Origin of the sequence: Mesorhizobium sp. WSM3859 (genome assembly GCF_002295065.1) — a bacterium.
Taxonomy (GTDB): domain Bacteria; phylum Pseudomonadota; class Alphaproteobacteria; order Rhizobiales; family Rhizobiaceae; genus Mesorhizobium.
Genome location: NZ_NSGG01000017.1, coordinates 53,590 through 105,507, shown reverse-complemented (window position 1 = coordinate 105,507; position 51,918 = coordinate 53,590). Strand labels below are relative to the sequence as shown.

The window sequence follows — 51,918 nt, the reverse complement described above, 5'->3', positions numbered from 1 at the left end:
GCCGCCGATCCTGGCGCTCGACTGCGCGCGCTCCGGTGGCATCGACAAGGCCCGCACGCTTTATTGCGGTTCGTTCTCGAAGATCCTCTCGCCCGGCATGCGCGTCGGCTGGGTCTGCGCGCCGCGCCATGTCGTGGAGAAGCTGGTGCTGATGAAGCAGGCCTCCGACCTGCACAGCCCCTCGATCAACCAGATGGTCATGCATCGCGTCGCCGACACCATCTTCGACGCCCAGGTGGAAAAGCTGATCGGCGCCTACCGCAAGCGCCGCGACGCGCTGCTCGGCGCGCTCGAGGCCAACATGCCCGACGGCATTTCCTGGAGCCGCCCGGAAGGCGGCATGTTCGTCTGGCTGACGCTGCCGGAAGGCGCCGACGCCACCGAGCTTCTGGCGCGTTCGGTCAAGGAGGCTCGCGTCGCCTTCGTGCCCGGCAACGCCTTCTATGCCGACGGCACCGGCCGCAACACGCTGCGCATGTCGTTCACCCTTGCCGACGACCGCGCGGTGGGGGAAGGCGTGCCGCGGCTGGCAAGGCTGCTGCGGGGATAAGCCTTCCATCACCGCCGCCTCGCGCAGGCGTGATTGGTAGTGCGCAGGCGTGATTGTCCGCGCGGCCCATTCCTCGGCTAGGGTCGCGGCCGATCCAACACCCCCTGGATCGACCCGACCTTGGGGTCCCACCTCCATGGTCCAAACGAAAGAGCCCCGACGGCCTCCACCGGCGGGGCTTTTTTGTTGGCTCCGCGCCGGGACACCGACGCGGAGATGGAGCGCCACCTACTTGTTGCAGTTCTGCATATCGGAGGTGATTGCGCCGCTGGGAGTGTTGTTGTCGGTGTCGTTGCCGAGGACGTCTTTGCAGCGGTCCTCCATACCGTTTGTCGGCGCCTGGATCGTGGAGCCTGTGGTGGTTGAGTCCGTTGTGCCCGACGTGGTGCCGGTCACTGTTCCACCACCCGAGGCGCTCCCGGTTGTTCCGCCCGAACCTGCGGCGCTTCCTGTCGCGCCGCTCGACGCACTGCCGGTCCCGCCGCCCGTGGCGCTGCCCGTCGCACCACCGGCGGCACTGCCTGTTGCCCCGCCCGCGGCACTGCCTGTCGCGCCACCCGAGGCGCTACCTGTCGCGTTGCCGGTGATGCCGCCTGTCACGCCACCCGAAACGCTGCCTGTTGCGCCGCCCGATACACCGCCAGTGCCGGCGGAGGCACCGCCGGATACGCTACCCCGGCGGTCGCGCCGCCGCCGACCGATTGCGCCATCGCGCCCGATGCGGCGAGCGCGATGGTAAGCAGGGACGCTGCGAGGATTTTCTTCATCATCGGGAATTCTCCTTGGTTCAATCGTTGGTTAATTTTCCAACGGAGGCTCGCAGGGGATGTTCCGGCTGAAAGAATTCGTGAAGGGGCATAGCCCTCCTTTTCGAGGGCTGTCGGGTAGCTTGCCGCGGAGGGCCTGATGGCGGCGCCCCTGGGGGCGCAACGCGGCGGAGTGCGCAGGTCGTCACACAAAGTTGCGCGAATACCACCCGACGTTAGCTATAGTATCGCTCACCTCGGCCAGATGGGGAGAAGTGTCATGATCTTGCGCCTCGGTTTCATCATGCTTGCCCTCGTCGCCTTCGCCGTGCAGGCGGAGGCATTTGAAATCTCCAGCCCGTCGGTCTCCGACGGCAAATGGAATGCGAAATACCTCGGCGACAAGGCCGGCTGCGGCGGCAAGAGCGTATCGATCGCGCTAGCCTGGAAGGATCCGCCGGCCGGCACCAAAAGCTACGCGCTGACCATGTTCGACCCCGATGCCAATGGCGGCAAGGGTTTCTGGCACTGGCTGGCCTGGAACATCCCGGCCAGCGCCAAGGGCCTGGGTGAAGGCGCCGGCACCGAGGGCGGCAAGCGCATGCCCAAGGGCTCGGTGATGGGCAAGGGCGGCGTCGGCCGCGCCGGCTATTTCGGTCCATGCCCGCCGCCCGGCAGCGGCCAGCATCACTATGTCTTCACGCTCTATGCGTTGGGCGAAAAGACGCTGCGCGCGCCGGAAAATCCGTCACCGGAGATGGTGTCGGTCGCGGCGAAGAGCCAGGCGCTGGGCGAGGCGACGGTTACGTATACTTATGGAAGGTAGTGGGGCGCTGGCGACAGCCAATCTCCCCCCCCTGTGGGGGAGATGCCCGGCAGGGCAGAGGGGGGCGCTGTCCCGCCAGCCTTCCCAGCTAAGTAAGCTAAATCATTTTGCCCAACAGTGCTTGACCGACGCAAACACCGGAGGCCGCGATCCTTCGCGCCCCCCTCTGGCCTGCCGGCCATCTCCCCCACGAGGGGGGAGATCAGCAGCTTCAACGCCTCACTCCGCCGCTTCGAGCTTATCCTGCGTCTTCGTCTCGAAGTCGCTGGCGTCATGGCGCTCGCGCAGCTGGAAGGCCGGGTCCCCGGACATGCGGTTGACCATGCGGCCGCGCGTCACCGCCGGCCGCGCGTCGATCGCGTCGGCCCAGCGCTGCACGTTCTTGTATTCATGCACCGACAGGAACTGGTGGGCGTCATTGTAGCTGCGGCCCTTGGCGAGCCCGCCATACCAAGGCCACACGGCCATGTCGGCGATCGTGTAGTCGGGGCCGGCGAGATATTCGCTCTCCGCCAGACGGCGGTCGAGCACGTCCATCTGCCGCTTGGTCTCCATGGCGAAACGGTCGATGGCGTATTCGATCTTCTCCGGCGCATAGGCGTAGAAATGGCCGAAGCCGCCGCCGAGATAGGGTGCCGAACCCATCTGCCAGAACAGCCAGGAGAAGGTCTCCGCGCGCGCCGCGCGCTCGGTCGGCAGGAATTCGCCGAATTTTTCGGCGAGATAGGTGAGGATCGAGCCGGACTCGAACACCCGCACCGGCCTCGGCTCGCTTTGGTCCATCAGCGCCGGGATCTTCGAGTTCGGGTTGACCTTGACGAAACCCGAGCCGAACTGGTCTCCATTGCCGATCTTGATCAGCCAGGCATCGTATTCCGCGCCCTTGTGGCCGAGCGCCAGCAGCTCTTCCAGCATGATCGTCACTTTCTGGCCATTGGGCGTGGCCAGCGAATAGAGCTGCAGCGGGTGCTTGCCGACCGGCAGCTCCTTCTCATGCGTCGGGCCGGCGATCGGCCGGTTGATCGAGGCGAACTCGCCGCCATTCGGCTTGTTCCAGGTCCAGACTTTCGGCGGGATATATTGGTTCATGTGCAAGGGCCTTGCGGGTTCGGGAGGGGCAGCGCGTCCACTGATGGCGATAAATTTAGGTGCGGGTTTGCCGGCGTCAAAGAAAAAAGTTCAATCTTCGTTGAACTAGCGCTTGTGCCAGTGCGCAGGGGGAAGATCACCCTTGCGCCGCGCCCCTTCGGCCATACTTATAGACAAAGACCCGCAATGCAGGATGGATCGATGACCATCGAGAAAATTTCGCGCTCCGTCGTTGCCGTGCGCGCCACGGTTCCGGACGACGCTTTTACCGCCAATGCGCTGGGCACGCGCCGCGAAGGCAGCGGCGTGGTGATCCGCGACAACGGCCTGGTGCTCACGATAGGCTACCTCATCACCGAGGCCGAGGAAGTGTGGCTGACCGACCAGGACGGCCGCGTGGTCGCCGCGCACGCGCTGGCCTATGACCAGGAGACCGGTTTCGGCTTGGTGCAGGCGCTGTCGCCGCTCAATCTGCCGGCTGTCCAGCTCGGCAACGCCAGGAAGGCCAATATCGGCGATGCCGTCACGCTCGCCGACGGCATCGGCCAGCAGGTCGACGCCCACATCGTCACCAAGCAGGAATTCGCCGGCTACTGGGAATATCTGATCGACGAAGCGATCTTCATCACGCCCGCGCATCCGTCCTGGGGCGGGGCCGCGCTGTTCGACCGCGACGGCAAGCTGCTCGGCATCGGCTCGCTGCGCCTGCAGATGAGCCGCGCCGGCGAGGTGGCCGACATCAACATGGTGGTGCCCATCGATCTTCTGACGCCGATCCTCGACGATCTCATCAAGCGCGGCCAGGCGGCCAAGGCGCCGCGCCCGTGGCTTGGCGCCTTCTCGGCCGAATCGAACGGCATGGTGGTGGTGATGAGCGTGGCCGAAGGCGGTCCCGCCGCCAAGGCGGGTCTGCGCCAGGGCGACATCATCTCCGATGTCCGCGACGGCGAGGTTGACGGCCTTGCCGACTTCTACAGAAAACTCTGGCAGAACCCGGCCGGCGCGGAAATTCCGCTGCGCGTCGTGCGCGACGGCCGCGAGACCTGGCTGCGCGTCAAATCGGCAGACCGCAATTCCTTCCTCAAGAAGCCGCAACTGCAATAGCGCCGGATGCATCCAAGGCTGCTGAAGACCTTTCTGGCGGTCACGCGCACGGGCAACGTCACGCGCGCGGCGCAGGAGGTCAATCTCGCCCAGTCGAGCGTCAGCGACCAGATCCAGGCGCTGGAGGCCGAGCTTGGCACCAGCCTGTTCACTCGCTCGCGGCAGGGGCTCACCCTGACGCCGGCGGGCGAGGCGCTGAAACCCTATGCCGAGGACCTGCTGGCGCTTGCCGACGATGCGCGCGCCGCCATTGATGCCACCGGGGCAGGGACGGCCGGCAGCCTGTCGATCGGCGCGCTGGAGACGATCGCCTCGGTAAGGCTGGCTCCATGGCTGGCCGGTTTCCGCGCTACGCATGCCGGTATCGACATCAAGCTCCGGATCGCCGGCAGCGGCGACTTGCTGCGCCGGCTGGGTGACGGCGAGATCGACGTCGCCTTCTGTTTCGAGCGGCCGCCTGAGCTCGATACCGGCGCATCCGACCGGCGCCTTGCCCGGCGCGTGGTGGCGGTCGAGCCGCTGGCGCTGATCGCCCCGCCCGGCGACAATCGGACGGATATCGATCTGGCGACGCTGGCCGAAAAACATTTCGTCGCCACCGAGACCGGCTGCGTCTACCGCGCCATGGTCGACAAGGCGTTCGGCGAAGCGGGGCTTGGCAAGCCAAGGCTGGCCGCCGAAGCCGGCAGCATCGACGCCATCGCCGGGCTGGTGGCGGCCGGCGCCGGCTTTGGCCTCGTGCCGCGGCTGGCGGTCGCCGCCGCGATCGAGCGCGCAGAGGTGGCCGAGCTTGCCTGGCCCGGCCCCGTCCGCTCGGCCGACATCGTGATGGTCTGGCGTCGCCGCCGCGTCCAGCCACCGGCGCTGAAGGCGCTGCTCACCGCGTTGGGAGAGGGCTTCGCGCCGGTCACACCAGCCGGTGCCCGCCCTCGACATGTAGCGTCGTCCCCGTCGTAAAGCCGTTGCCGATCAGGAAGCGGATCGCGTCGGCGATATCTTCCGGCTTTCCGACCCGTCCCGCTGGCAGGCGCTCCGCCATGGCAGCCAGGGTCTCAGCCTTCCTGTCACCGGCGACGAATTCCCAGATCGGCGTGTCGACCCAGCCGGGCGAGACGGGGTTGACGCGGATCGGCGCCAGCTCGACCGCCAAGGCCCGCACCAGCCCTTCGAGTGCTGCATTCACTGCGGCAACCACCGAGCCGCGCGCCGCCGGCCGGTAGGCGGCAATGCCGGAGACGAAGGTGAGCGAACCTGTCGATGGCAGCTTTGGCGCGCCGTGCTTGGCGAGAAGCAGCGGTCCGTAGAATTTGCTCTCTACCACACGCTGCGCGGCCGAAAGCTCGATCTCGGGCAACAGCCGATAGGAACCTTCGATCGCCGCGGCGGTACTGACGATATGATCGAGCCTGCCGATGCGCGCGAACAGCGCCGCGACCTCATCCTCGCGACTGATGTCGGCCACCGCCGTTTCGAGCGCTCCCGGCCGGCCGAGCCCATCCCTTGCCGCGTTCAGCTTCGCTTCGCCACGCCCGGCGATGATGACGTGCGCGCCCTCCTCGAGGCAGCGCCTGGCAAGCGCCAGCCCCATGCCCGAACTGCCGCCGACGATCAGGATCTTTTCCATGTCCATGCCTTCCCTTTGCATCGACGTCATGTGGCAGGCCTGCGCTCAAAGCGGAAACGGAAGAAACCGATACTGGTATCGGAAGGTCCGATGATGGAACAGCCAATCTCCCCCCTTGTGGGGGATATGCCCGGCAGGGCAAAGGGGGGCGCGAAGGAACGCAGCCTTTCAGTTTAATCTCGACCGGTTATAGGAACGCCTCGACAGGTTGGCGGGACAGCGCCCCCTCTGGCCTGCCGGCCATCTCCCCCACGAGGGGGGAGATCAGCAGCTCCGGCGCCGCGCAAGGAGGAACAACAATGGCTCCGATCAAGGTCGATCCGGAAAAAGTCCGGGAATTCCCCGATGCGCAAAGCTTCCACGCCTGGCTGGCCGACAACCACGCCTCCGAAAGCGAGGTCTGGATCAAGATCCACAAGGTCGGCTCGGGACTCGCCTCGATCACGCCGAAGCAAGCCATCGACGTCGTGCTCTGCTTCGGCTGGATCGACGCGGTGCGCAAGTCGCTCGACGACAAGAGCTTCCTGCAGCGCTACACGCCGCGCGGCAAAAAGAGCCTCTGGAGCAAGATCAACATCGACAATGTCGCGCGCCTGATCGGAGAAGGCCGCATGACCGAGCATGGCCTGCGCGAGGTCGAGGCTGCTAAGGCCGACGGCCGCTGGGACCGCGCCTATGCCGGCTCGAAGGAGATGACCATTCCGCCCGACCTGCAGGCCGCGATCGATGCCGAGCCTAAGGCGAAGGCAATGCTGGAAACGCTTTCCGCCCAGAACCGTTTCGCGCTCGCCTTTCGCACCCACAACATGAAGACCGAGGCGGGGCGCAAGAAGAAGATCGCCGATCTGGTGGCGATGCTGAAGCGCGGCGAGACGATCCATCCGCAGAAGAAGTAAGGCATGATCCCGAACCGAAGGACCGCATTGGCGAAAAGGGCTTACCGGTTGCCGGAAAAGATCATGCCGCTTCGAAGATGATACAAAAACGCCGCCCGGGAGGAGGGCGGCGTTTTCGGGAAGCGATGATCCTGAACCCTTTGGAAGCGGTCCGGGATCATCCGGTCATGAAGGTGTTCGCAATTCCAGGAAAGCGTGAAGCGGTTTCCGTCCGGAATTGCATGGAAGCAGAGGCAGCGCTTACGCAGCCTTCTTCGCGGCAGGCTTCTTCACGTGGTGCTTCTTCACGTGGTGCTTCTTCACGTGATGCTTCTTCACGTGATGCTTCCTGACGTGATGCTTGTGGTGCTTCGCCACGTGATGCTTCTTGGCGTGATGACGGCGATGCTTCTTGAGCTTCTTGTGCGGGCCATTGGCGGCCGGCTTCGCGGCCGGAGCAGAGGTCGTGGTCGTCGTGGGAGCGGTGGTCGTCGCGGCGGCGTTGGCTTCGGTGGTGCCGAGCGCCGGCACCGCGAAAGCGAGCGCGACGGCCAGGCCGAGAGCGGAAAGAAGGGTCTTTTTCATAGTCGGCAATCCTTGGTTTAAGATCGATGTCTTTTGTCGCGCGCCGCAATCGTTCGGCTGCTCCGGTGCCGTTTATGACAGCGGGTTTTTTCGCGAGTTTTTCCGGATTGTTGAATCTTGTTTCTGGATTGTGTCCGGCATTTCCCCACCCGTGGAACGGGGGCTGCCTGGTGGTCAAACCCCGACGCGAAACGCGCCTTTCGACCGACCCAGGCGGACTATCGGACTCGACGATGGCATCCAAGCCGCTGCTGGGCTAATGTCGCCGGAACGAGGCCAAAACGGTGTCCGGCTGACAGACCTGTTGTTAACACCAGCGTCTGGCGCCACTTCGTACTGGAAGATCAGTTCCGATGCCTACGTTGCTGTCACTGCCCGACGACATATCGATCAAATCGGCGCTGGGGGAATCTGTCCTTGAAGCAGCTCGCCGGGCAGATGTCCCGATCGCCTGCGCTTGCGGCGGCAAGGCCAAGTGCTCGACCTGCCGGATTTGGATTCTCGACGGCGCGGACCGCTGCCCGGAGCGCACCGCGCCGGAGCGCGCGCTCGTGGAGCGGTTGGGGCTTGGCAACAACGTACGCCTGGCATGCCAGCTCAGACCCGACTCCGACATCACCTTCCGCAGGCTCGTACTCGACGAGACCGACCTGCGAATGACCAGTCAGTTGCTACCGCACAGGTCCACCAGTGCGGGCGAGCTGAAGTCGGTCGTCATTTTCTTCAGCGACGTGGCCGGGTTCACCCACTTCTCCGAAACGTTGACGCCCTACGATGTCATGTATCTGCTCAATCGGTACTTCACTCAAGTCGCTGAGGTCATCGAGCTCAACGACGGCTACATCGACAAGTTCGTCGGCGACGGGCTTATGGCGATATTCGGCGTGCAGGGCCAGGACGATGCACCGGTGCGCGCGGTCAATGCGGCCCTGCAGACCCTCGCCACGGTCGATCGGCTAAAACCCTTTTTTGCCTCCATGTACGGCATCGACTTCGATATTCGCGTCGGCTTGCATCTGGGCGAAGCGGTGATCGGCTCGGTCGGATCACCCGGCAACGAGCGCCTGACGGCTATCGGCGATGCGGTCAATGTGGCGAGCCGGGTGGAAGCAGCCAACAAGGAGGCCGGAACCCGCCTCCTGATTACCGAGACGCTCTATGAACAGGTCAAGGGTGAGGTTGAAATATCCGATTTCATTCGCGTGCGTTTGCGCGGTACCTCCGACCGAATTACGCTGTACGAGATAAAGAAGCTGAAGGTTGAAGCCGAGCGCCGGCTGAACGAAAAAGGCGCGCGCGAGACTATGCAGCTGGGCGGCAAGACCTGGCACCGCACGGTCGCCACGAGCGAACTGAAGGATGGCGACCACAAGGTCATCGAGTTCCAGGCGCTCTATGCCGTGATTTTGCGCAGGGGCGGGCGCGTCTACGCCTTCAACAATGCCTGCCCGCATTTGAAGCTGCCATTCTTCGAGACTGCCTCGCGGGCCAACGGCCACGCAGGACGGACGAGCACTTTCGGCGAGGACGGCACGCTGGTGTGTCGCTGGCATCACAGCGGATTCGATCTGGATACAGGCGAAATCGTAAGGTGGTGCGAGGCGCTCAACGAGGACGGAACTTCGGCCGGCATGGAGATTCTCGGCGATATTTCAAAGAACCGGGCTCCGCTGCATCTCTTTCCGTGCCGCGAGGAGGATGGCTACATCTGGATCGGTTTCGATTGAGCGTACCGCCCAGATCGTCCAAAATGCCCGCCAATCTCTGTCGGTCCGGCCAGTAGAGTCCTCCACCTGAGTTAGGACCATTCGGCCCAGGAGCAATTCCAGAAAACTGCGAAGCGGTTTTCCGTCCGGAATTGCGCAGAAACAAAGACCGCGCCCATTCATGAGCTGCATTGCGCAATGAGTGCCAATTCGGCGCTCTAATCGGTCGGCGTGATCGATGCCATCTTGGCTGTCGATAAGAAAATTGAAGGAACAGGAGCGATGACCAACACCAAGAATTCCGGCAAGGTGGCGCTGGTCACCGGCGGTAATCGCGGCATCGGCCTGGAAACAGCAAGGCAACTGGCCGAACTCGGCGTCACCGTGCTGATCGGCGTGCGCGATCTCGCCAAGGGCGAGGCGGCGGCCAGGAAGCTCGGCGGCAAGGTCGAGGCCATCGCGTTGGATGTCGCCGCCCATGAGGCCGCCGCGCACGCCGCGGCGGAGGTCGAGCGCCGCTTCGGCCGGCCCGACGTTTTGGTCAACAACGCCGCCATCCATTACGACCCGTCCGCGCGGGCGCTAAGGCCCGACTGGAAGACGATCCGCGAGGCATTCGAGACCAATGTCTTCGGCGCCTGGCGCGTGGCGGCCGCCTTTGCGCCGCTGCTCAGCGCCTCCGGCCATGGCCGACTGGTCAATGTTTCGTCGGAAGGCGGCTCGCTCGCTTCGATGGGCGCCGGCGCGCCGGCCTATTCGACCAGCAAGGCGACGCTCAACGCGCTGACCCGCATCCTGGCGGCCGAGCTGCGCGGCTCGGGCGTGCTCGTCAATTCGATCTGCCCCGGCTGGGTCGCGACCGACATGGGCGGCCCGGGCGGACGCCCCGTGGCGCAGGGTGCTGCCGGCATCGTCTGGGCCGCGACCCTGCCGGACGATGGCCCGACCGGCGGCTTCTTTCGCGATGGCAAGCGGCTGCCGTGGTGAGCGAAGTCGGATTTGCTGGGTAAGCTTCTGAAAATATGGTTTTTCCGCTGGGTGGTCGCGAAATCGGAAAACACTTAGCCGATAGGCCGCCGTACTGGCTTTGTAGCTCCCGGCGATCGTCGACCTGCCCGTCCTCCATACTACGAAAATAGCATTCTCGGTCTGAGGGGTGGGTGCTAGGCTCGCGCTCGTCCACCCAAGCACACGGCGGCGTGTTCCCGTAAGAGGAGGCAAGGCGAGCGATACGCATTCCCCGTTTCCTCAACAAATCCCACCGACAGTTGAACCATTGCAAGGCGGCCGCGTTTCTGGTGGTTGGCCACAAGGGAGGAACCATCAGTGAAAGCATCCTATCTCGTCTCGGCCGCGCTCATCGCGGCGTCCGCGATGCCGGCGGCGGCCGGTGAAATCTCCGACGGCAATGTCAAGATCGGCATCCTGAACGATCAGTCGGGCGTCTATGCCGATTTCGGCGGCAAATGGTCGGTCGAGGCGGCCAAGATGGCGGTCGAGGATTTCGGCGGCAAGGTGCAAGGGGCGCCGATCGAGATCGTCAGCGCCGACCATCAGAACAAGGCGGACATCGCCTCCAACATCGCGCGCCAGTGGTACGACACCGAGCAGGTCGACGCGATCATGGAGCTCACCACCTCGTCGGTGGCGCTCGCCGTGCAAGGCATTTCCAAGGAAAAGAAGAAGATCGACATCGTCACCGGCGCGGCCTCCACCGATCTGACCGGCAAGCAGTGCTCGCCTTATGGTTTCCATTGGGCCTACGACACGCACTCCCAGGCGGTCGGCACCGGCGGCGAGCTGGTCAAGCAGGGCGGCGACAGCTGGTATTTCATCACCGTCGACTACGCCTTCGGTTATTCGCTCAAGGACCAGACCACCAAGCTGGTCGAGGCGAGCGGCGGCAAGGTGCTGGGCGAGGTGCGCTATCCGCTCGGCGCCACCGACTATTCGTCCTTCCTTCTGCAGGCGCAGTCCTCCGGCGCCAAGATCGTCGGCCTTGCCAATGCCGGACTCGACACCTCGAACTCGATCAAGCAGGCGGCCGAGTTCGGCATCGTCGCCGGCGGCCAGCGTCTGGCGGCGCTCCTCTTCACGCTCGCCGAAGTGCATGGCCTCGGCCTGCAGGCGGCGCAGGGCGTGGTGCTCACCGAAGGCTATTACTGGGACCGCGACGACAAGAGCCGTGACTTCGCCCAAAAATTCTTCAAGCGCACCAACCGCATGCCCAACATGATCCAGGCCGGCACCTATTCGGCGGTGACGCAGTATCTTAAGGCCATCGACAAGGCCGGCACCGACGAGACCGAGGCCGTCGCCAAGGAGCTGCATGAGATGCCGGTCAACGACGTCTTCACCGCCAATGGCAAAGTGCAGGCCGACGGCTCGATGGTGCACGATATGTATCTCTACCAGGTCAAGAAGCCGGAAGAGTCGAAGAAGGACTGGGACTACTACACCTATCTGGCGACCATTCCGGGCGACAAGGCCTTCATGAAGGCCGAAGACAGCGGCTGCCCGCTCGTCACCAAGTGATGCTTGAAACAACGATGGCCGTCCGGCCGGACGGCAGCGAAGCCAGGCCGCGGGTGGTCCTTTCCGCCCGCGGCTTGCGGCGCGACTTCGCTGGCTTCGTCGCGGTGAAGGATTTTGACCTCGACATCCATCACGCCAAGATCCACGCGCTGATCGGTCCGAACGGCGCCGGCAAGACCACCATCTTCAACCTGCTGACCAAATTCCTCCAGCCGACCAGCGGCAGGATCGAACTGCTCGGCACCGACATCACCCGCACGCCGCCGGCGAAAGTGGCGCGCATGGGGCTGGTCCGTTCGTTCCAGATCTCGGCGATCTTTCCGCATCTTTCCGTGCTCGACAATGTGCGCGTAGCGCTACAGAGGCCGGGCGGGCTGGGCTACCAGTTCTGGCGTCCGGTCTCGGCGCTCGACCAGTTGACGCCAAGGGCTCGCGAGTTGCTGGCCGTCGTCGGGCTGGAAGACGCCGCGCATCGTCTCGCCGGCGATCTTTCCTATGGAAGGAAGCGCGTGCTTGAAATCGCCACTACGCTGGCGCTCGACCCGAAAGTGCTTCTGCTCGACGAGCCGATGGCCGGCATGGGGCATGAGGATGTCGGCATGATCTCCGGCATCATCCGCTCGCTGGCCAGGCACCGCGCCGTGCTGATGGTGGAGCACAACCTCACTGTCGTCGCCGATCTCTGCGACTGGATCACCGTCATGCAGCGCGGCCAGGTGCTGGCGGCCGGCGACTATGCCACCGTCAGCCAGGACGAGCGCGTGCGCGTTGCCTATATGGGGACCGAGCACGAAGAGGGCGGGGCATGAGTGAGCCGCTGCTTGCCGTGCGAGATCTGCATGCCTGGTACGGCGAGGGCCATGCGCTGCACGGGGTCAATCTCGATGTCACGCGCGGTGAGACCGTGACGCTGCTTGGCCGCAACGGGGTCGGCAAGACGACGACCCTGCGTGCCATCATGGGGCTGATCCGCAAGCGCACAGGCTCCATCTCCTTCAACGGCAAGGACCTTATGCGCCTGCCGCTGCACCGCGTCGCCCATCAGGGCATCGGCTTCGTGCCGGAGGAGCGCGGCATCTTCGCCACCCTGACTGTCGACGAGAACCTCATCCTGCCGCCGGTCGTGGCCAAGGGCGGCATGAGCGTGGAGGAAATCTTCGAGCTCTTCCCCAACCTCAAGGAGCGCCGCAACAGCCAGGGCACGAAGCTTTCCGGCGGCGAGCAGCAGATGCTGGCCATCGCCCGCATCCTGCGCACCGGCGTCGAGATGCTCTTGCTCGACGAGCCGACCGAAGGCCTGGCGCCGGTCATCGTCCAGCGCATCGGCGAGTTGCTGGCGACGCTGAAGAAGCGCGGCATGACCATTCTTCTGGTCGAGCAGAACTTCCGCTTCGCCGCCCGCATCGCCGACCGCTTTTACCTGATGGACCACGGCAAGGTCGTGGAGGGGTTCCCTGTCGGGGAGCTTTCCGCGCACACAGGCAGGCTACACGAGGTGCTGGGAGTATGATGGCCAAATGACCATGATCTTCGGCATTCCCATCCAGGCTCTGCTCGGCCAACTCCTTGTCGGCCTCATCAATGGCTCCTTCTATGCGATGCTCAGCCTCGGCCTCGCCGTCATCTTCGGCTTGCTGCGCATCATCAATTTCGCCCATGGCGCCCTCTATATGCTGGGTGCCTTCATCGGTTATCTGCTGCTGGTGCATCTCGGCATCGGCTACTGGCCGGCGCTGGTTCTCGTGCCGCTGATCGTTGCCCTGTTCGGCATGGCTGTCGAGCGGCTGGCTTTGTCGCGGCTCTATCGCCTCGACCCGCTCTACGGGCTGCTCTTCACCTTCGGCCTCGCCTTGGTGATCGAAGGCGTGTTCCGCTATTACTACGGTGTCTCGGGCAATCCCTATGCCGTGCCGGCGCTGCTTGCCGGCGGCACCAATCTCGGCTTCATGTTCCTGCCCAATTATCGCGGCTGGGTGGTGGTGGCCTCGCTCATCGTCTGCATCGGCACCTGGCTGCTGATCGAGAAGACCAGGCTCGGCTCGTATCTTCGCGCCGCCACCGAGAATCCGGAGCTGGTGCAGGCCTTCGGCGTCAATGTGCCGTTGCTCTTGACGCTCACCTACGGGCTGGGCGCGGCGCTCGCTGGGCTCGCCGGCATTCTGGCCGCGCCGGTCTACCAGGTCAGTCCGCTGATGGGCTCGGACCTGATCATCGTCGTGTTTGCGGTGGTCGTGGTCGGCGGCATGGGATCGATCCTGGGCGCGATCGTAACCGGCTACATGCTGGGCCTCGCCGAGGGCATGACCAAGGTGTTTTATCCCGAGGCCTCGAACCTCGTCGTCTTCGTCATCATGGCGATCATACTGCTTCTCAGGCCCGCCGGCCTGTTCGGAAGGGACGCCTGAGATGAGCGAGGCGACCCTGCACCAGGAACGGGCCGTGGCCTCCGTCAGGCTGGAGCGCGCGATGATTGCGCTGGGCATCCTGGCGCTGATCGCCGCGCCCTTTGTCGTCTATCCGATCTTCGTCATGAAGATGCTGTGCTTCGCGCTCTTCGCCTGCGCCTTCAACCTGTTGCTCGGCTATACCGGCCTGCTCTCCTTCGGCCATGCCGCCTTCTTTGGCGGCGCGGCCTATTTCTGTGCCTATGCCGTGAAGGCCTGGGGCTGGCCGCCCGAGGCCGCCATCCTGCTCGGCGCCGCGGGTGCGGCCGGAATGGGCCTCGTCATGGGCTTTCTCGCCATCCGAAGGCAGGGCATCTACTTCTCGATGATCACGCTGGCGCTGGCGCAGATGTTCTATTTCTTCTGCGTCCAGGCGCCCTTCACCGAAGGCGAGGACGGCATACAGGGCGTGGCGCGTGGAACGCTGTTCGGCATCGTCGACCTGAACGTCACCATGAACATGTATTTCTTCGTGCTCGCCGTCTTTCTCATCGGCGTGTTCGCCGTCTGGCGCATCGTCAACTCGCCCTTCGGCATGATCCTGCGCTCGATAAGAGAGAACGAGAACCGCGCCATTTCGCTCGGCTATTCCGTCGGCCGCTACAAGCTCGCCGCCTTCGTCATGTCGGCGGCCCTTGCCGGCCTTGCAGGGGCCACCAAGGCAATCGTCTTCCAATTCGCGACGCTCACCGACGTCACCTGGCAGATGTCGGGCGAGGTGATCCTGATGACGCTGCTCGGCGGCATCGGCACTATGGTCGGCCCGGTAGTGGGGGCGGGGCTGGTCGTCGGCCTGGAGAATACGCTGGCGACCTCCGGCTTCCCCGTGACCATCGCCACCGGGCTCATCTTCATGGTCTGCGTCTTGATCTTCCGACGCGGGATTGTGGGCGAGGTGTATGCAAGGTGGCCGCGAGTGCCGGCGAAAGCCTGACGCGCTTCGAGTCCGTGACCTTCGCCAACCAAGATGTTGGCGTCTGCGACACCCACCCGCGTTCCTTGCGGGATCAATCGGTAGCCAGCCGGGCGTCCCATCGTGCCGCGGGGGCGAAATACCCCCAAAAATAGTCAAGTTGGGTATCGGATCCCTCCGAAACGAACATTCGGCGACATCCAATAGAAACAAACTTCAATCACTTAGCCATTTAAAGCGCAAGAATCGCGCCCGATTCGCGCCCGCCAGAGTTTCAGTGCCTTGCAGGAAGACTAGCATGCTGCTGCTCAACCAACGTCCAGAACACAACCAGCCGTTGGTTGCCGCCGATGCCGAGTCTCTCGGCATGGCGGGCGGCGCGCGTGCCGAGCATTATCTCGAGGCGCGCGACGACCATGCCGAAACACCACTGCTCGCCCTGCGGGCGCTGGCCGGTGAGCTCGGTATCGCCTCGCTTCACGTCAAGGATGAGGGCCAGCGTCTTGGCCTTGGCAGCTTCAAGGCGCTGGGCGGCGCCTATGCCGTCATGCGGCTGGTGCTGGAAGAGGCCGGCAAGTGGCTCGGCCGCGACGTCGATATCGGCGAGATAAACGACGCCCGGGTGCGCCAGATCGCGTCCGGCATGATCTTCGTCTGCGCCACCGACGGCAATCATGGTCGCTCGGTTGCGCAGGGTGCCAGCCTCGTCGGCGCGCGTTCGGTGATCTTCGTCCATGCCGGCGTAAGCCGCGAGCGTGTCGCGGCCATCGCCCGCTTTGGCGCTGAGATCGTCGAGGTCGAGGGCGGCTATGACCATGCGGTGCGCGAGGTCGCGCGCGTCGGCGCCGAGCGCGGCTGGAAGATCGTCTCCAACACCTCCTGGCTCGGCTATGAGCGCGTCCCCGGACTGGTCATGCAGGGCTATACGGTGATCGTGCGCGAGACGCTGCGGGTTTTGCCCAAGCCACCCACGCATGTCTTCCTGCAGGCCGGCGTCGGCGGCTTCGCCGCGGCGATTGCCGGCCATATGGCGGTGATGCTGGGCGACAGGCGGCCGAAGGCCGTGGTGGTCGAGCCGCGGCGCTCGGCCTGCGTCTACGCCTCGGCCGAGGCCGGTCGCCCGGTGACGATCGCCCATCAGCAGCCGACCGTCATGACGATGCTCGAATGCGCCGAGCCTTCGCTCGTCGCCTGGCGCGTGCTGGCGCGCGTCGGCGATGCCTTCATGACGGTGGAGGAAGACGATGCGGTCGCGGTGATGAAGCGGCTGGCGCGACCCCTCGGCAATGACCCGGCCATTGTCTCCGGCGAGAGCGGCGGGGCAGGCCTCGCCGGGCTGGTCCGCGCCGCCGACGACAAGCAAATGCGCACCGCGCTCGGCCTCGACAGGCATTCGCGCGTGCTCGTCATCAACTCGGAGGGCGCGACCGATCATGGCCGCTTTGCCGAGCTGGTCGGGATGGCGCCCGAAGAGGTGTTCCTGCAAACTGCCTGAGAGCAGTTCCGGTTCTCCGTGCTGGAGCAATTCCAGGAAAAGTGTGAGCGGTTTTCCGTCGGGAATTGCGTAGAAACAAAAAGATAGAGCTGCTCGCCGTTTCCGTGAAACGGTGAAACGCTCTAAGAAAAGGCTTTGGGCGACCGATGGCCAGACTCGACCTCGAAGCTCTTCACCGCGACATGACGGCGTGGCGGCGCGATCTCCACGCCCATCCCGAGTTCGGCTTCGAGGAAAAGCGCACCGCCGCTTTCGTCGCCGGGAAGTTGCGGGAGTTCGGGCTGGACGTAGCCGAGGGCATAGGCGGCACCGGCGTCGTCGGCACGCTGACCCGGGGCAGCGGCAACCGCGCCATTGCGCTGCGCGCAGACATGGACGCGCTGCGCATCGCCGAGCAGGGCACGCAGGCCTGGCGCTCGCAAACGCCCGGCACCATGCATGCCTGCGGCCATGACGGCCACACCTCGATGCTGCTCGGCGCGGCAAAATTGCTCGCCGGCGAAGGCGACTTCGACGGCACGGTGCGCTTCATCTTCCAGCCGGCCGAGGAATGGGGCAGGGGCGCGCTGGCCATGCTGGACGACGGCCTGCTCGAGCGCTTCCCCTTCGAGGAGATTTTTGGGCTGCACAACATGCCGGGCCTGCCCGTCGGCCATTTCGAGACCCGTAGCGGTCCGGTCATGTCGGCAGAGGACAATTTCGAGATCGTGCTGAAAGGCCTCGGCGGCCACGCGGCGCGGCCGCATGCCGGCCAGGAGACGCTGGTCGCCGCCTGCGCGCTGGTCGTCAACCTGCAAACCATCGTCTCGCGGCGCCTGAGCCCCGCCGATATCGGCGTCGTCTCGGTGACCGAGCTCATCACCGACGGCACGCGCAACGCGCTGCCGGGCATGGCGCGCATACTGGGCGACTGCCGCAGCTTCCGCCCCGAGGTGAGCGCTGCGATCGAGAAGGAGATGCGCCGCATCGGAGAGGGTACGGCGCAGGCCTATAACGTAGAGGCCGAAATCACTTACACGCGCGAGTTCGTGCCCTTGATCAACGACGCGGCGCTGGTCGACGAGGCACTTGCGGCGGCCAGGACGGTGTTGGCCGACGACACTGTCCGTGTCGCTGCCGACGACGCTGTTCGCGTCGCTGCCGACGACGCTGTTCGCGTCGCGGCTGAGCCGATGACCGCTTCGGAGGATTTCGCCCGCTTCCTCGACCACGTGCCCGGCTGCTTCGTCTTCATGGGTAATGGCGACACCGCGCCGCTGCACAACCCGGCCTACGACTTCAACGACGAAGGCCTGCTGCACGGGGCGCGCTTTCATGCGGCGGTGGTGAGGAGACGGCTGGCTGTGGGCTAGCAGGCCACGGGCGCTGGCGCGAGGCACCCCCCTCTGTCCTGCCGGACATCTCCCCCGCAAGGGGGGAGATTGGCTGATGCGCCGGCTTTCGCCAATTTGCCGGCGTTGCAATGGAGGAAGATGGCGAGGCGCCGAAGCTGCTGATCTCCCCCCTTGCGGGGGAGATGGCCGGCAGGCCAGAGGGGGGTGCTGTCCCGCCGAGTTCTCTATTTGTCATCCTCGGAGATCGGCAGCCCCGGTAACCCTTTCTTCTCTGCTTTCGTGCAGTATCGCCGGGGACGGGACGGCAAGAACAAAGCATGGCGGACGACAACAGACGCAACGGCAATTTCTGGGCGCTGGCGCTCGAGCGCGCTCATCTCGGCCTCTGGGACTGGAATCTGTCGACCGGCGATTGCTACTATTCGCCGACCTGGTCGAAGATGCTGGGCTATGAGGAGAGCGAGCTCGCCAACACCTCCGACCTCTGGCTGAAGCTTACCCATCCCGACGACCGCCAGCGCGCGCAGGAAAGCGGCGACCGCCATATTGCGGGCCTCGTCGATTCCATCGAGACCGAGCTTCGCCTGCGCCACAAGGACGGCCACTGGGTCTGGGTGCTCGATCGCGGCGGCATTGTCGAGCGCGACCCCGACGGCAAGCCGCTCAGGCTGATGGGCGTGCAGACCGATATCACCCGGCAAAAAGAGGCAGAGGCGGCGCTCGAGCAGGTCAACATCCGCTTCCGCCTGGCGCTCGCCGCCAGCGGCACCGGCATCTGGCATCACGACATCGGCACCAGGAAGAGCTATTGGGACGCGCGCAGCCGCGAGATATTCGGCCTCGTCGCCGACAAGGACGAGGTGTCGGCCGAGTTGTGGCACACCTATCTTCATCCCGACGACAAGGAAGCCACCGAACGGGTCCATCAGATCGCGCCGGGCTCCAACGAAGTCGTGGCCTCGCAATACCGCATCATCCGGCGTGACGGCGAGGTCCGTCATCTCGAATCGCTGGTGCGCTTCGTCGCCGATGTCGGCTCGGCCGGCCAGGTGCTTGGCACCGTGCGCGACATCACCGAGGAGAAGATGCGCGCCGAGGGACTCGCCTTCGCCGCGCGTCACGACGCCCTGACCGGACTGCTCAACCGCGCGGCCTTCGACCGGCTGCTTGCCGAGAACATCGCCATGGCCGAGCGCCTGCCGCTAGCTGTGTTCTATGTCGACCTCGACTACTTCAAGGCGCTCAACGACTATGCCGGGCATGCCGCCGGCGACCTGGCGCTGAAGAGCGTCGCGGCGGGCATCATCGCCAGCCTGCCCGCGTCTGCGCATGCGGCGCGCCTCGGCGGCGATGAATTCGCGCTGATGGTGCCGAACTGCAATGACGCCTGTGCCGAGCGCATTGCGCGCGCCGTGCTCGCCGCGGTGCGCGATGCCGATCTCGGCTCGTCGGCCACCTCGCGCAGGCTCGCCGCCAGCATCGGCATCGCCTTCGTGCGCGACCGCAGCATGAGCGTGGCCGATGCGCTCGCCTGCGCCGACGACGCCTGCTACGCCGCCAAGGCCGGTGGCCGCGACCGCTTTGCCGTGTTCTCGCCCGACACGACGTCGGGGGCCGGCGGGCTCAACGCCGCGCGGCTGGCGGCAGACCTTGTCGACGCGATGGAGGATGGCCGGCTGAAGCTGTTCGGCCAGGAGATCCACCGGCTCGGCCTGTCATGGGAAGACAGCCGCCATGTCGAGGTGCTGGCCAGGCTCGAGGCCCGCACAGGCACGATGATCCCGCCCGGCGATTTCGTGCCGGTCGCCGAACGTTTCGGCCTTGCCGCGCGGCTCGACCGCTGGATCATCCGCACCGCGCTGACGCACCACGGCGAGGCGATGCGCGCCGGCGCCATCGCGCTCGACTTCAACCTGTCGGCGCAGACGCTTTCGGATCCGCAGCTCTGGAGCTTCGTCGACCAGGCCATCGCCGAGAGCGGCGCGCCGCCGTCGGCCGTCGGCTTCGAGATCACCGAAACCGCCGCCGTCACCAATTTCGAGGCGGCCGAGGCATTCGTGCGCCGCGCGCGCGAGCGCCATTGCCGGGTCAGCCTCGACGATTTCGGCGCCGGCATGAGCTCGTTCGAATATCTCAGGCGCTTCCCCATCGACGCCATCAAGATCGATGGCTCCTTCGTCGAGCACATCGCCGACAGCCGCTTCGACCGCGAGATCGTCTCGGCGATCACCGGCATCGCCCGCTCGATGGGCGCGGCCGTGGTGGCAGAGAAGATCGAGGAAAAGAACGGGTTGGAAATCCTCATGGGCATGGGCGTCGCCTATGGCCAGGGCTATTTGCTGCACCGGCCCGAGCCGCTGGAGGCGATTGTGGCAAGAGCCGGCAGCGGCACGATCTTGTCGGAGCGGCCGCATGCCAGGTTGGGCTTAAAATAAGCAGTTGCTAAAATTGCAATCACTCATTTAAGGGCGCCGTAATCCGCTACGATGATGATCCGAGGTCACAAAGTGAATCGGAGCGCCTGGATGAAAACCCTTCCCTTGCTTGCGGCAACCGCTATCGGCCTGCTCGGCATCTTCGCCACCCAGCCATCCCATGCGGGCTCGGATAATGGCGGCGGGGTGGCGGCGGCGTCGACGGCCGACGATGACGATGAGGTCAACACGTCCAGCGTCGGCGATGATCAAGAGGCCGCCGAGGATGACGAGGCCGGGCATGGCGGGGACAGCGCCGCCTCCGGCTCGCATGAAGGCGACCAGGACGGCGACGATCAGGGCGAGGATCACGATGGCGACCACGAAGACGGGGACGGTGGCAGCCACGACGGCGGCGGCGACGGTGGCAGCCACGATGGAGGCGGCGACAGCGGCAGCCACGATGGGGGTGGCGACGGCGGTGGCGGCGATGGCGGCGGCGACGACTGAGCTTCGTCGTTGAGCCAAGAATATAGCGCGGTTCATCGTTAAAAGCTGAACCATCGTTCTATCGAACTCTTAGGACAACCGGCTTATTGCCTGTGGAACGCTTCGCCCGGGACATGACGTCTTGGCTCGACTGTCCGGCGTCCGGTCCATGATGGACGGGCGCGTGCGAGACCCGGCAATGTCCTCGACGCTCAACACCACGCTTGTGATCCTGCAGCCGCAGCGCCTGCCGCCAACGCCAAGACCGGCCGCGGACGGTCTCCTCGGCCACATCCCCGGCCCGGCGGCCTCGCCGGTCATGCAGGCGGAGCCCGCGACCTCGGCATCCAGGTTTAGCCTCGACAGCCTCAACGTCACGGCGACGAAGGTCCGGCTGATGCAGCGGGCGGGCAAGGAATTCGCCGTCGATCAGACAGACTACGATTCCGTGTCTTCCTATGGTTCGGCGATCAAGAACGCCGTCGAAGCGCTGAAACGGCAATCTCCGTCGGCGATCCCCAAGATCGAGAGGCAGCTTGGCCTCGACCAGCTTGGCGTTTCCCTGGAGACGCTCGTCAACGCGATCGTCCGTCCGCAAGGCGCTGACAACGACAGGCTGGATACCGCGTTGAAGCAGCATGCGGGAGGGCAGGGCGAGGCCGCTTCAGGCCGGCCGGACGATCTCGGGCTCTACGGCCTCTGACGCGTTATCCCATCAGCCACCGCAGCACGCCCGCCGAAGCCACCCCGATCACCACTGTCGGCGGCATCGACAGCCTTGTCGCGGCAAGCAGCGTGATGGCTAAAGCCGCGAGATCCGCCGGGTTCTTCGACACGAAATCCGGCGCGATCACCGAGATCAGCACGCAGCCGGGCGCGGCTTCCATCACCGCCGTGGCGCGCGGGCTGAGCGCGCGGTTCTTGAGCACCACATAGCCGCCGATGCGGGTGAGATACGTCACGCCGGCCATCGCCAGGATGGCGAGCACGGTCATCGGATCGATCATGTCTCGCCTGCCAGGAACCACGCGGCCACCAGGCCGGACAATGCGCCGGCCGCCACATACCAGGCGCCGGGCACGACGAGATAGGTGAGCGCCGCCACCATCAGGCTGACCAGCCAGGGCCGGGCGGCCGCAAAGCCCTTCCACATGCCGCGAAGCAGCACCAGGAAGACGGCCGGGAAGGCCATCGCGAAGCCGTATTTTTCGACGTCGCCGAGCGCAGGACCGAGCGCCGCGCCGCAGGCCGTGAACGCCACCCAGGCGAGGTAAACGGACAAGCCGGCGGCCAGATAGAAAGGCAGGCTGAAGGCCGGCCGCATGCCGGCGGCGGCGCGCCCCTGCGCATCCGCCAGGGCCACCGCCCAGCTCTCGTCGCACATCAAGAACAGCGCGGGAAAAACCTGGCGCTTCGGCAGGTGCCTGATGAACGGCGCAAGTGCCGCGCCCATCAGGAAATGCCGGCTGTTGACCAAAAGCGTGATGGCGGCGATCAGGAGGATATGCGGCGGCGAGGTCCAGAGCTGGATCGCGGCGAATTCCGATCCGCCGGCGAAATTGAGGCCGGTCATCAGCGGCACCTCGGCCACGGAAAGGCCCTTCTGCGCGGCTTGCGCGCCGAGCACCAGCGCATAGGGGATGATGCCGAGCAGCATCGGCGTCGAGGCGGCAAGTCCGCGCCGGAACTCGGCGCTACACCCGCCGGTGGTCTGGCCCTCGGCGAGGGCGATCTCGGAAACGCTCATGGCTCTGCCTTCGGCGGCCTTGCGGCCGCCGTTCTCCTGTTGAGTTGTGGGTCATAGGTGGCAGCATCATAGCCGAAATGCCCTGCAATCGGGTTGCGAAGATGCGCCGTTTCTGCCACGATTTGGCATTGGATGGCGCGATCAAGAAAAAAATTGGAATCTAACGCTATGAAGCTGGATGAGATCGACAGGCGCATCCTGCGCGCCCTGCAGCGCGACGGGCGCATGGCCAACAACGATCTGGCGAAGGAGGTCGGCCTGTCGCCATCGCCTTGCCTGCGCCGCGTCAAACTGCTCGAGGAGGCGGGCGTGATCGACCGCTATGTCGCGGTGCTGAACCCGGCCAAGATCGGTCGCGGCCAGACCTTCTTCACCCGCATCTGGCTGAAGCAGCAGGACGAGGACACGATCGAGCATTTCGCCGCCGAGGTGGCGAAATTTCCCGAAGTGATGGAGTGCTATCTGATGCTGGGCGATTGCGACGCGATGGTGCGCATCGTGGCGGCCGGCATCGACGAATACCGCCGATTCCAGTCGGAGCATCTGAGCCGCATCAAGGGCGTGCAGAACGTCAAGACGGAGGTGCCCAGCCAGACGATCAAGCAGACCTCGGAGATGCCGCTGTAGGATTCTCCCTTCTCCCCTTGTGGGAGAAGGTGGATCGGCGCGCAGCGCCGAGACGGATGAGGGGTGTTCCAGCGGAGTGAGACGCTGGCTTTCCCTGGAGCACCCCTCATCCGACCGCTTCGCGGCCACCTTCTCCCACAAGGGGAGAAGGGAATGCCGCGCTCAGTGATGCGCGTGGGTCTCGTTCCGCTTCCTCGTCGCGGCAGCCTTCTTCTCCGAAGCCGACCTGTCCGCGGCGGAGCGCTCGCCGGAAGCCTTGCCGCCCGTCCTGCCGCCCTTGTGCGCGGCCGGATTGCCGGTGTGCTTGCCGCGTCCCGACCCGCCTTCCTTCTTGCCGCCGGCGTCGTCCTTGTTGACGGTCGCCCAGGCGCGCCGTTCGGCTTCTTTTTCCGAAACGCCGCGTTTCTCGTAGCCTTCGGCGATATGGTCGGCCTTGCGTTCCTGCTTGTCGGTGTATTTCGATTTGTCGCCACGTGGCATCGTCTTGCTCCTTGTTGCGCTGAGTGAAAGGGGAAGGGATTCAATCGCCCTTCTTCTTGGCGACGTCGCCAAGGTCGGACCGTTGCGGGTCCTTGTTGTTCTCGCCGGCGGCGTCGCGGTTCTCGTCGGGATCGTCCTTCGGCGGCAGGTAGCCGCGCGGCTTGTTGGCCTTCGGACCTTCCCAGCGCGGCCATTGATCGGAGGTGCCGGGAGGTCCCGGACGTGGTGTGTTGCTCATGTCTTCCTCGCTTTGCGATTTTGAGAGAGCGCTCAGCCCTCCGCTTTCATGGTTCGTGCAATCTCGAGCAGCTTGGCGCGGTCATGTCCGTGCTCGCGGATCAGTTCGCGCGCCTGCTTCGGCGACAGGTCGGTGTTCTCCGCCAGGAACCGCACGTCGGGATCGTCGCCGCCCTTGACGGGCAGCTTGCCGCCCGGTGGCGCGTTCGCGGCGCCCGGCCGGTGCGGCATGTTGTCGTTTGCCTGAGTCATCGTGGGTCTCCCGTCATCGTGGGTCTCCTTCGCTTCGACGCGCCGGGTCAGTCCGCCGTCTGCGACTGCCTACGGCGTGCTTCTTTCTTGCGGCGCAGCACCTCGTCGGTTCCGACAATGTCCTTGGATCCGCCGGTGATCGCGGTGGAAACCACGGCCGGCGGATCGCTGGCCGGAAAACTGTCCTCGAGGCCGGACTGCAGCTGTTCCTCCAGCGTGTCCGGGTCCTCCGAGCGGCCTTCCGTGCGGCGGTCGTCGATCTCTTCCAGGTCGTGCTTGGCGTCGGGATGCTCACGCGCGTTGCGCAGCGTCGACACGACAAGTTCGACCGCGAACTCCTTCATGGCCTCGGCATCCGGCGCGGTCACGTCGGTCTCCTCGACCAGGCGCACCAGCGACTGTTCGATCCTGTCCAATTCGCGCATGCCCTGGCAGCGCGCCAGCTTTTGCGCCAACGCATTGATCAGCAGCGGACCGAAGGTCGAATAGGCCTGCATGCGGGTCTCATCGACGCGTTCGGGATGAAGTGAATGCAAGGACATTGTTGCCTCCGTTGAACATCCTGCGGCGACCGGCTGCCTGTTGCGGCGGCCGGTCCCAAGGTCAACTGGAGGACGGCGAAGATGTTCCATCCAGGCATTGATCTCGCGGGGGGAAATGAAATGGCGTCCGCGACCGCGGACGCCATTTTTGAACTCAGCGCTGGCCGCCCTTCCGGCCTGCTTCCGAGGCACGCTGACGGTCTTCGGCGAAGTTGCCGCTGCCGCCCCTGTGCTGGCCCGCGCTCCGCTGACCCATGTTGCGGTCTTCGGCCTGCTGCTGACCACCGCCGCGATGCTGATCCTCGCGGTTCTTGTGGCTCTGCTGGCCGGCCTTGACGTGCTGTTCGTGGGTTCCGCCTTGATTGGGCATATCCAATTCTCCGTTGGTTCGGATTTTTCTTCAGGGGTGAAATCAAGGACGCGTTCGACGTCCTTGATTAAGGGGAACAAGTGCCGGCAACCGATGTTCCGGTCGAAATATTTCGTGACTCCGCCCGACTGAAGTCCGACCCGGTGGGCGCATTGGGCTGGCTTGTGCAACCAATAGGCTTTCTGCGAATTGGTGGGCGGCCGACGAGAAACCCCTTCATCGCCGGTCGTCCTGGTGCCCGTCGATCGCCCCCCGCGCAATTCGGCGGGCACCAATATCCACGAACAAGAAGGCCGCGAAGCCGGTCTCGGAGCGAGACGACGTTTTGACCCATATCTCTGCAAAGCCCGCCCGGCAGGCTGCCGAAACCCTGCCTGCCAACGACAACAACCAAGCCGCCCTTGCCGATCTTTCGTTTCTCGATGTCATCAACGACGACGATCAGATCGCCGACATCGCGAGGCGTGCCGAGCGTCTCGGCCATGTGACGCTGATCATAATGGCGATCGGCCTGACGGCCGCGCCGTTGCTTTACCTCATGCTTGCGTGAGCAGTCCGGTCGGGCGTCTGGCTGTCCCGCGCCAGCCTCCGCAAGGCGCGTTGCTATCTTCCGGAGAAGAACGCGTCGAGCGTGGCTGCCGTTTCGATCGGCGACTCCTCCGGGAAGAAGTGACCGCCGGGCAAGGCGCCGCCGCTGACGTCGTCCGCCCAGTTCCGCCACTGCGCCTCCGGGCCGCCTTCCTCGACGTACCATTCGGCCAGCGCCCCATGCTCGCTCCATAGCGCCAGCAGCGGGCAGGCGATGCGCCGGCCGGTCTTCCTGTCGGCATGGTCATGGTCGCGGTCGAGGGACGCCGCCGCGCGATATTCTTCGCAAATGGCATGGATGTGCGCCGGGTCGCGCAGCGCGTCGACATAGAGTTGCCGCACCCCGGGCGGGAACGCGTCGGGCGACGATCCCCAGCCGGAAAGCGCATTGTCGACGATGGCATCGGCGGCGGCCGCAAGCATTGTCTCCGGCAGCGGCTCGGGTTGCGCCAACAACGACCATGGCCAGTAGCCCAGCGCCAGCCTTGCGTCGGCGCGGTCCCACGCATCGGCGGTGGGAATGATGTCGAGCACGGCGAGCTTCTCGACGCGGTCCGCATGTCGAGCGCCAGCCGATAGGCGACACGCCCGCCGCGATCGTGACCGGCGACCATGAAGCGCCTGAAACCCAATTTCTCCATCAGCACCACCATGTCGGCGGCCATGGCGCGTTTGGCATAGGGCGCATGATCGGCGGCCGACGGCGGGCAGGAGCTTCGCCCATAGCCGCGCAAATCGGCGCAGACGACAGTGAAATCGCGCGCCAGGCTCGGCGCCACGCCGCGCCACATCGCATGCGTCTGCGGAAAGCCGTGCAGCAGAAGCAGGCCGGGGCCGGCGCCGGCGCGGCGAGCGAAGATCCTGGCCTCACCGGTGTCGATCTCACGGCTGTCGAAATCGTCGAACATTGCTTGCCTCCGGTGTCTGGACCGGCGCCGGCTGCCTCAGGTCCAGGCCGAATCCAGCGTCAGCGACGCTTCGAAAATCTGGTCACGTTTTTCGTCGAGCACCTTGACCCTGATGGTCAGACGCCTGCCGGCCGGCATCTCGTCGCGGGCGACGTCGTGGAGGATGCGCAATGCCTCCATGCCGGCGCGCTCACGGCTGGCGAAGAGCTGTCCCTCAGTGTCTTCCTGGCTGTGCTCGGCGTTGTACAGGTCGAAATAGAAGCGTTGCATCGGCACGTTGGGTCCCCAATTTTGATGGTCAATTCGCGGAAGCGATCATGGTTCCAAACACCTGATCCTGAGGCAGAATCTGCGATGCGCCGGCTACGGCGCGGCATCGCTCGCAACCAGCATCGGCCTGCAGCGTTAGCAGTGGCGAACAGAGGACCGGCGGATGCTGGAATCGCTCTATCTCAATCTCGGCCAGCACGACGCCCTCTCGGACGAAGAGAAAGCGTTGCTCACGTCGACCTTGTCGATCGAGAAATATGTCGGCGTGGGGGAGGATATCGTTGCCGAAGGGACCAGGCCGACCTACAGCACGCTGATCATCGATGGGCTCGCCGCCCGCTACAAGGTTCTGGAGGACGGGGGCCGCCAGTTCACCTCGCTGCAGGTCGCGGGCGATTTCGTGGACCTGCATGCGTTCCTGCTGAAGACGATGGATCACGGCATCATCGCGTTGTCGCCCTGCCATGTGGTGGCCGCCGAGCATGGCAAGCTGAAGACGATCACCGAGCAGGCACCGCATCTCACCCGATTGCTCTGGCTGGACACGCTGGTCGACGGCGCCATCCATCGCGAATGGATCGTGGCCATGGGACGCCGCTCCAAGCTGTCTCATCTCGCGCATCTGATCTGCGAGCTGTTCGTCAGGCTTCAGGTGGTGAACAAGACCCGCGACATGAGCTTCCACCTGCCGCTGTCGCAGGCCCAGCTCGCCGACGTGCTGGGCTTGTCCGTCGTCCATATGAACAGGGTGATCGGCACGCTGCGCCGCCAGAATGTGATCAGCTGGACCGGCCATATGATCACGATCCTTGACTGGGAGCGGCTGGTGACGATCGCCGAATTCGATCCGACCTATCTCAGCATGACGCACGAGCCGAGATAGATCGGCCAGGACGGACCGGCCCTCTAGCTCCGCGGAACCTTGGAGCGCGACCACAGCTCGTCCAGCATGGTGAGCGCGGCACTCGGCGCGGCCGACTTCAACAGTCCCTGCTGCGCGGCGGCCTTCTTGAAGGCGGCAAAGGCAACGGCCGGCCGGCACGTGCCCGCGATCGCATCATCCACCAGCCGGGCTGCTTCGAGATAGGCCGGCGCTTCCTTGTTCTTCCATGTGCCGGCAAGCGCCTTCTTGGCCTCGGCCACCGTGGTGACCACCATCGTGCCGCCGCTGATGAAGCGGATGGTGAGGGGGAGGAAACGGCTCATGGGGTCCTCACCATCCGAGCCATTCGCGGGTGCGCCAGGCAAGGCCGACGAAGGGCGCCGCGGTGACCATGGCGGCGGTGAGGATGAGAAGAGGGCTGCTGATAGGCAAGGATTTCATTGATGCACCACAAGATTGGGATGGGCCTAAACGACGACGTCGCCGGTCGGTTGCATCCGGCCGGCCAGTCAGCACGACAAGCCTCGGGTTACATGTTGCTCGCGGGCCGGATCGGCGGCGCCGGCCGGTGTGGCGGCCGCGGACGCGGCCTGTGCGGCACATCGGCCAGCGAAGCGCGGATCACCCTCACGGGGGTTGGCGGCGCGGCGGAGCGCCGGCGCTGCAAAGCTGCCGACAGGCTGCCGATGAAAGTACGAACGTCCATGGGACTCCTCCTCGAGAGTCCCCCCAGTGACCAAGGGTTAGCACCCGGAACGGTCAGCCGCATTTAACTTTGATGTATGTCCGGCATCTCGGCAGGGTCGACGAGACGGGGCCAACCTTTTCTGGCGACAAGCGTTGTCCCCTGAAAGGAGACCACCATGCCGACCAGCAGTCGAACCAAACCAGACGCAGCCCAAAAATCAGTCGCCAGGAAGAAATCAGTCACCGGGGAGAAACCAGACACCGCCAAGGCCGCGCGCAGGCAGCGCAGCATCCAGCGTCAGGTCGATGCCACCGATCGCGGCAAGCCGAAGCCGAAAGCCTCCGGCGCGATGCAGGCGGGGGCGCGCCGGTATCCCGTGCCGCCCTTCCCGAAGCAGCATCATCCCAAGCCCGGCGAGGAATGGGCGATCGAGCCGGCGCCGCTCTATGACGCGCCGTTCTGGCAAGGATCAGGCAAGCTCAAGGACAAGGTCGCGCTCATCACCGGCGGCGACTCCGGCATCGGCCGCGCGGTCGCCGTGCTGTTCGCGCGCGAAGGCGCCGATGTCGCCATCGTCTATCTCAGCGAGGACCGCGACGCCAAGGCGACGAAGCAGGCGGTCGAGGCCGAGGGCAGGCGCTGCATCACGCTGCGCGGCGACGTCGCCAAACGCGCCTTCTGCCGCAAGGCGGTGGCCGAGACGGTCAAGGCCTTCGGCAGGTTCGACGTGCTCGTCAACAACGCGGCCTTCCAGGTTCACTCGGCCGACTTCGCCGATCTCACCGAAAAGCATTTCGACACCACGCTGAAGACCAATCTCTACGGCTACTTCCACATGGCGCAGGAAGCCGTGCCGCACATGAAACCGGGCTCGGCGATCATCAACACCGGTTCGGTCACCGGCATCGAAGGGTCGAAAGAACTGGTCGATTACTCGATGACCAAGGGCGGCATCCACGCTTTCACGCGCGCTCTCTCCGGCAACCTCATCGCGAAGGGCATCCGCGTCAACGCGGTGGCGCCCGGTCCGGTCTGGACGCCGCTCAATCCGTCGGAAAAGCAGGCGGAGGATGTTTCGCAGTTCGGCGCCAAGACGCCGATGAAGCGGCCCGCCCAGCCGGAGGAGATCGCGCCGGCCTATGTGTTCCTGGCCTCGCCGCAATGCTCCAGCTACATCACCGGCGAGATCCTGCCGATCATCGGGGGCTACTGACCATCAGGAGGATCCCATGAAGAAAGCGCTTTTCATAGTGGCCTTCGCTCTGATCCCGGCGCTGCCGGCGGCGGCGCAGACCGCCGCCCAGCCGCAGGATCAACTAACGCAGAACTGCCAGGTCAAGCCTGGCGCCAACGACCAGCAGCAAAAACAGAAGCAACTGGCCGCCACGGACGAACTGTCGAAGCAGCTCGGCGATTGCGGCGGCGTGTTGAAGCCGCCGCCGACCGGCGACAAGAACGCGACGACCCCGCCGCCGACCGGCAGCGAGATGCCGATTATCAAGCCGGGCGAGGTGCCGCCGCAGACGGGGCAATAGGGCTCGCGTCTTGAACGATGAGGATCAGTTCTTGCGCTTTTCGCTTTCGGCCGGCTTGAGGACCGGCGAGGCGTGCGCCTCGCGTATCATCCGCAGGGCTTCGTCCCGGGTGAGGCCGCATTTGCGGGCAAAATAAGCCGCCTCATGGATTTCCGCGCTGGAGGCCTCCGCGATGCCCGAACTGGCCTGTCTGTCTTTCTTCTTGGCCATCGGTTCACCGTGCCATGAATCACTTAGTCAGCTAAATATAAGCGGATTGTCCGTCATTGCAAAATTTCGGGCGGCGAGGCGTCGGCCGATGGCCAGGTTGCGTTGCGAACCTGCAGCCAAGTCGGCGAGGCCGTTCAAAATCGCTCGAACCGCTGCTCCACCTTGCGGGCGAATTTTTCCCGCTCCTCGTTGGAGATCTTTTCCACCGAGTATTTCGACAGATAGAGGTGCTTCTCCGTGCGTCCGCACATGGATTTCAAGCCGCGCAAAAGCACCTTCCTGCCCGGGTCCTGCATGTAGAGCCTGGTGTACCACCATGGCGAGCCGAAGGTGGTGACGACGCCCATCCGGCGGATGTTCAAAAGTGCCGGCTTGATCGTGCCGCCATCCGTCGGCAGGTCGAAGGCGACGCCCGGCCGCCACACGCGGTCGAAATATCCCTTCAGCACAGCGGGCATGCCCGACCACCACGTCGGGAAACAAAACACACACGCCTCCGCCCATTGCAACGCGTCGATATAGACCCGCAGGTCCGCCGGCGCTGGCGATGGACCGGCGTGCCCCTTCAACTCCTCGACCTGCATGACGGGATCGAATTTCATGGCATAGAGATCGAAATCGACGACCTCGTCGCCCCTGGCCTTGAGGATCCCCACGACACGCCTGTGAAGCGAGGCCACGTAGCTGTCCTGCGCCGGATGCGCGTAGACGACATTGACCTTCATCGCATGCCCCACGCGGCTCTGATCCCGCTTCGAGGCTAGTCGAACGCCGTTGGTTTGCCTAGGCTTCGACGAGTCTGGGCCGTGTTCGAAAGACGTGAAGGAACCGCATTGGTTGTGCTGGAAAGGCCACCTGGAACATTCCGGCTATGTCGCTGTTCACTCTAACCAGGAGAAACGGCCGTGACGGACGACAGGGTCAAACGCGACTTTCGAGACCGCGACCGCGTGGCGGACGAGGAGTATGAGGTGCGCTCTTCGCGAAGCAGCACCGGATCACTCCTGAGCAGGTTCGCGAGCTGATCAGCGAAAACGGCAACGACCGCAAGACGGTCGAGCGGGAGGCGAGGAAGCTGCGGGATTAACAGACATTCATCGCCCGGGCCGGCCGAGGCAGGACAGGTCTCGCAAACATTTGACGCCTGCCGGCGCCAACCGTGATCGCTCGCCCAATCATATGTTAAGGCGTCGCTCCGCCGAAGGTGTAAATTCGAGCAGTCGCCGCACAGAGCAAAGGCAAGCGCGCGCCGGAAGAGCCCATCACGCTTTCGCCAACCTCGAGGGAAGTGGAGCTCGATGAGCGACGGAGGAGGCGGCCATTATGCCGCGAAAGGTGAGTATCTCGATCACCGTCTGGAATGCCCGCACTGCGGAACTATCCGGTTGAACATCCCCAGGAACGTCCAATCCTCAACGCCGATCCATTGCGCCGAGTGCGGGGCCTATCTCGGCTCGTGGGACGAAATCCAGACCGACTTCGAGCGACAGGGAGGAACCGACGGAGTGTTTCGCCTGGCGAGCGGCCGCATCAGGCGGCTCGCTTAGTCAGGGCCGCTCCCGGTCAATGCCTATCTTTCAAAAAGCGGGCTTCGCGCACGAGCGACGGCCAGTCTGTACCGATCATGTTGATCAGTTCGCTCGCCTGCTCCTCAGTGATTCCCACGTCCCTGGCCAGCTTCTCAGCAAGCAGTCGTTTGTCGGCTTCGCTGTCATGCCCGTCCTTCTTCATGCGCACTCTCCATCGCTTTAAAGGTAAAGCGCAGGCTGAGGAGAAGTTTCGTCGGGCCAACTCGAAACACTTGGTATGAGCAATAAACCCGGAAGAGGGCCCACCCGCCAAGGCTGCTTGTGAAAATCGACGAGCTGCTAAGGAGGTAACCAAAGCGCGATAGCGGCGGCCCTAGATGCGCGTTGCCTCGTGGACACTCAGTCGCAGCTCAGGGCGGCGAGAGCTTCGCCAGGACCTCCAGGAGGCGCCACTCCGATGTCGGTTTCCCGGCATTGGGCACCCCCCCCCAGGACGGCCCCGCCGAAGAGTTCCGGCTTGTCATAGGCGCTTGCCACCGCAAAGGGCACGCCGCGGCTGCGCAAGGCCTCGGCTACCGGCGTGACGAGTTGGTCGCCTAAATTCACGTCGAGCAAGGCCACCGTCGGCAGTTCGTCTTCCAGCAGGCGGAGCGCGTCTGCGACTCTGGGGACCGGTCCCAGGACCCGCCATCCCAGGCGCTCGAGCATGACCTTAAGCTCCATCGCGATGATGAATTCATCTTCGACGATCAGGATGGTCTTTTGCACCGGCCATCAATCTGGGCGAGCGGCCCTTTCGAGTGGGACGACGATCTCTGCTTCGAAACCTTCGGTTCGATAATTCTGTTCCACCCGGCCACCGAGATTGTATGCGATGGCGAATTGAATGAGCTGGGTGCCGTACCCTGTCGAGGTGGGCTTGCGTACAGGCGGGCCGCCGCTCTCGCGCCAGGACAATCGCAGCAATGGATGATCGCCTTGCTCGACCTCCCATCGTATTCGAACCGTGCCGGCCTGAGCTGACAAAGCCCCATACTTGACGGCGTTGGTTGCCAGTTCGTGCAGCAGAAGGCTTAGCGACGTCATCTCCTTCGAGACCAACGTCACTGACGGGCCGGGCTCGATGATGATCGTCTCCGGAGCGGTATGGAACGGTTTCGTCGCGCGCGCCACCAAGGCTTCGAGACCGTCTTCGCCATGATCGCTGAATGCCAGGTCATTTGCATCAACAACGGCTTGCAGCCGGCCGAGGAACGCGCTGCGATATTCCTCTGCCGAAATGCCTTCCGTCTTCGTTTGGTTGGCCAGCGCCCGCACCAGCCCGAGCAGGTTCTTGAGCCGGTGCCGCAATTCTCCAAAGACCGCCTCGAACTCCGCTTCTTTCCGGCTTCTGTCCGTAATGTCGACGATCGACAGCAACATGAGGTGGCTGACGTTGTCCGGATTGAACACGGTGCGCGCTGTAAGAAGCATGACTTTTATCCCGATCTGCGGAAAATCATGCGTCACTTTGTAATCGATCACCGCTGCGCTTTTCGGGATCACCTCTCCAAGGAGATGACGCAGCTCGGGGATATCCCATTGACCGTTGCCGAGGTCGTACAGGTGCTGTCCGATCGTGTCGTAACGCTCGACCCCGAATGTTCTGAAGAAGGCGCGGTTGGCGCTCTGCACAGTCAGGGCGGAGTCCAGCACCAGCATGGGATCGGGAACAGTGTCGACAATGCCTTGGGCCTGCACCTGACCTGTCCGCAGAATCCGGTAGAGGTCTTCCAAATCCATTGCCGAAATACCCGTTAGCCCGACAGGCTATAAGCTTGCCGCCGATCATACAACCGCGCTTTGCCAAAGCGAAGATCGCGCGACGCGGTTTTATGGCATCGGCGCCAGGCTCCGCATTCCTCGAGTTTCCACCCGCGGCTGTTCCCGGAACAATCGCGCCAGCGCCGGGTTTTGTTTGGCGGGCCGCACAGCGGACCTGGCGGCAAAGAGAACAGGGCTGGTTTCTCCGGCTTCCTGCCCTGGCTTGGGTGGCAAATGGCAGAAAAGACACAAACCAACAAAGCCGACACCCAACCGCGCTCGGTCCGTGCCCGAAACAGGTGAGGGGACGATGCCGCGCTGGGTCGACGAAGGCTGGATACTGCTGAAGGAAAGCGTCACCGGCTACATCAACGACAATGCGCTGAGCCACGGCGCGGCGATGGCTTTCTACGCCACCACGTCGCTGGCGCCGATCCTGTTGATCGTCGTCGCGATCGCCGGTTTCTTCATCGGCAACGATGCCGCCCAGCTGGCGCTGTCGGCCGAGATATCGGGCGTGATGGGGCCCCAGAGCGCGGACCTGCTGAAGGCCACGATAGAGACCGCTTCGCATGGCTGGTCGAGCGCGCTTGCCACGCTGATCGGGTTGGTGACGCTTTTGGTCACCGCGTCGGGTGTCTTCGGCGAGATGCAGCAGTCGCTCAACGAAATCTGGAGGGTCGAGCCCACCAGCGTGTCGCTTTCGCGCCTGGTGCGGGCGAGGGCGGCCAGCCTCGGCCTCGTGGCTGCGCTCGGCTTCCTGCTGCTTGTCTCGCTTGCCGCCAGCACCGCGATCTCGGCGCTTGGCGAGATCATCAACCGGAGCCTGCCGTTCGGAGAACTGATCGTCAGTGTGATCAACACGATCGTCTCCTTCGCGCTGATCGCGCTGCTCTTCGCCGCCATCTACAAGGTCCTGCCGGACCGGACACTCAAATGGCGCGATGTCGGCGTCGGCGCGCTGGTCACCGCGCTGCTCTTCACCATCGGCAAGTCGCTGATCGGCTGGTATATCGGCACCAGCGCCATCGCCACTTCCTATGGCGCGGCCGGCGCGCTGATGGTGGTGCTGGTCTGGGTCTACTATTCGGCGCAGATATTCCTGTTCGGCGCCGAGATCACGCGCGCCTATTCGGTGCGCCGCGGCAGCCGGCCGGATCTCGCGCCAGTGGTGGCCGCCGATCCGCCAGCGGCCGCCGCCGCCCCGCCGCCGTCGCGCGGCGCCTCCGGCATCGAAGTCGCCGTGTGGATCGTCATCGCCTGCGTGATCACCGCGCTGATGTCGCAAACCGGCGCCGACAGGCCGAACCGCCCACGGTAAAACTGCCGTGTTTGCCAAATGAGACCCATCCTGGAAAAGGCGCATCCTTGCGTCGCTCTGGTCAATGGAAGACCTTGCGAGAAGATCAATGCCCATGCGCTGAGGCCCGGCAAGCCTTGTGAGAAGCGCATCGCCTGAGTGCGGGAACATCGGTTCCAAGCTGACGTTGAGTCCGATGGAAGCGACCGGCGACCACATTACCGAAGCGATCGACCGAGCCGACAAGCTTCGGGCCGAAAACGAGAAAATCCGCGCCAAGGTCAAAGCCGAAGCCGACCGCGCGCGGAAGCTTGTTGAGGAAGTGAACGAGCTTCTTCAGCAGTCCAGAAATTCGAGCTGAGACGCTACCGTTTTCGCCGTTGCCTTACCGCTCCTCCTGACGCTTCTCGATTTGGTAAGATAACCAGCGGCAGAACATTCCGGCGATCGAGGTCGCCGCACCGCCGAGCAGGCAGGCGACCAGCAGCGGGCTTTGCGATGCGCTCGACCAGCTTACGATGGCGAGCAATATCACGCTGACCGTCGAGACCAGATAGCCTATGCCTTTCAGCAGGTGGAGCGACGCTTTTGTCATCGCAGGGGTTTCCGCTTACGGCAACTCCCGGCCAGCGCCGAAGTTCCATGGGTCGATGGTGAGTTCGGGAAGACAGGCCCTGAGGCTTGCCTTCCCGGATGGCGTGGCAACTTGCTCGAAACTCAGGCTGCCTCCGCCGCGACGTTGACCGCGGATTCGGCGAGCTTGGTGAGCGCGACGTCCGTTTCCTTCTCTTCGTTCAGCGTCTTGTCGAGCAAGGTGACGGCCTCGGTCAGGCCGAGTTCCTGCGCCCAGGTCCTGAGCGTGCCGTAGCGCGAAATCTCATAGTGCTCGACGGCCTGCGCCGCGGCCAGCAGTCCTGCATCGAGCGAGGGCGAGCCCTTGTACTCGTCCATGATCTCGGCGCCTTCCTCGGTGATGCCCATGATCGCCTGGCAGGTCTTGCCCACCGGCTTCTTGTCGATCACCTCGAACACTTCCTCGAGCCGCGTGACATGTTCTTCGGTCTGGTCGCGGTGCTTTTCGAAGGCGGCCCTCAGCGCGTCGTCCTGCGCCGCCTTGGCCATCTTGGGCAGCGTTGCCAGGATCTTCTTCTCGGCGAAATAAATGTCTTTCAGCGTGTCGTGGAACAGTTCGTTGAGGCCCTTGTTCGAGGCCGCCTTGGTAGTCGCCATCTGCGCATCTCCTGAGTTGGTGGATAATCAATCCAACACAGTTTTTTCGAACTTGTTCCCAACAGAATTTTTTCGGCGAAAGCGGCCGGGAAGCTCATTTGTTGTTGACCATTGCCCGAGGAAACCGGGAGCCGATCGAAGGAGGCATCGGCGCCCGTTCAGCGGGCGCGTTTTCGCTTGAAGGACTTCATTCCCTTGGTCAGGGAGGCCTTGGCTTGGGCAGCGTTCTGCCAGCCTTTCAGTTTGATCTTCTTGCCGGTGCCCAGCGCCGAGGAAAGGAAGAACTGCTCGATTTCCCGGCGAAGATTCTCGGGCACATCGGCGGACACCACGGGTTCATCCGGCGCGTCTTCCTTGTGAGGGCAGAAGATGTACCTGTCGTTGCGGACCTTCGAGCCGTCGGGATCGCGCTGTTTTACCCTGAGCGCGCCCAGCAGGTCGCATTTTATGACGACGCCCGGAGCGGCGACGGCCTGATGGATGACGAGCCCGTCCAGCGGATCGCCATCGTCTCCCAGCGTCGATGGCACGAAGCCCCAGTCGTACGGATAGGTGTGGCCCACCGGAAGCGGGCGGGAATATTCGAACACACCGGTCTTCGGCTCATAGGCGAGCTTGGCGGCCGATCCCCGCGGCGTCTCAACGACCACGCGGAAGAGGTTGCGGGAGATAGCCGGAAGCGTCAGATAATCAGCCATCGAAAAGACCGGAGCCAGGACCAAACCACCTTGCGCAAGGTGAACTTCGCCGGCACTTAAATGTTCCGCGGCGATGGCCGGCTGAATGATCGAGCCGGGAGGGTTTGCGTTGTTCCGTGCGGAACCAACCCTTACGGCCGACACTCCGGAACTCGAAGACGCCGGGGCGCAGAGGATCTGCTAATTTGTGGCGCGGTTGATCCCCCGCACCGTATCCCGGCCATCACGACTAAGGCGTTATCGGATACCAAGAAATCCGAGGATGGCAAGGACGATGACGATTGCTCCTATGAGCCAGATGATATTGTTCATGTCTTCTCTCCCATTGCTTGATGAGGGCTGCCCGTCGCAGGCTTCGCCTTCGACCAACGGGAGCAAGTTGCTTCCGTTCCCAATGTGGGCCCACGGTCCCGCGCGGCCTGGACTGAAGTCCTAACGGTGCCTCGCTTGCTCTTCCCCTGACATTGCTCTCAAGATTTTTGCCGCCTTCTGGGAGAAGCATCGCCCGCCGGCGGTAGCCTGTGGGCGGGCTGTACCGCAGAGCTCAGCTGAATTCAGGCAGCATCGCTTCGTGCCGGAACATAAGCGCCGCTCGCCGGTTTGGTGCGCGGCGGCATCCCCGAAGCCCGCCGCCATCGGGGTTCCCAAACCTCCCGATAGAAGCCCGCCCGCTCACCCTCCGGGCGGGCTTCTCCATTTCGAGAGAGATCGGTTTCAGCACAGGAGAGACCGTCATGGCAGGCAAGACAACGCACGACCAGCAGCAACGCATCATCGAGGAGCGCGTCAATACCAAGAACGCCGGCAAGGATTTTAACGCCGAGGAAGAGCTGAAGCGGCCGCGCCAGGAGCGGGCCGCCCGTGCGAAAGGCAGCGCCTTGAAACCTGGCGAGCGCGATCTGATCGATCCCGACGACAGGCAGATGTTGCGCGGCGAGAATCAGGAATCCCCGCACCGGAAACGGCGCGGTGACTGATGCGTGTCCGCTGGTAAGGCGAAGCCGGTTTGGAAACAGCGCCTTAACGCGGCTCGCGGGTCATCGAGAGATTAGACCGGGTCGAATTCGGCGATCTGCTGCAGCTTCTGCCAGTCGAGGATCGTCACGTTTATGATTCGCTCAGGCGATCACGCCGCTATTGCCGCGCGATCCTTATGCAGCGCGCTCAAGGACATGTGCGACCTGTTCAACCCGCTACAGTGCAGGAAACTTCATATGAGGCTAATTAAACGCGACGTGCTTTAGGGCTTGAGCGTCCCGTCGGAAGGCTGCTTCGAAACAATCGGCAAACCGGGGCGCACCAGACGCTCGGTGCTGCGCAGCAATTCGCGAGAGCGCTCGATAGCGTCTTTGCTGCCTTGGATCAGGTGACCCTGGAAACGATCGCGCGCCTGCGGCAACGCAGCTCTGGTCTGAGGCACCGCGCTCTCCCGGTTCAGACGGGAGCGCGTTCGTTGTCTCTCAGCCGCCAATGATGTCCAGGGAATGGTTACCGGCGATGAGGGTAACCTAGAGCCTATCCGCCGTCGATCAAGTGCAGGCGGGCGCGTTCAACCGGTGATGTCCCAGGTGGCTGGCTTCGGACCATCACCAACTGCTGGGCAAGAAACCTCGATTGCTCGACAAAAGCCCATGTCTGCTCTCTCATGCGGATGTTTTCGACGCGCAAGGCTATCGCTCGCTCAATGGCCAGAAGATTTGCCTCGAGAACATCCATGGGGGTAACAAATGACGATCGCGTCTGAAAGTTCCTCCTCGAAGCACGACTATGTCGAATTTGAAACCAGGATGTCACCTGGCGAGAGGCGACGGGTCGCTATTGGCTTGTGGAAAGCGACGCCAATGGCGCGGGAGGAGAGTCGTAGCCGGGTTCCGAATCCGGATACTCCACGACCTGGCATGTCTGTGATTTCATCCCTTCGTGCCGGCGGTGGAGCAATGGCCTTGGACGCGCACTTCGTCCTGCGTGCCGCGCTGGAGCAGGGCCGTATGGTGTCTTGTGCAAAACTCCGCCCCGACATGGAGATACGCGGCCGCCTGGGGCAGGCAGGTTGATCGGCCGACGAAAAAGGGCGCTGCCGCGAGGCAACGCCCTTCCTTCGGCAAGGCCGACTGCTACCAGCCTTGGCGGTCGTACCAGTCATCGATGTCGCGGCGCACGCGATCTTTCTCGATGCCGTAGCGTTCCTGGATCTTGCCTTCGAGCTGGTCGCGCTTTCCCGCGATGCGGTCGAGGTCGTCGTCGGTGAGCTTGCCCCACTGTTCCTTGACCTTGCCCTTCACCTGTTTCCAATTGCCTTCCACACGGTTCCAATCCATTTGCCTGACCTCCTGTTGGACACGCAAGGCTAACGGCAGCGCGGTCGCGAGGTTCCTGCCGAAAGGCTTTTTCTCCCGCGATGTCGGGCGCTGGATTCCGTGAACTGGTGCAGGTCATGCGACCGTCACGGTGACGTGGCAAATCAGCTAGCGCAGAACGTACGGCCTCCCGTGACTTGCCCTTTGGTCGGCTTGCCCTCCGGCCCGCTTGATTGTTTGCAAGACCGCTCTGCCCGGCTTGCGACCGGCTTCTTTTTGCCGCATCGGTACAGCGTGGACGGCGCCGCCGAACCTCAAAAATCCCGCAGCGGCGGGAACATTCCCTCGGCGCCGTTGTTCTCCAAGGCAGGATGGCGCGCAGCCCCGCTCCCCCCCCGCGAACGGCGCGCCACCGACCGGGTCCAGACCCGAGCAAAGCCCGCCTCGGCCGTCCCTCGCCGGGGCGGGCTCTATTTTGACGAGATTGGAAGGATCATGCTTCACCAGGCAGCAAAGATCGCCGAGCAGGCTCACCAGGGCCAGAAAGACAAGACCGGGCGGCCCTATATCGAACATCTGAGGCGCGTTGCCGATGCGGTCGAGACGCTCGACGAAAAGACCGTTGCCTACCTGCATGACGTTGTCGAGAAAGGCGACGCCTGGACGTTGGAAAGGTTGCAGGGCGCCGGCTTCGGTCAGTCGGTGGTGGCCGCGGTCGATGCGCTGACGCGGCGCATGGACGAGAGCGAGGAGGGCTTCCTCTGCCGCGCCGCCTCGAATGAGCTGGCATTGCCGGTGAAGATAGCCGATCTGCGCGACAATCTCTGGCAGGCGCACCAGGCGGGCGTGGAGCCCAAGAAATACGAAACCGGCCTCGCCATCCTGGACCATCTGGATTCCAGGGACTGAAGCCGGACTTAAGCCCTGCGCTTTGGAAGTATTATGCCGCAAGCCCTTGTCGATGAAGAAATTAAGCGCTATATAGGTCAAATCGATCTTGCTGAAAGAACGTTGTTTTCGCGCAAAATTGCGCCCCTACGATCTTCCCTCTCAATTTCGAAGAATTCGTCGCCTGGCGGTTGCTGGGCGCGTATAATTTTGCGTCGATTTGTAAGGAGATCGCAATGACTACAGGAACGGTGAAGTTCTTCAATTCCACCAAGGGTTTTGGCTTTATCGAGCAGGGTGGCGGCCAGCCGGACGTGTTCGTTCATATCTCAGCCGTGGAGCGTGCGGGAATGCGTTCCCTCGTCGAAGGCCAGAAGGTCAGCTTCGACGTCGTGAAGGATGCCCGCAGCGGCAAAAGCTCGGCCGAGAATTTGCAAGCCGCCTGATCACGGCGCCTCGGGGTCCTTGACCACGGATGTACTGGCATAGGCCGCGGAGGCGCGTTGGAGAAGGTCGGGCTTTGCCCGGCCTTTTTTGATTAAGGAGATGACCATGAAGTCGCTACCGGATACCGGCCTGTTCAAGCCGGTCCCATCCCGTACGGAAGCCAAGACCGACACGACCTCTCGGGTCGCTCGGCAGATTCAGGACCTGGAAGCAAAGGAGAGGGCGGCCAAGACCGAGCGGTTGCGCGCCGCCAGGCTGGCGCAGGAAGCCGAAGCGCCAGTGGTGCTGCCAAGGAAGACCGCTGCGAAGCGCCCAAAGAAGAGGTGAGCGGGCGTAGCGCCTCTCCCCAGGGGCGCTGCTAGCATTGTTTCATCTGCAGGACCTCGATGGTGATATCGCCGGCGGACGTGCGCCCATCCAGCATTTTTTCGAGGTATTTGCGATTCTCGGACCCAAGGACCTCCGGCAGGTCGAGCGCCGTCAGGGCCTCGTCGTCGAACTCGATCGGCGCCCCGTAGAGCTGTGATACCTCCATCACCAGGCTTTCGATGTCCTCGCGGGCGATGTTCTCGGCCAGATTATCCAACCTGATCTCTTCGGAAAGTCGGATGATGTTGACGATACCCTTGGTCCGCAAGGCCTGTTGGACCTTGTGGTGGGCGTCGTCGCGCAACCGGATGGAAAATCGTCGGAACATGGACCTGCCTCCTTCCTGGAGGTTATCCCTCGAGTGCCACCATGCGCCCGGTGGTCACGGATTGCAAGCAAAAAAGCCAGAAAGCGGCAAGAAAATCAATAAGTTAGCATAGAACAACAAATGTGATTTCGGCGCATCGTTGGTATCGTTAGCTTGTGCCGTCTTTCACAGCTTGGTCATTCTTGACGTCTTATGCAACAAACCCTACTTCTACTCACAATGAGGCACTTACTCATTCGTAGTGTTTTGTCTGTCAAGGAGGCAGGCGATGGCTGACCTGGAACGACCGCAAAGGTTGCAGATCATGCTGACCGACGAGGAGTTGGCGGCACTGGAGAACTGGCGTTTCGAAAAACGCATGCCGAGCCGTTCGGCCGCGGTCCGCGAACTTTTGCGAAGGGGGTTGTTGTCCGATGGGTTCCTCACCGCGAATGCGGGCGTGAAATCCCAGGATTTCGGCGTGATATCCTCGGACAGCGTGGCCGGCGACGGCCCTATCAATTCCAAGCCGTGATCCGATGCGATCCGGCCCTCAACAAATTGCTTATCCTCGACAAATAGCCGCCCCTCGACAAATTGCCTTGACGCCGGCCGGCCCTAGCTAATGTCCATGAACAGATCCGGGGGGACTATCCGACAGGGCCCGAATGCCGACGCGCGCCTCGCGGCGATCGTCGATTCGTCTTACGACGCCATCATCGGCAAGGATCTCAACAGCATCATCACCGATTGGAACCATGCGGCCGAGCGCATGTTCGGCTACAGCGCCGAGGAGGTGATAGGCCAGTCGATTCTGATCTTGATCCCCGAGCACATGCACAACGAGGAAACCGAGATCATTGGCCGTATCCGCCGGGGTGAAGGCGTGGGGAGTCTCGAGACGACGCGCAAGCGCAAGGACGGCTCGCTGATCGCCGTATCGATCACCGTCTCTCCCATCAGGAACAACGCGGGCGAGATCGTCGGCGCCTCGCAGATCGCCCGCGATATCACCGCCGCCAAGGAAAGCGAGCGCCGCATCCGGCTCCTGATGCGCGAGGTCAACCACCGCGTGAAGAACCAGTTCGCGGTGATCCTGTCGATGGTCAGGGAGACCAGCAAGCGCTCGACCGATCCTGCTGAGTTCGAGCAGATGATCCGCGCGCGCATCATGGCGCTGTCGCGCTCGCACGACCTTCTGGTCACCTCGGAATGGGCCGGCGCCAGCCTGTTCGACCTTGTCCAGGAGCATTTGAAGCCCTTCGGCCACGAGGAGCGCATTTCGCTGTCCGGCCCGCTGTTGACGCTGCAGTCGAATGCGGTCCAGAATCTCGGCATGGCCTTCCATGAGCTCGGCACCAATTCCTCCAAATATGGCGCTCTTGCCGCCGACGGCGGCCATGTGGAAATCACCTGGAAAGTCGAGACGGGACCGAATGCGCGGCGGCGGTTTCATCTTCTGTGGCAGGAGACATCCGGCGCGGCCGGAATTGGGGCCGCGCAAAAGACCGGCAAGGAGAACGGGGCCGGCGAACGCAAGGGCTTCGGCACTGTGGTGCTGCAGCGGGTGGCTCCGCAGTCGCTGAGCGGTTCTTCCAGTCTCGAACGCTCGCCCGGCAGTTTGAAATGGGCGCTCGACGCGCCGCTCGAGGCGATCATCGTCCCGCAGCTCGGCACCGATGCCGACAGCGACATCAGTGTTTGAGACGCCGGGTCCAGGCGGTGACGGGCTTTATTTTCTCAAGACAGGAACGATTCCAGTCGACCAATGGTTAATTTCGGCCGTCCGCACCTTGCAGAGGCATACGGACGTTTGGGAGTGACCATCGCGCTTTCGCCCGGAACACAGGGGAGGCGCGTATGCCCTTCAAAGATTCTTCTCGCGTCTATATGCACGCGCCAGCTTCAACCGCATTGCAGCTCGGCCAGCGGGTTATCCGTAAAGACAGCCCCGAAGGCGGTACGGTCGTTGAGACCACTGCCACCCAGATCAAAGTTAAATGGGATCGCGGCAGGACCAGCTATTACCGCCGCGGCGCGGAAGGCAACGTGCTGGCCGCGCCGGCTATGGAATGATGGGAACCGCCGTGGCGTGCCCGACCTATCTCAGTTCCGACGATCTCGACATGCTGACCAGGATATTCGCAAACCATTGTCAGGCCTTTGGCATTGCGGCCGGGCCGGAACAGGATGACGTGGCGCGGCTTATCATGCGGCTGTTCATCAGCGGGATAGATGATGCCAACTATATAAGAGCCGCGCTGGCATCGAGGCCGGTTCACTAGGCCTGGTTCACCCGTCATGCTTGTACAATCGCCGTTCTTCGTAACGCCGGCGATGCGCTGCCTCCGCGCCGACACGGAGAGCGACTTCAGCGTTTGAGGGCTCGGGTCTGGGCGTGCCAATTGACCGATCTCAACGCCGGCGCCGATTTATCGAGGACATATGCCCGGTTCGTCCCGGTCTCGCTCGGCGCGACATGTGTCGGCACGCCGCCAGGCTCGTCCAGCATCGGCGGCGGGGCGCCGCTTCCGCGGTTGCCGGCCATCGAAGCCGGCTCGCCGCACTCCCAGAACAAGCTTGCGATCTCAACGAGCGCCAGCACCCAAAACGGGCTTGTGATCTCAATGCCAGCGCGCAGAGCGCGAGGAGCTTTCCCATGCCTTGCACGTAGGGAGCCGCCGCGTTGCGCGCAACCGATCCCCTCCGCACACCTCCTTGCAGAGCGGTAAAAGCGTAATTACATCAATAACGAGCGTGCAATGTCCACGCGGATACAGTTGCTTTGGCCAAGCTTCATCTATGGAGGTTGTCATGGCAATGATGGAAGCAAGAAAGAGCCTGGACTGGATCACTCTGGTCCTCGCGATCTGCCTGTTCATCTTACCTTGGGTCATCGGATTCACCGCGGCGATGGTGCCTGCGTGGAACGCCTGGATCGTCGGCGTTCTGCTCGGCGCGCTGGCGCTGGCGACGCTTTCGGTGTTCGCCGAGTGGGAAGAATGGGTAAGCGCGGTCCTCGGGCTCTGGCTGATCGTGTCGCCTTGGCTCCTGGGCTTTGCGGCTGACACGAATGTCATGGCCACGCATGTCGTCCTCGGCGTGCTGGTGGTCGTGGCTTCGGCCTGGGCCGTCTGGGACTTCCGTCATCCTCACGCGCATGCGTGAGCGGTGATCGGTCGGGAGCCCGCCGCGCGAGCGGCGAGCTCCTGCTCCGCGCCGAAACATATCAGGGCATCGGGCTGACCGGCGGCAGGCGTCTTCACGCAATTGCTGCAACTGGAAAGTTTTTCGTGCATTCTTGGGAATGGCCTCGATGCTCAACCCCGACACCCCCGCCAAATGCTGCTCCTATTGCGGCGGCCGCGACCACGATTTCGAGGAGTGCCCGAAGCGCAAGGCCGACGCCGAGAAGGAAGAGGCGGCGCGGGTGGCCGGCTCCAAGCCTCCGCTCGCCAGCACTCAGGGATCAGCGCTAGGGCTTTGGGCGTGGGAAGAATCATCCGGCAACAGCGGCGCTAGGTCGCCTAGGGTTTCTCCATGTCATCGGGTCATTGTCTCTGCGAGGGCGTACTCTATGAAATTGCGGGTGAGCTTGCCCAGCCTATAGCTTGTCACTGCACCCAATGCGCGCGCACGAGCGGCAACTTCGCGGCCATGGCGGCCTGTCGTACAGTGGATCTTCGACTGTTGTCCTCGTCCACTCTCCGTTGGTACCGCTCGTCAGACAAAGCCGAACGGGGCTTCTGCTCGCGCTGCGGCAGCAACCTGTTCTGGCGGGCGGCTCCAGGCAGTGAAACCTTCGTCGCTGCCGGAACCCTTGACCCTCCGACAGGTCTGCGCCTCAGCAAGCATATTTTCGTCGGCTCGAAATCCGATTTTTATAATCTAACCGACGGCCTTCCCCAGGAGCAGGAGGGTTAAAGCATGTCTCCCGAAAGTGGCAACCGGTTCCGGGATAAGACGCGCAAAATCAAAGTCCTAAAGCGCATGGAGCGAATCCGAACGATCGCGACGCGCTTTAGGATCATTCGCGGGGCGCGATGATGGCAGACCCTCGCCAATTAAGTGACCGGCGCCCGTTGCCTGTTGGGGTGGATGTCCCGGCGCCGGCCCAGCGAATCGGAGTTCGCCGATCATCAAAGTGAGCTGTCTGGGCGGGCTCCGCGACCTCAAATTCTGACAGTGCACAGGCTTATTTTAGCGTTGCTGCATCTTTTTTAAATGACGTTAGGCCTGCTGGCAGATCGGCGGGCGACCTTCAGTGCAGGGGTTATCAGTCCCCATCGGCGATCGCCGAACCTGTCAGTGGGCCGGCTCTCAAATTTTAATGCGGCTGCTATCCGTTCGTCTCACAATGGCACATGTCGAATTACAGGTTCGAGGTCGTCCGAAACGGGCAGTGCCTGGGTGATGCCTGGGTCGATCTCGACACTTTGAGCGAGATGCGACGAGAAGCGCTCAAGGCTCTGCACGACATCGCGGTCGACGAAATGGCTTCAAGCGACCTGGATGAAACGGTGACCGTGTCCGTCCATGATGAAGTCGGCAGGCGTGTCTATTCTGCTACGCTCAGCGTCTCCCAGACGTTGCCGGCAATATACCACCCTGGTCGCTAGCCAGCGGCTGGTCGCTTATTTTAGTTAGGACTAACAAAAGTTATCGCCAAGCTTCGCACAGCCCGGTCATTGTTGGAGTTCTCCGCTCCCCTCGAAGCGGAGGATGGGAGGAGCCAGCCTTTAGCTGGCGGGCAAAAAGGCAGGCCACTTGGCCCGTTGCGCGGACCGCGGGCCGCTGCGACGGGCCAAGGTCGTTTGACCCAATAAAGGCGGTCCATGTCGCCTGCTTGTTGACCTTTCTGACTTACGCATAGCCCTGACTTTTTCTGGGATGATCGAAGACCAGGCGTCGAGCCGGTCTATACTCGCGGCGGGGTACGCGGGTGGCGGATGTCGTCTTAATACGAAGCGGTGCGAAGCCTGCCGGGCGCGTCTCGGCCGGCCGCTTGCGGTTGTTCGCCTTCATGGCGATCGCGGGCTTCATGATCCCCGGTCCGGCCGCGGAGCAGATCTTCGGGGTACAATCGCCGTGGCTGCGTTCCTGGACCATGTTCAGCGCGATCGGGCTGGACGTCATCGACGCGTCCTTCGAAATCCGCCGGCCCGACGGCGCGCTTGTCCCGCTCGACCGGTTCGAGATGCTCGGCGCACCTCGCAACGGCAGGCTGAAGTGGATCCAGAACCGCGAGGAACTGGCTTCCGTCATCAAGCGGCTCTGCGCGGCCGCCGGGCAGGGCGCCGACGTCCGCGTCCGCGCCCGGCTGGGCACGCGCGGCGGCTGGCAGACGATCCATACCGATGCCGAAAATGCCTGCGCCGACTGACGCCATCGCCGACTGGCGTCCAACGCAGGCCATGGCGGCGCGCTTCGCCGGCTGGGCGGCCGGCACGGAAGGCTCGTCGCGTTCGTCCGCCTTGATCCGCATCGGCCTGGCGGTCCTGTTCTGGTCGCGCTGGGCGGGCGAGCTGCTGCTCTATATGGACCAGTCGCCGGCCGGCCTGTTTCTCGCCGCCAATTTCTTCGTCGCCACGACGCTGCTCTTCGTCGGCTATCACAGCCGCCTCGCCGCTGTCTGGACCGGCTCGGTCGGGCTGGCGATGTACTATTACTTCGGCTTCGAGCTCGGCCGCGAGCCTTGGACCCACCACCATACACTTATCTGCTGGCGGTCGCGGCGCTTCTGATCGCGCTCACCCCTTGCGACCGCTCCTATTCGCTGGACCGCTATTTGGCGGTGACGCGGGCCGAGCGCACGGGTGTTCCGCCGCCGGCCGAGCGCGGCAATCTGTGGGGGCTGCGGCTGATCGTGGTGCAGCTCTCGGTGCTCTATTTCTTCGCCGCCTTCGACAAGTCGAACCACGCTTTTCTGAGCGGCGCGCGACTCGAGCAGATATTCCTCTGGTTTTACGCCGGTTCGGACTATCCGTCCGGCCTTGCCTGGCTCGCCACTCTCGTATCCTTCGGTGTGGTCGCACTCGAATATTGCCTTGCCTTCGGCCTGCCGTTTCGCGCGACAAGGCGCGATCTGGTCCTGCCGGGCCTGGCCTTCCACGCCATCATCTATGTGACGCTGCCGGTCTACACATTCAGCGCCACCATGGCGTTGCTCTATCTCGCTTATTTCGACGCGGACGCCGTCGACAAGGTCATCGCGCTCCAGGGGATCGGATCGGCAGCGACTGCCAAAGGGGAAATTTCGTGAAGCGTGGTTCGTTGGGCGCCGTCGTCATCGCCGCCGGCCTGGCCATGGTCTGCGGCATGGCCCGCGCCGGCGATGCGAGTGACTATTATCCCAAGCGGACATGGGAGTCCTTCGCAGGCGGCCAGATGAACACATCGCTGCTGGTGTTCCGCGACCTCAACAGGAACGGCATCTACGATTTGGGCGACAGGCCGATGTCGCGCGTGGCGGTCGAGTTCGACAGGCCGAACGCCAGCACCATCATGCGATTGACCAATGTCGGCGGCTTCGCCAATTTCCGCATGTCGGTCATGCATCGCGATTTCGAAGTGGTCGACCCCGGGCACTATGCGTTCCACGTCGTGCCGCCGCCAGGCTATTCGGTCACCACCGGCAACGCCTCGCAAGAAAGCGACTATGTCGTTTCGACCGGATCGCCGGGCGACATGATCGCAAAGGCCACGACCCACCCCGTCGGGCTTGCGGCGGATCTGACGATCAGCGGCGCGGTCACCGCCGGGTCTCGCGTTTCGCTCACAGGGCCGGACGGCGTCAGCGCCGCCGCCAAGGTCGGTCCGGACGGGCGGTTCAGCACGCCAGTGACACCCGGCGAATGGCTGGTCGATTTTTCGGCGGGTGGGGCGACTGATCGGCGGCATGTCGTGGTCCGCGCGGCGCCGGTGGTGCTCTCGGCGTTCTCGGGCAAAAGCGGACCGGCCGAGGCGCCGCTGCCCCAGGAGCATGTCGTCGGCTTCGACGACCTGTTGACGTCGCCCGGCGTGTTCGAGGTCCCGTCGGGCTATGGCGGGCTCAACTGGTACAACCTCGTTGCCATGCACCAGCGCTTCACCGACGGCCCGGGCTACGTCAACACCACCATGTCGGGCGAATTCATCGCCTACAACAGCTCAGGCCATCCCGCTCAGGTGTTCAGCGAAAAACCGTTCGATTTCACCGGCGCCTATTTCGGCGCCGGCTGGGACGACGCTGAGGGCGAGACGCTCATCCTCAAGGCCTGGCGGGACGACGAGCCCGCCTATGAGGATCGACTGACGCTGTCGGCCAACGGTCTGGTTTACTTCGCGGCCGACTACAGGCGCATCACGCGGCTCGAGATCCGCACGCAGCATTACTGGCAGGCCGCTATCGACGATTTCGCCTACCGCACCGGCCCGTAGAACGGTTCACCGCGCCGCGCAGGCGGCTGGCCGGAACAGGCTTGAAGGGCGTTGCTTTCTGCCGCTCCGGCGCGCGGCGCTTCAACGTCAAGCGGCGTCAGCAAGACACTCGTGAGGAGGCTCCGCAGGAACGGAGCCCGCCATCCGAATGGCCGGAGTCGTGATGGTCGCCGCCATGGCCGCCGGAACTGCCATTGCCGCCGGAACTGCCGTTACCGCCGTTGCTTCCGCCGTTTCCGGCGTTACCGCCGTTGCTTCCGCCGTTTCCGGCGTTACCGCCGTTGCCGCCACCGTTTCCGGTGCCACCGCCATTGCCGCCACCGTTTCCGGTGCCGCCGCCGCCATTTCCGCCGTTGCCGCCATTCCCGCCGTTGCCGCCATTCCCTCCATTGCCACCGTTGCCGCCATTCCCACCGTTGCCGCCATTGCCACCGTTCCCACCGTTGCCGCCTGCCGCTTGCGCCAGAAGCGCGCGCTTGGCGTCCTGCAGCATGGCTTTCGCATCCGGCTGGTGGAGCCCGTCTCGCGGCTCTGGCAGGACCGACGCGGCGCGGCTCGAAATGGCAGCCGGCAGCAGCATGGTCGATGCCAGAAGCGCCGCCGTCAGCATATTTCTCGGAAAGCAAAGGCGCGCGAAATCGGCCTTCGAGGTGAATTCGAAAATCCGTAAGCCTCGCGCCGGCCGTCGCCGGGCAGCCTTCGCCCTGATCTTCATTGAGATGAAACCTGCCACCGCCGTACCCCCGTCACGACTATAGACAAGTTCGACGCCCGTTCTCGACCATCCCAGAAAAAGTCAGGGCCCGGCGCGCCTTACGGCCGGCGCCAACGGCCCATTCGGTGTGCTCGCCTCACCCCTTCAGCGCACGCGCCGCCGCCTCGGCAAAGGAGATGTCGCCCTTGATTTCGCGCATCGCCATCGAGGTCACCGTGCGGCGCACACCGGGCAGGCGGCTGAGCTCCTCGCGCAGCATGCGGTCGAGCGCCATCATGTCGACGGTGACGATCTGCAGCAGATAGTCGGCTTCACCCGTGGTGGCATAGCAGCGGCGGATCAGCGGATGCGTCTTCACCGCCGCCTCGAAGGCGTCCGACAGCTCGAAGTCGATCGACACCTGGATGAAGGCCTCGATGCCGAAGCCGATCCTGGCCGGGTCGATGCGGGTCGAATAGCCACGGATGACGCCTGCCTCTTCCAGCGCCTTCACGCGCTTCCAGCACGGCGTCTTGCTCAAGCCGACCTCCTCGGCGAGCTCGCCGAAGGAGATGCGCGCATCGCGCTCAAGCGCGGCAACTATTCTGCGGTCCAAGGCATCCAGCACTGTTCGTTCTCCATAGACGCGGCACGATCGATAATCGTCCTTCATTTCACGCAATTTGGATAACAGAAAGGAACAATGTTCAAGCCGGAAGCGCTATCCTTAGGACGGTCAAGAGCAGACGCAAAGAGGATGACCCATGGACAAGACGGACTATCACGCCCGCATCGAGGCGCCCGAGATGCGCGACTACGGCGTCTATCTGAAATGCGACCAGCTGCTCGCCTGCCAGAAGCCGCTCGCCGAGATGGTCAACGCCGACGAATTGCAGTTCCAGATCGTGCACCAGGTCGAGGAGCTGTGGATGAAGCTCATCGCCTATACGCTGGTCGACGTGCTGGATTACCTGGAGAAGCAGGACACGCACCGCATCGTCACGCTGATGGGCCGCGTGCACCGGCTGATGCGCATGATGACGGCGCAGCTCGATCTCCTGGAGACCATGTCGCCCAAGGAGTACCAGCAGATCCGCCTGCAGCTCGGCAATGGCAGCGGCCAGGAATCGCCGGGCTTCAAATTCCTGCTTCGCCTGCCGCCGGACCTTTGGCGGGCCTTCAAGCATGCCTATCTCGACGGCCGCGGGCTGACCGTGGCGGATATCTATGACGAGCATTACGACCATGGCGACGCCTATGTCGTGGCCGAGGCGCTGATCGAGTTCGACGAGCTGTTCCAGAAATTCCGCGCCAACCACCTCTATCTGATCCACCGCTCGATCGGGCTGGGCTCGAAGTCGCTGAAGGGCCGCCCGGTGGAGATGCTGGAAGGCGGCGCCCGCCACCGCTTCTTCCCCGAGCTCTGGGACATACGCTGCGACATGACCGACCGCTGGGGCGCCGAATACGGCACCGTGCGGGACTCGATCAGCCATCCGCGGCACCATTCTCCTTCTCCCCTTGTGGGAGAAGGTGGCCGCGAAGCGGCCGGATGAGGGGTGCTCCAGGGAACGCCGGCGTCTCACTCCGCTGGAACACCCCTCATCCGTCTCGGCGCTGGCGCGCCGATCCACCTTCTCCCACAAGGGGAGAAGGGAAGGGCGGCGCACCTCCCGCCCAACAATTTTCCCATCCCCTGTCGGAACCATCGCCTTTCGTCCGTCCTTGGAGCACATCAACCACTTCAACCGGAGGGACACTCATGGAAACCCAATCGACCTGGCAGACCGTCGCCATTCTCATCGCCCGCCTGATCTTCGCCGCCATGTTCGCGATGGCCGTCGCCTTCAAGTTCATGGATATGGGCGCCACCGCCGGCTACATCGCCGCCGCCGGCTTTCCGTTCCCGCTGTTCCTGGCCTGGTGCGCGGCGATCCTCGAGGCGCTGCTGGTGATTGCTTTTCTCACCGGCGCCTTCATGACGCCGCTGGCGCTGATCGGCGCGGTCTATGTCGTCTTCCTTGGCTTCGCCTTCCACGGCCCGTCGCACTGGGCCGCGGAGCAGGCCGAGTTCGGCGCCTTCATGTCGCATTTCCCCTTCGCCGCCGGCCTGCTCTACGCCGCGGCGCACGGTCCGGGCAGCGTGCTTGCGCTGCGCCAGGGCTGGCCGGGTAGGGCGTGACTTTTCCTTCTCCCCGTTCTACGGCAGGGCTATCGCATATAGGTTTATCGGCGAATACCAACACAAGGCCGTCATCCTCGGGCTTGTCCCGAGGATCTGCCGTCGCACGAGGATAGAGCGCGACCAAGTTCGGGGAGGCCGGTAGATCCTCGGGAAAGCGCGAGGATGACGGCATCGAGGCCTGCAGGTTATCCGAACTCCCAAGCGAAATGTGGTAGTCCTGCCATTCACAGGGAGAAGGTGCCCCGGGGCGGATGGGGGCGGCGCAGCCATCTCAGGCAAGGCGCCATTCCGCAGCCTCACATCTGATCGTTGTACGGCTCCTTCATCTGCCCGACCATGCGCGCCAGCTTGGAGAAGGACGGCATGTCCGCTTCGGGCTGGCACTGGTTGGCAAGCTCGAGCAGGCGGATCGGGAAGTTGACGGCGTCACGGCTCGACGCCGACATGCCTTCCGACCGGTCCTCGCCGGTCTCGACGGCCTCGGCCTTGCGCAGCGCGATGTCGATTTCCTCGACGGTGAGCACACCCTTCTTGACCAGCACATGGTTGATTGCGGCGACGGCCATCAGCAGGCCTTCGAGCTGGAGATTGGCGACGTTCATGGCGTTCCTCCCATTGACCTCGCCACAAGAACGCATGAGCGGCGTTTCCGATCCGGCAGGGGAGGACCCTGCGCGAACTACGCC

The 51,918-nt window shown here is 63.8% G+C and carries 73 protein-coding genes and 1 pseudogene (2 of these 74 cut by a window edge); 43 read left to right on the top strand and 31 right to left on the bottom strand.

All coding sequences use genetic code 11. From position 1 onward, the window contains the following. Positions 1-550 carry the end of a PLP-dependent aminotransferase family protein gene (locus CK230_RS28085; protein WP_176480257.1) on the top strand. Its footprint begins 650 nt before the window's first position, so only the last 550 of its 1,200 coding nucleotides appear in the window; its start codon lies beyond the left edge, outside the window; its stop codon occupies positions 548-550. A gap of 228 nt (positions 551-778) precedes the next feature. Here the strand turns inward: CK230_RS28085 and CK230_RS33830 are convergent, their stop codons facing one another. Then, positions 779-946 carry a hypothetical protein gene (locus tag CK230_RS33830; protein ID WP_245430079.1) on the bottom strand — a complete coding sequence of 56 codons (168 nt, stop codon included), beginning with the start codon at positions 944-946 and terminating at the stop codon, positions 779-781. 200 nt (positions 947-1,146) lie between these two features. Further along, complete coding sequence (locus CK230_RS33320) at positions 1,147-1,320, bottom strand: hypothetical protein (protein WP_176480252.1); 174 nt, start codon at positions 1,318-1,320, stop codon at positions 1,147-1,149. Between the two features lie 256 nt (positions 1,321-1,576). On the opposite strand from CK230_RS33320, the gene CK230_RS28080 reads away from it, so the two are divergent. Further along, on the top strand, positions 1,577-2,122 hold the full coding sequence (locus tag CK230_RS28080; RefSeq protein ID WP_176480251.1) for a YbhB/YbcL family Raf kinase inhibitor-like protein: 546 nt from the start codon (positions 1,577-1,579) through the stop codon (positions 2,120-2,122). 219 nt (positions 2,123-2,341) lie between these two features. Here CK230_RS28080 and yghU read toward each other — a convergent pair whose 3' ends face one another. Further along, positions 2,342-3,211, bottom strand: coding sequence for a glutathione-dependent disulfide-bond oxidoreductase (yghU, locus tag CK230_RS28075; RefSeq protein WP_095820050.1), 870 nt, complete (start codon positions 3,209-3,211; stop codon positions 2,342-2,344). A 201-nt stretch (positions 3,212-3,412) separates the two neighbouring features. Here yghU and CK230_RS28070 point away from each other — a divergent pair, with 201 nt between their 5' ends. Continuing rightward, entirely contained in the window at positions 3,413-4,315 is a 903-nt protein-coding gene (locus tag CK230_RS28070) for a S1C family serine protease (RefSeq protein ID WP_095820075.1), read from the top strand. Between the two features lie 6 nt (positions 4,316-4,321). Then, the gene (locus CK230_RS28065; RefSeq protein ID WP_095820049.1) at positions 4,322-5,272 is read left to right on the top strand and encodes a LysR family transcriptional regulator; all 951 of its coding nucleotides are present in this window, start codon (positions 4,322-4,324) and stop codon (positions 5,270-5,272) included. On the opposite strand, the gene CK230_RS28060 is transcribed toward CK230_RS28065, so the two are convergent. Continuing rightward, positions 5,223-5,969 carry an SDR family oxidoreductase gene (locus CK230_RS28060; protein WP_095820048.1) on the bottom strand — a complete coding sequence of 249 codons (747 nt, stop codon included), beginning with the start codon at positions 5,967-5,969 and terminating at the stop codon, positions 5,223-5,225. The genes CK230_RS28065 and CK230_RS28060 overlap by 50 nt on opposite strands. Positions 5,970-6,238: 269 nt before the next feature. Here CK230_RS28060 and CK230_RS28055 point away from each other — a divergent pair, with 269 nt between their 5' ends. Beyond that, positions 6,239-6,835: a YdeI/OmpD-associated family protein gene (locus CK230_RS28055; protein ID WP_095820047.1), complete on the top strand. Its 597-nt coding sequence runs from the start codon at positions 6,239-6,241 to the stop codon at positions 6,833-6,835. Between the two features lie 240 nt (positions 6,836-7,075). Here the strand turns inward: CK230_RS28055 and CK230_RS32805 are convergent, their stop codons facing one another. Continuing rightward, complete coding sequence (locus CK230_RS32805) at positions 7,076-7,399, bottom strand: hypothetical protein (RefSeq protein WP_141246125.1); 324 nt, start codon at positions 7,397-7,399, stop codon at positions 7,076-7,078. Positions 7,400-7,752: 353 nt separating this feature from the next. On the opposite strand from CK230_RS32805, the gene CK230_RS28045 reads away from it, so the two are divergent. The 12 genes from CK230_RS28045 to CK230_RS27985 all read left to right on the top strand — a co-directional run bounded on the left by CK230_RS28045 (position 7,753) and on the right by CK230_RS27985 (position 21,432). Further along, a complete protein-coding gene (locus tag CK230_RS28045; RefSeq protein WP_095820046.1) occupies positions 7,753-9,126 on the top strand; it encodes an adenylate/guanylate cyclase domain-containing protein in 1,374 nt (457 codons plus the stop codon). A gap of 261 nt (positions 9,127-9,387) precedes the next feature. Then, positions 9,388-10,092, top strand: a complete 705-nt coding sequence (locus tag CK230_RS28040) for an SDR family NAD(P)-dependent oxidoreductase (protein ID WP_095820045.1) — start codon at positions 9,388-9,390, stop codon at positions 10,090-10,092. 339 nt (positions 10,093-10,431) lie between these two features. After that, the gene (locus CK230_RS28035) at positions 10,432-11,640 is read left to right on the top strand and encodes an ABC transporter substrate-binding protein (RefSeq protein ID WP_095820044.1); all 1,209 of its coding nucleotides are present in this window, start codon (positions 10,432-10,434) and stop codon (positions 11,638-11,640) included. A gap of 14 nt (positions 11,641-11,654) precedes the next feature. Then, a complete protein-coding gene (locus CK230_RS28030) occupies positions 11,655-12,449 on the top strand; it encodes an ABC transporter ATP-binding protein (RefSeq protein ID WP_095820074.1) in 795 nt (264 codons plus the stop codon). Further along, positions 12,446-13,150, top strand: coding sequence for an ABC transporter ATP-binding protein (locus CK230_RS28025; RefSeq protein ID WP_095820043.1), 705 nt, complete (start codon positions 12,446-12,448; stop codon positions 13,148-13,150). Before CK230_RS28030 ends, CK230_RS28025 begins: the two co-directional genes overlap by 4 nt. Before the next feature lie 7 nt (positions 13,151-13,157). Next, on the top strand, positions 13,158-14,045 hold the full coding sequence (locus tag CK230_RS28020) for a branched-chain amino acid ABC transporter permease (RefSeq protein WP_095820042.1): 888 nt from the start codon (positions 13,158-13,160) through the stop codon (positions 14,043-14,045). 1 nt (position 14,046) lies between these two features. After that, entirely contained in the window at positions 14,047-15,018 is a 972-nt protein-coding gene (locus CK230_RS28015) for a branched-chain amino acid ABC transporter permease (RefSeq protein ID WP_095820041.1), read from the top strand. 277 nt (positions 15,019-15,295) lie between these two features. Further along, the gene (locus CK230_RS28010) at positions 15,296-16,492 is read left to right on the top strand and encodes a diaminopropionate ammonia-lyase (protein ID WP_095820040.1); all 1,197 of its coding nucleotides are present in this window, start codon (positions 15,296-15,298) and stop codon (positions 16,490-16,492) included. Between the two features lie 146 nt (positions 16,493-16,638). Further along, the gene (locus CK230_RS28005; protein ID WP_095820039.1) at positions 16,639-17,844 is read left to right on the top strand and encodes a M20 aminoacylase family protein; all 1,206 of its coding nucleotides are present in this window, start codon (positions 16,639-16,641) and stop codon (positions 17,842-17,844) included. Between the two features lie 299 nt (positions 17,845-18,143). Next, on the top strand, positions 18,144-20,261 hold the full coding sequence (locus tag CK230_RS27995) for an EAL domain-containing protein (protein WP_095820038.1): 2,118 nt from the start codon (positions 18,144-18,146) through the stop codon (positions 20,259-20,261). A gap of 90 nt (positions 20,262-20,351) precedes the next feature. Next, entirely contained in the window at positions 20,352-20,750 is a 399-nt protein-coding gene (locus CK230_RS32800; protein WP_141246124.1) for a hypothetical protein, read from the top strand. A gap of 148 nt (positions 20,751-20,898) precedes the next feature. Continuing rightward, on the top strand, positions 20,899-21,432 hold the full coding sequence (locus CK230_RS27985; protein WP_095820037.1) for a hypothetical protein: 534 nt from the start codon (positions 20,899-20,901) through the stop codon (positions 21,430-21,432). Between the two features lie 4 nt (positions 21,433-21,436). On the opposite strand, the gene CK230_RS27980 is transcribed toward CK230_RS27985, so the two are convergent. Further along, positions 21,437-21,736, bottom strand: coding sequence for an AzlD family protein (locus tag CK230_RS27980; RefSeq protein WP_095820036.1), 300 nt, complete (start codon positions 21,734-21,736; stop codon positions 21,437-21,439). Further along, positions 21,733-22,476, bottom strand: a complete 744-nt coding sequence (locus tag CK230_RS27975; protein WP_095820035.1) for an AzlC family ABC transporter permease — start codon at positions 22,474-22,476, stop codon at positions 21,733-21,735. The genes CK230_RS27980 and CK230_RS27975 overlap by 4 nt, the downstream gene beginning before the upstream one ends. Positions 22,477-22,644: 168 nt before the next feature. Here CK230_RS27975 and CK230_RS27970 point away from each other — a divergent pair, with 168 nt between their 5' ends. Further along, entirely contained in the window at positions 22,645-23,103 is a 459-nt protein-coding gene (locus CK230_RS27970; protein ID WP_095820034.1) for an Lrp/AsnC family transcriptional regulator, read from the top strand. Positions 23,104-23,265: 162 nt separating this feature from the next. On the opposite strand, the gene CK230_RS27965 is transcribed toward CK230_RS27970, so the two are convergent. The 5 genes from CK230_RS27965 to CK230_RS27945 all read right to left on the bottom strand — a co-directional run bounded on the left by CK230_RS27965 (position 23,266) and on the right by CK230_RS27945 (position 24,870). Next, the gene (locus tag CK230_RS27965; protein ID WP_095820033.1) at positions 23,266-23,583 is read right to left on the bottom strand and encodes a plasmid stabilization protein; all 318 of its coding nucleotides are present in this window, start codon (positions 23,581-23,583) and stop codon (positions 23,266-23,268) included. 40 nt (positions 23,584-23,623) lie between these two features. Beyond that, on the bottom strand, positions 23,624-23,821 hold the full coding sequence (locus tag CK230_RS27960; protein WP_095820032.1) for a hypothetical protein: 198 nt from the start codon (positions 23,819-23,821) through the stop codon (positions 23,624-23,626). 32 nt (positions 23,822-23,853) lie between these two features. Then, positions 23,854-24,072, bottom strand: a complete 219-nt coding sequence (locus tag CK230_RS27955) for a hypothetical protein (RefSeq protein ID WP_095820031.1) — start codon at positions 24,070-24,072, stop codon at positions 23,854-23,856. Positions 24,073-24,119: 47 nt separating this feature from the next. Further along, a complete protein-coding gene (locus tag CK230_RS27950) occupies positions 24,120-24,614 on the bottom strand; it encodes a hypothetical protein (protein ID WP_141246123.1) in 495 nt (164 codons plus the stop codon). A 154-nt stretch (positions 24,615-24,768) separates the two neighbouring features. After that, the gene (locus CK230_RS27945; protein WP_082056318.1) at positions 24,769-24,870 is read right to left on the bottom strand and encodes a KGG domain-containing protein; all 102 of its coding nucleotides are present in this window, start codon (positions 24,868-24,870) and stop codon (positions 24,769-24,771) included. Between the two features lie 439 nt (positions 24,871-25,309). Between CK230_RS27945 and CK230_RS27935 the strand changes: the two genes are divergently transcribed. Next, positions 25,310-25,534 carry a hypothetical protein gene (locus CK230_RS27935; RefSeq protein ID WP_095820029.1) on the top strand — a complete coding sequence of 75 codons (225 nt, stop codon included), beginning with the start codon at positions 25,310-25,312 and terminating at the stop codon, positions 25,532-25,534. Positions 25,535-25,587: 53 nt separating this feature from the next. On the opposite strand, the pseudogene CK230_RS27930 reads toward CK230_RS27935, so the two are convergent. Both CK230_RS27930 and CK230_RS27925 read right to left on the bottom strand, forming a co-directional pair. Next, positions 25,588-26,480: pseudogene (locus CK230_RS27930) on the bottom strand (alpha/beta hydrolase). Positions 26,481-26,516: 36 nt separating this feature from the next. Further along, entirely contained in the window at positions 26,517-26,750 is a 234-nt protein-coding gene (locus CK230_RS27925; RefSeq protein WP_095820028.1) for a hypothetical protein, read from the bottom strand. A 163-nt stretch (positions 26,751-26,913) separates the two neighbouring features. On the opposite strand from CK230_RS27925, the gene CK230_RS27920 reads away from it, so the two are divergent. Next, positions 26,914-27,633 (top strand): Crp/Fnr family transcriptional regulator, encoded by a 720-nt coding sequence (locus tag CK230_RS27920; RefSeq protein WP_095820027.1) that lies wholly within the window; start codon positions 26,914-26,916, stop codon positions 27,631-27,633. A 23-nt stretch (positions 27,634-27,656) separates the two neighbouring features. Here the strand turns inward: CK230_RS27920 and CK230_RS27915 are convergent, their stop codons facing one another. Both CK230_RS27915 and CK230_RS33315 read right to left on the bottom strand, forming a co-directional pair. Beyond that, positions 27,657-27,956, bottom strand: a complete 300-nt coding sequence (locus CK230_RS27915; protein WP_095820026.1) for a DUF982 domain-containing protein — start codon at positions 27,954-27,956, stop codon at positions 27,657-27,659. A 206-nt stretch (positions 27,957-28,162) separates the two neighbouring features. Then, positions 28,163-28,339, bottom strand: a complete 177-nt coding sequence (locus CK230_RS33315) for a hypothetical protein (protein WP_176480250.1) — start codon at positions 28,337-28,339, stop codon at positions 28,163-28,165. 157 nt (positions 28,340-28,496) lie between these two features. Between CK230_RS33315 and CK230_RS27905 the strand changes: the two genes are divergently transcribed. Both CK230_RS27905 and CK230_RS27900 read left to right on the top strand, forming a co-directional pair. Beyond that, on the top strand, positions 28,497-29,534 hold the full coding sequence (locus CK230_RS27905; RefSeq protein ID WP_095820024.1) for an SDR family oxidoreductase: 1,038 nt from the start codon (positions 28,497-28,499) through the stop codon (positions 29,532-29,534). Between the two features lie 16 nt (positions 29,535-29,550). Beyond that, complete coding sequence (locus CK230_RS27900; RefSeq protein ID WP_095820023.1) at positions 29,551-29,856, top strand: hypothetical protein; 306 nt, start codon at positions 29,551-29,553, stop codon at positions 29,854-29,856. A 24-nt stretch (positions 29,857-29,880) separates the two neighbouring features. Here the strand turns inward: CK230_RS27900 and CK230_RS27895 are convergent, their stop codons facing one another. Together CK230_RS27895 and CK230_RS27890 are read right to left on the bottom strand one after the other, a co-directional pair. Beyond that, the gene (locus CK230_RS27895; RefSeq protein ID WP_095820022.1) at positions 29,881-30,066 is read right to left on the bottom strand and encodes a hypothetical protein; all 186 of its coding nucleotides are present in this window, start codon (positions 30,064-30,066) and stop codon (positions 29,881-29,883) included. Between the two features lie 134 nt (positions 30,067-30,200). Further along, on the bottom strand, positions 30,201-30,791 hold the full coding sequence (locus CK230_RS27890) for an NAD(P)H-dependent oxidoreductase (RefSeq protein WP_095820021.1): 591 nt from the start codon (positions 30,789-30,791) through the stop codon (positions 30,201-30,203). 573 nt (positions 30,792-31,364) lie between these two features. On the opposite strand from CK230_RS27890, the gene CK230_RS27880 reads away from it, so the two are divergent. Then, entirely contained in the window at positions 31,365-31,613 is a 249-nt protein-coding gene (locus CK230_RS27880) for a hypothetical protein (protein ID WP_095820020.1), read from the top strand. 16 nt (positions 31,614-31,629) lie between these two features. On the opposite strand, the gene CK230_RS33310 is transcribed toward CK230_RS27880, so the two are convergent. The 3 genes from CK230_RS33310 to CK230_RS27865 all read right to left on the bottom strand — a co-directional run bounded on the left by CK230_RS33310 (position 31,630) and on the right by CK230_RS27865 (position 33,377). Then, complete coding sequence (locus CK230_RS33310) at positions 31,630-31,797, bottom strand: hypothetical protein (protein WP_095820019.1); 168 nt, start codon at positions 31,795-31,797, stop codon at positions 31,630-31,632. 197 nt (positions 31,798-31,994) lie between these two features. Further along, positions 31,995-32,363, bottom strand: coding sequence for a response regulator (locus CK230_RS27870; protein WP_348629173.1), 369 nt, complete (start codon positions 32,361-32,363; stop codon positions 31,995-31,997). Between the two features lie 6 nt (positions 32,364-32,369). Continuing rightward, on the bottom strand, positions 32,370-33,377 hold the full coding sequence (locus CK230_RS27865; protein WP_095820018.1) for an HWE histidine kinase domain-containing protein: 1,008 nt from the start codon (positions 33,375-33,377) through the stop codon (positions 32,370-32,372). 331 nt (positions 33,378-33,708) lie between these two features. Here CK230_RS27865 and CK230_RS27860 point away from each other — a divergent pair, with 331 nt between their 5' ends. Both CK230_RS27860 and CK230_RS33305 read left to right on the top strand, forming a co-directional pair. Continuing rightward, positions 33,709-34,719 carry a YihY/virulence factor BrkB family protein gene (locus CK230_RS27860; RefSeq protein ID WP_095820017.1) on the top strand — a complete coding sequence of 337 codons (1,011 nt, stop codon included), beginning with the start codon at positions 33,709-33,711 and terminating at the stop codon, positions 34,717-34,719. Between the two features lie 175 nt (positions 34,720-34,894). Beyond that, positions 34,895-35,059 (top strand): hypothetical protein, encoded by a 165-nt coding sequence (locus CK230_RS33305; protein ID WP_176480249.1) that lies wholly within the window; start codon positions 34,895-34,897, stop codon positions 35,057-35,059. Positions 35,060-35,083: 24 nt separating this feature from the next. On the opposite strand, the gene CK230_RS27855 is transcribed toward CK230_RS33305, so the two are convergent. From CK230_RS27855 to CK230_RS27845, 3 genes are all read right to left on the bottom strand, one after another. After that, on the bottom strand, positions 35,084-35,293 hold the full coding sequence (locus CK230_RS27855; protein ID WP_095820016.1) for a hypothetical protein: 210 nt from the start codon (positions 35,291-35,293) through the stop codon (positions 35,084-35,086). Positions 35,294-35,415: 122 nt separating this feature from the next. After that, positions 35,416-35,928: a ferritin-like domain-containing protein gene (locus tag CK230_RS27850; protein WP_095820015.1), complete on the bottom strand. Its 513-nt coding sequence runs from the start codon at positions 35,926-35,928 to the stop codon at positions 35,416-35,418. Positions 35,929-36,086: 158 nt separating this feature from the next. Continuing rightward, complete coding sequence (locus CK230_RS27845) at positions 36,087-36,770, bottom strand: inorganic diphosphatase (protein WP_245430078.1); 684 nt, start codon at positions 36,768-36,770, stop codon at positions 36,087-36,089. Between the two features lie 590 nt (positions 36,771-37,360). Here CK230_RS27845 and CK230_RS27840 point away from each other — a divergent pair. Continuing rightward, a complete protein-coding gene (locus CK230_RS27840) occupies positions 37,361-37,603 on the top strand; it encodes a hypothetical protein (protein WP_095820014.1) in 243 nt (80 codons plus the stop codon). Positions 37,604-37,866: 263 nt separating this feature from the next. On the opposite strand, the gene CK230_RS32795 is transcribed toward CK230_RS27840, so the two are convergent. The 3 genes from CK230_RS32795 to CK230_RS27830 form a co-directional block, all read right to left on the bottom strand. After that, positions 37,867-38,046, bottom strand: coding sequence for a hypothetical protein (locus CK230_RS32795; RefSeq protein ID WP_141246122.1), 180 nt, complete (start codon positions 38,044-38,046; stop codon positions 37,867-37,869). Between the two features lie 95 nt (positions 38,047-38,141). Beyond that, entirely contained in the window at positions 38,142-38,342 is a 201-nt protein-coding gene (locus tag CK230_RS27835; RefSeq protein ID WP_095820013.1) for a hypothetical protein, read from the bottom strand. Positions 38,343-38,740: 398 nt separating this feature from the next. Next, positions 38,741-38,944 carry a CsbD family protein gene (locus CK230_RS27830; RefSeq protein ID WP_095820012.1) on the bottom strand — a complete coding sequence of 68 codons (204 nt, stop codon included), beginning with the start codon at positions 38,942-38,944 and terminating at the stop codon, positions 38,741-38,743. A gap of 474 nt (positions 38,945-39,418) precedes the next feature. On the opposite strand from CK230_RS27830, the gene CK230_RS27825 reads away from it, so the two are divergent. The 3 genes from CK230_RS27825 (at position 39,419) to CK230_RS27815 (ending at position 40,585) form a co-directional block, all read left to right on the top strand. Then, on the top strand, positions 39,419-39,832 hold the full coding sequence (locus tag CK230_RS27825) for an HD domain-containing protein (protein WP_095820011.1): 414 nt from the start codon (positions 39,419-39,421) through the stop codon (positions 39,830-39,832). A gap of 215 nt (positions 39,833-40,047) precedes the next feature. Next, a complete protein-coding gene (locus tag CK230_RS27820) occupies positions 40,048-40,257 on the top strand; it encodes a cold-shock protein (protein WP_027169760.1) in 210 nt (69 codons plus the stop codon). 106 nt (positions 40,258-40,363) lie between these two features. Beyond that, on the top strand, positions 40,364-40,585 hold the full coding sequence (locus CK230_RS27815; RefSeq protein ID WP_245430077.1) for a hypothetical protein: 222 nt from the start codon (positions 40,364-40,366) through the stop codon (positions 40,583-40,585). 31 nt (positions 40,586-40,616) lie between these two features. Here the strand turns inward: CK230_RS27815 and CK230_RS27810 are convergent, their stop codons facing one another. Then, positions 40,617-40,955: a hypothetical protein gene (locus CK230_RS27810; RefSeq protein WP_141246121.1), complete on the bottom strand. Its 339-nt coding sequence runs from the start codon at positions 40,953-40,955 to the stop codon at positions 40,617-40,619. 268 nt (positions 40,956-41,223) lie between these two features. On the opposite strand from CK230_RS27810, the gene CK230_RS27805 reads away from it, so the two are divergent. The 12 genes from CK230_RS27805 to CK230_RS33295 all read left to right on the top strand — a co-directional run bounded on the left by CK230_RS27805 (position 41,224) and on the right by CK230_RS33295 (position 49,023). Beyond that, positions 41,224-41,469: a hypothetical protein gene (locus CK230_RS27805; RefSeq protein ID WP_095820009.1), complete on the top strand. Its 246-nt coding sequence runs from the start codon at positions 41,224-41,226 to the stop codon at positions 41,467-41,469. A gap of 96 nt (positions 41,470-41,565) precedes the next feature. Then, a complete protein-coding gene (locus CK230_RS27800; RefSeq protein WP_095820071.1) occupies positions 41,566-42,639 on the top strand; it encodes a PAS domain S-box protein in 1,074 nt (357 codons plus the stop codon). 155 nt (positions 42,640-42,794) lie between these two features. Beyond that, on the top strand, positions 42,795-43,010 hold the full coding sequence (locus tag CK230_RS27795) for a hypothetical protein (RefSeq protein ID WP_095820008.1): 216 nt from the start codon (positions 42,795-42,797) through the stop codon (positions 43,008-43,010). Then, on the top strand, positions 43,007-43,219 hold the full coding sequence (locus CK230_RS27790; RefSeq protein WP_095820007.1) for a hypothetical protein: 213 nt from the start codon (positions 43,007-43,009) through the stop codon (positions 43,217-43,219). Before CK230_RS27795 ends, CK230_RS27790 begins: the two co-directional genes overlap by 4 nt. Positions 43,220-43,748: 529 nt before the next feature. Further along, entirely contained in the window at positions 43,749-44,102 is a 354-nt protein-coding gene (locus CK230_RS27780; RefSeq protein ID WP_095820070.1) for an SPW repeat protein, read from the top strand. A gap of 372 nt (positions 44,103-44,474) precedes the next feature. Beyond that, entirely contained in the window at positions 44,475-44,858 is a 384-nt protein-coding gene (locus tag CK230_RS27775) for a GFA family protein (RefSeq protein WP_095820005.1), read from the top strand. A 440-nt stretch (positions 44,859-45,298) separates the two neighbouring features. Then, the gene (locus tag CK230_RS27770) at positions 45,299-45,553 is read left to right on the top strand and encodes a hypothetical protein (protein WP_095820004.1); all 255 of its coding nucleotides are present in this window, start codon (positions 45,299-45,301) and stop codon (positions 45,551-45,553) included. A 323-nt stretch (positions 45,554-45,876) separates the two neighbouring features. Beyond that, positions 45,877-46,317 carry a hypothetical protein gene (locus tag CK230_RS27765; protein WP_141246120.1) on the top strand — a complete coding sequence of 147 codons (441 nt, stop codon included), beginning with the start codon at positions 45,877-45,879 and terminating at the stop codon, positions 46,315-46,317. Next, the gene (locus tag CK230_RS33300) at positions 46,301-46,678 is read left to right on the top strand and encodes a hypothetical protein (protein WP_176480246.1); all 378 of its coding nucleotides are present in this window, start codon (positions 46,301-46,303) and stop codon (positions 46,676-46,678) included. Before CK230_RS27765 ends, CK230_RS33300 begins: the two co-directional genes overlap by 17 nt. Beyond that, positions 46,630-47,196 (top strand): HTTM domain-containing protein, encoded by a 567-nt coding sequence (locus tag CK230_RS27760; protein WP_176480245.1) that lies wholly within the window; start codon positions 46,630-46,632, stop codon positions 47,194-47,196. Before CK230_RS33300 ends, CK230_RS27760 begins: the two co-directional genes overlap by 49 nt. Beyond that, positions 47,193-48,353 (top strand): hypothetical protein, encoded by a 1,161-nt coding sequence (locus tag CK230_RS27755; RefSeq protein WP_141246119.1) that lies wholly within the window; start codon positions 47,193-47,195, stop codon positions 48,351-48,353. Before CK230_RS27760 ends, CK230_RS27755 begins: the two co-directional genes overlap by 4 nt. Before the next feature lie 148 nt (positions 48,354-48,501). Continuing rightward, positions 48,502-49,023 carry a hypothetical protein gene (locus CK230_RS33295; protein ID WP_176480244.1) on the top strand — a complete coding sequence of 174 codons (522 nt, stop codon included), beginning with the start codon at positions 48,502-48,504 and terminating at the stop codon, positions 49,021-49,023. 181 nt (positions 49,024-49,204) lie between these two features. On the opposite strand, the gene CK230_RS27745 is transcribed toward CK230_RS33295, so the two are convergent. Beyond that, positions 49,205-49,675, bottom strand: coding sequence for an Lrp/AsnC family transcriptional regulator (locus CK230_RS27745; protein WP_095820069.1), 471 nt, complete (start codon positions 49,673-49,675; stop codon positions 49,205-49,207). Positions 49,676-49,811: 136 nt separating this feature from the next. Here CK230_RS27745 and CK230_RS27740 point away from each other — a divergent pair, with 136 nt between their 5' ends. Beyond that, a complete protein-coding gene (locus CK230_RS27740) occupies positions 49,812-50,603 on the top strand; it encodes a tryptophan 2,3-dioxygenase family protein (protein ID WP_095820000.1) in 792 nt (263 codons plus the stop codon). Between the two features lie 206 nt (positions 50,604-50,809). Further along, entirely contained in the window at positions 50,810-51,229 is a 420-nt protein-coding gene (locus CK230_RS27735) for a DoxX family protein (protein WP_095819999.1), read from the top strand. A 299-nt stretch (positions 51,230-51,528) separates the two neighbouring features. Here the strand turns inward: CK230_RS27735 and CK230_RS27730 are convergent, their stop codons facing one another. Together CK230_RS27730 and CK230_RS27725 are read right to left on the bottom strand one after the other, a co-directional pair. Then, complete coding sequence (locus CK230_RS27730; protein ID WP_041009568.1) at positions 51,529-51,834, bottom strand: hypothetical protein; 306 nt, start codon at positions 51,832-51,834, stop codon at positions 51,529-51,531. Between the two features lie 77 nt (positions 51,835-51,911). Continuing rightward, positions 51,912-51,918, bottom strand: partial view of a hypothetical protein gene (locus CK230_RS27725; RefSeq protein ID WP_095819998.1) — the 3' end only. It continues 263 nt past the right edge of the window; 7 of the gene's 270 nt are visible here — the last part of the coding sequence; its start codon lies beyond the right edge, outside the window — the gene reads right to left on this strand; the stop codon is at positions 51,912-51,914.

Coding starts and splice junctions, on each gene's coding strand:
- CK230_RS33320 (WP_176480252.1), bottom strand. CDS start 1,320: ATGATGAAGAAAATCCTCGCAGCGTCCCTGCTTACCATCGCGCTCGCC.
- CK230_RS28080 (WP_176480251.1), top strand. CDS start 1,577: ATGATCTTGCGCCTCGGTTTCATCATGCTTGCCCTCGTCGCCTTCGCC.
- yghU (WP_095820050.1), bottom strand. CDS start 3,211: ATGAACCAATATATCCCGCCGAAAGTCTGGACCTGGAACAAGCCGAAT.
- CK230_RS28070 (WP_095820075.1), top strand. CDS start 3,413: ATGACCATCGAGAAAATTTCGCGCTCCGTCGTTGCCGTGCGCGCCACG.
- CK230_RS28065 (WP_095820049.1), top strand. CDS start 4,322: ATGCATCCAAGGCTGCTGAAGACCTTTCTGGCGGTCACGCGCACGGGC.
- CK230_RS28060 (WP_095820048.1), bottom strand. CDS start 5,969: ATGACGTCGATGCAAAGGGAAGGCATGGACATGGAAAAGATCCTGATC.
- CK230_RS28055 (WP_095820047.1), top strand. CDS start 6,239: ATGGCTCCGATCAAGGTCGATCCGGAAAAAGTCCGGGAATTCCCCGAT.
- CK230_RS32805 (WP_141246125.1), bottom strand. CDS start 7,399: ATGAAAAAGACCCTTCTTTCCGCTCTCGGCCTGGCCGTCGCGCTCGCT.
- CK230_RS28045 (WP_095820046.1), top strand. CDS start 7,753: ATGCCTACGTTGCTGTCACTGCCCGACGACATATCGATCAAATCGGCG.
- CK230_RS28040 (WP_095820045.1), top strand. CDS start 9,388: ATGACCAACACCAAGAATTCCGGCAAGGTGGCGCTGGTCACCGGCGGT.
- CK230_RS28030 (WP_095820074.1), top strand. CDS start 11,655: ATGGCCGTCCGGCCGGACGGCAGCGAAGCCAGGCCGCGGGTGGTCCTT.
- CK230_RS28025 (WP_095820043.1), top strand. CDS start 12,446: ATGAGTGAGCCGCTGCTTGCCGTGCGAGATCTGCATGCCTGGTACGGC.
- CK230_RS28020 (WP_095820042.1), top strand. CDS start 13,158: ATGACCATGATCTTCGGCATTCCCATCCAGGCTCTGCTCGGCCAACTC.
- CK230_RS28015 (WP_095820041.1), top strand. CDS start 14,047: ATGAGCGAGGCGACCCTGCACCAGGAACGGGCCGTGGCCTCCGTCAGG.
- CK230_RS28010 (WP_095820040.1), top strand. CDS start 15,296: ATGCTGCTGCTCAACCAACGTCCAGAACACAACCAGCCGTTGGTTGCC.
- CK230_RS28005 (WP_095820039.1), top strand. CDS start 16,639: ATGGCCAGACTCGACCTCGAAGCTCTTCACCGCGACATGACGGCGTGG.
- CK230_RS27995 (WP_095820038.1), top strand. CDS start 18,144: ATGGCGGACGACAACAGACGCAACGGCAATTTCTGGGCGCTGGCGCTC.
- CK230_RS32800 (WP_141246124.1), top strand. CDS start 20,352: ATGAAAACCCTTCCCTTGCTTGCGGCAACCGCTATCGGCCTGCTCGGC.
- CK230_RS27985 (WP_095820037.1), top strand. CDS start 20,899: ATGATGGACGGGCGCGTGCGAGACCCGGCAATGTCCTCGACGCTCAAC.
- CK230_RS27980 (WP_095820036.1), bottom strand. CDS start 21,736: ATGATCGATCCGATGACCGTGCTCGCCATCCTGGCGATGGCCGGCGTG.
- CK230_RS27975 (WP_095820035.1), bottom strand. CDS start 22,476: ATGAGCGTTTCCGAGATCGCCCTCGCCGAGGGCCAGACCACCGGCGGG.
- CK230_RS27970 (WP_095820034.1), top strand. CDS start 22,645: ATGAAGCTGGATGAGATCGACAGGCGCATCCTGCGCGCCCTGCAGCGC.
- CK230_RS27965 (WP_095820033.1), bottom strand. CDS start 23,583: ATGCCACGTGGCGACAAATCGAAATACACCGACAAGCAGGAACGCAAG.
- CK230_RS27960 (WP_095820032.1), bottom strand. CDS start 23,821: ATGAGCAACACACCACGTCCGGGACCTCCCGGCACCTCCGATCAATGG.
- CK230_RS27955 (WP_095820031.1), bottom strand. CDS start 24,072: ATGACTCAGGCAAACGACAACATGCCGCACCGGCCGGGCGCCGCGAAC.
- CK230_RS27950 (WP_141246123.1), bottom strand. CDS start 24,614: ATGTCCTTGCATTCACTTCATCCCGAACGCGTCGATGAGACCCGCATG.
- CK230_RS27945 (WP_082056318.1), bottom strand. CDS start 24,870: ATGGGTCAGCGGAGCGCGGGCCAGCACAGGGGCGGCAGCGGCAACTTC.
- CK230_RS27925 (WP_095820028.1), bottom strand. CDS start 26,750: ATGCAACGCTTCTATTTCGACCTGTACAACGCCGAGCACAGCCAGGAA.
- CK230_RS27920 (WP_095820027.1), top strand. CDS start 26,914: ATGCTGGAATCGCTCTATCTCAATCTCGGCCAGCACGACGCCCTCTCG.
- CK230_RS27915 (WP_095820026.1), bottom strand. CDS start 27,956: ATGAGCCGTTTCCTCCCCCTCACCATCCGCTTCATCAGCGGCGGCACG.
- CK230_RS33315 (WP_176480250.1), bottom strand. CDS start 28,339: ATGGACGTTCGTACTTTCATCGGCAGCCTGTCGGCAGCTTTGCAGCGC.
- CK230_RS27905 (WP_095820024.1), top strand. CDS start 28,497: ATGCCGACCAGCAGTCGAACCAAACCAGACGCAGCCCAAAAATCAGTC.
- CK230_RS27900 (WP_095820023.1), top strand. CDS start 29,551: ATGAAGAAAGCGCTTTTCATAGTGGCCTTCGCTCTGATCCCGGCGCTG.
- CK230_RS27895 (WP_095820022.1), bottom strand. CDS start 30,066: ATGGCCAAGAAGAAAGACAGACAGGCCAGTTCGGGCATCGCGGAGGCC.
- CK230_RS27890 (WP_095820021.1), bottom strand. CDS start 30,791: ATGAAGGTCAATGTCGTCTACGCGCATCCGGCGCAGGACAGCTACGTG.
- CK230_RS27880 (WP_095820020.1), top strand. CDS start 31,365: ATGAGCGACGGAGGAGGCGGCCATTATGCCGCGAAAGGTGAGTATCTC.
- CK230_RS33310 (WP_095820019.1), bottom strand. CDS start 31,797: ATGAAGAAGGACGGGCATGACAGCGAAGCCGACAAACGACTGCTTGCT.
- CK230_RS27865 (WP_095820018.1), bottom strand. CDS start 33,377: ATGGATTTGGAAGACCTCTACCGGATTCTGCGGACAGGTCAGGTGCAG.
- CK230_RS27860 (WP_095820017.1), top strand. CDS start 33,709: ATGCCGCGCTGGGTCGACGAAGGCTGGATACTGCTGAAGGAAAGCGTC.
- CK230_RS33305 (WP_176480249.1), top strand. CDS start 34,895: ATGGAAGCGACCGGCGACCACATTACCGAAGCGATCGACCGAGCCGAC.
- CK230_RS27855 (WP_095820016.1), bottom strand. CDS start 35,293: ATGACAAAAGCGTCGCTCCACCTGCTGAAAGGCATAGGCTATCTGGTC.
- CK230_RS27850 (WP_095820015.1), bottom strand. CDS start 35,928: ATGGCGACTACCAAGGCGGCCTCGAACAAGGGCCTCAACGAACTGTTC.
- CK230_RS27840 (WP_095820014.1), top strand. CDS start 37,361: ATGGCAGGCAAGACAACGCACGACCAGCAGCAACGCATCATCGAGGAG.
- CK230_RS27835 (WP_095820013.1), bottom strand. CDS start 38,342: ATGGATGTTCTCGAGGCAAATCTTCTGGCCATTGAGCGAGCGATAGCC.
- CK230_RS27830 (WP_095820012.1), bottom strand. CDS start 38,944: ATGGATTGGAACCGTGTGGAAGGCAATTGGAAACAGGTGAAGGGCAAG.
- CK230_RS27825 (WP_095820011.1), top strand. CDS start 39,419: ATGCTTCACCAGGCAGCAAAGATCGCCGAGCAGGCTCACCAGGGCCAG.
- CK230_RS27820 (WP_027169760.1), top strand. CDS start 40,048: ATGACTACAGGAACGGTGAAGTTCTTCAATTCCACCAAGGGTTTTGGC.
- CK230_RS27815 (WP_245430077.1), top strand. CDS start 40,364: ATGAAGTCGCTACCGGATACCGGCCTGTTCAAGCCGGTCCCATCCCGT.
- CK230_RS27810 (WP_141246121.1), bottom strand. CDS start 40,955: ATGTTCCGACGATTTTCCATCCGGTTGCGCGACGACGCCCACCACAAG.
- CK230_RS27805 (WP_095820009.1), top strand. CDS start 41,224: ATGGCTGACCTGGAACGACCGCAAAGGTTGCAGATCATGCTGACCGAC.
- CK230_RS27800 (WP_095820071.1), top strand. CDS start 41,566: ATGAACAGATCCGGGGGGACTATCCGACAGGGCCCGAATGCCGACGCG.
- CK230_RS27795 (WP_095820008.1), top strand. CDS start 42,795: ATGCCCTTCAAAGATTCTTCTCGCGTCTATATGCACGCGCCAGCTTCA.
- CK230_RS27790 (WP_095820007.1), top strand. CDS start 43,007: ATGATGGGAACCGCCGTGGCGTGCCCGACCTATCTCAGTTCCGACGAT.
- CK230_RS27780 (WP_095820070.1), top strand. CDS start 43,749: ATGGCAATGATGGAAGCAAGAAAGAGCCTGGACTGGATCACTCTGGTC.
- CK230_RS27775 (WP_095820005.1), top strand. CDS start 44,475: ATGTCATCGGGTCATTGTCTCTGCGAGGGCGTACTCTATGAAATTGCG.
- CK230_RS27770 (WP_095820004.1), top strand. CDS start 45,299: ATGTCGAATTACAGGTTCGAGGTCGTCCGAAACGGGCAGTGCCTGGGT.
- CK230_RS33300 (WP_176480246.1), top strand. CDS start 46,301: ATGCCTGCGCCGACTGACGCCATCGCCGACTGGCGTCCAACGCAGGCC.
- CK230_RS33295 (WP_176480244.1), top strand. CDS start 48,502: ATGGCCGGAGTCGTGATGGTCGCCGCCATGGCCGCCGGAACTGCCATT.
- CK230_RS27740 (WP_095820000.1), top strand. CDS start 49,812: ATGGACAAGACGGACTATCACGCCCGCATCGAGGCGCCCGAGATGCGC.
- CK230_RS27735 (WP_095819999.1), top strand. CDS start 50,810: ATGGAAACCCAATCGACCTGGCAGACCGTCGCCATTCTCATCGCCCGC.
- CK230_RS27730 (WP_041009568.1), bottom strand. CDS start 51,834: ATGAACGTCGCCAATCTCCAGCTCGAAGGCCTGCTGATGGCCGTCGCC.